Origin of the sequence: Pseudomonas sp. HB05 (assembly GCF_016756915.1) — a bacterium.
GTDB classification, from domain to species: domain Bacteria; phylum Pseudomonadota; class Gammaproteobacteria; order Pseudomonadales; family Pseudomonadaceae; genus Aquipseudomonas; species Aquipseudomonas alvandae.
In genome coordinates, this window is sequence record NZ_JAESPG010000040.1 from 1 (window position 1) to 56,462 (window position 56,462).

Annotated in this window: 50 protein-coding genes and 1 pseudogene (1 of these 51 running past the window's edge); 32 read left to right on the top strand and 19 right to left on the bottom strand. The window is 63.1% G+C overall.

Annotation, left to right across the window (positions count from 1 at the left end):
- Positions 1–337 precede the first annotated feature (337 nt).
- From nosR to JMN22_RS24345, 6 genes are read left to right on the top strand one after another with little or no spacing between them, the layout of a single operon-like run.
- Positions 338–2,488, top strand: a complete 2,151-nt coding sequence (gene nosR / locus JMN22_RS24320) for a transcriptional regulator NosR (protein ID WP_202335028.1) — start codon at positions 338–340, stop codon at positions 2,486–2,488.
- A gap of 54 nt (positions 2,489–2,542) precedes the next feature.
- On the top strand, positions 2,543–4,462 hold the full coding sequence (gene nosZ, locus JMN22_RS24325) for a TAT-dependent nitrous-oxide reductase (RefSeq protein ID WP_030138792.1): 1,920 nt from the start codon (positions 2,543–2,545) through the stop codon (positions 4,460–4,462).
- A gap of 25 nt (positions 4,463–4,487) precedes the next feature.
- The gene (locus tag JMN22_RS24330) at positions 4,488–5,801 is read left to right on the top strand and encodes a nitrous oxide reductase family maturation protein NosD (RefSeq protein ID WP_202335018.1); all 1,314 of its coding nucleotides are present in this window, start codon (positions 4,488–4,490) and stop codon (positions 5,799–5,801) included.
- A complete protein-coding gene (locus JMN22_RS24335; RefSeq protein ID WP_202335019.1) occupies positions 5,798–6,715 on the top strand; it encodes an ABC transporter ATP-binding protein in 918 nt (305 codons plus the stop codon). The genes JMN22_RS24330 and JMN22_RS24335 overlap by 4 nt, the downstream gene beginning before the upstream one ends.
- Positions 6,712–7,542, top strand: coding sequence for an ABC transporter permease (locus JMN22_RS24340; RefSeq protein WP_030138795.1), 831 nt, complete (start codon positions 6,712–6,714; stop codon positions 7,540–7,542). The genes JMN22_RS24335 and JMN22_RS24340 overlap by 4 nt, the downstream gene beginning before the upstream one ends.
- 28 nt (positions 7,543–7,570) lie before the next feature.
- A complete protein-coding gene (locus tag JMN22_RS24345) occupies positions 7,571–8,098 on the top strand; it encodes a nitrous oxide reductase accessory protein NosL (protein WP_202335020.1) in 528 nt (175 codons plus the stop codon).
- 538 nt (positions 8,099–8,636) lie between these two features.
- Here JMN22_RS24345 and JMN22_RS24350 read toward each other — a convergent pair.
- The 11 genes from JMN22_RS24350 to nirS all read right to left on the bottom strand — a co-directional run bounded on the left by JMN22_RS24350 (position 8,637) and on the right by nirS (position 17,748).
- Positions 8,637–10,133 (bottom strand): nitrite reductase, encoded by a 1,497-nt coding sequence (locus JMN22_RS24350; RefSeq protein WP_202335021.1) that lies wholly within the window; start codon positions 10,131–10,133, stop codon positions 8,637–8,639.
- A complete protein-coding gene (gene cobA / locus JMN22_RS24355) occupies positions 10,130–10,972 on the bottom strand; it encodes a uroporphyrinogen-III C-methyltransferase (RefSeq protein ID WP_030138798.1) in 843 nt (280 codons plus the stop codon). Before cobA ends, JMN22_RS24350 begins: the two co-directional genes overlap by 4 nt.
- A 45-nt stretch (positions 10,973–11,017) precedes the next feature.
- The gene (nirJ, locus tag JMN22_RS24360; RefSeq protein WP_202335022.1) at positions 11,018–12,196 is read right to left on the bottom strand and encodes a heme d1 biosynthesis radical SAM protein NirJ; all 1,179 of its coding nucleotides are present in this window, start codon (positions 12,194–12,196) and stop codon (positions 11,018–11,020) included.
- Positions 12,197–12,238: 42 nt separating this feature from the next.
- Positions 12,239–12,775, bottom strand: coding sequence for a siroheme decarboxylase subunit beta (gene ahbB / locus JMN22_RS24365; RefSeq protein WP_202335023.1), 537 nt, complete (start codon positions 12,773–12,775; stop codon positions 12,239–12,241).
- Complete coding sequence (locus JMN22_RS24370; protein ID WP_202335024.1) at positions 12,750–13,193, bottom strand: Lrp/AsnC family transcriptional regulator; 444 nt, start codon at positions 13,191–13,193, stop codon at positions 12,750–12,752. The genes ahbB (JMN22_RS24365) and JMN22_RS24370 overlap by 26 nt, the downstream gene beginning before the upstream one ends.
- On the bottom strand, positions 13,186–13,698 hold the full coding sequence (gene ahbB / locus JMN22_RS24375) for a siroheme decarboxylase subunit beta (protein WP_030138802.1): 513 nt from the start codon (positions 13,696–13,698) through the stop codon (positions 13,186–13,188). Before ahbB (JMN22_RS24375) ends, JMN22_RS24370 begins: the two co-directional genes overlap by 8 nt.
- Entirely contained in the window at positions 13,695–14,153 is a 459-nt protein-coding gene (locus JMN22_RS24380) for an Lrp/AsnC family transcriptional regulator (protein ID WP_202335025.1), read from the bottom strand. Before JMN22_RS24380 ends, ahbB (JMN22_RS24375) begins: the two co-directional genes overlap by 4 nt.
- Before the next feature lie 2 nt (positions 14,154–14,155).
- Positions 14,156–15,334, bottom strand: coding sequence for a cytochrome D1 domain-containing protein (locus tag JMN22_RS24385; RefSeq protein WP_202335026.1), 1,179 nt, complete (start codon positions 15,332–15,334; stop codon positions 14,156–14,158).
- The gene (locus JMN22_RS24390; RefSeq protein WP_202335027.1) at positions 15,331–15,660 is read right to left on the bottom strand and encodes a c-type cytochrome; all 330 of its coding nucleotides are present in this window, start codon (positions 15,658–15,660) and stop codon (positions 15,331–15,333) included. Before JMN22_RS24390 ends, JMN22_RS24385 begins: the two co-directional genes overlap by 4 nt.
- Before the next feature lie 186 nt (positions 15,661–15,846).
- Positions 15,847–16,155, bottom strand: coding sequence for a c-type cytochrome (locus JMN22_RS24395; protein ID WP_030137677.1), 309 nt, complete (start codon positions 16,153–16,155; stop codon positions 15,847–15,849).
- A gap of 24 nt (positions 16,156–16,179) precedes the next feature.
- On the bottom strand, positions 16,180–17,748 hold the full coding sequence (nirS, locus tag JMN22_RS24400) for a nitrite reductase (protein WP_236010421.1): 1,569 nt from the start codon (positions 17,746–17,748) through the stop codon (positions 16,180–16,182).
- 321 nt (positions 17,749–18,069) lie between these two features.
- Here nirS and JMN22_RS24405 point away from each other — a divergent pair, with 321 nt between their 5' ends.
- From JMN22_RS24405 to JMN22_RS24415, 3 genes are read left to right on the top strand one after another with little or no spacing between them, the layout of a single operon-like run.
- Positions 18,070–18,873: a CbbQ/NirQ/NorQ/GpvN family protein gene (locus JMN22_RS24405; RefSeq protein WP_198798254.1), complete on the top strand. Its 804-nt coding sequence runs from the start codon at positions 18,070–18,072 to the stop codon at positions 18,871–18,873.
- Positions 18,857–19,441, top strand: coding sequence for a cytochrome c oxidase subunit 3 family protein (locus tag JMN22_RS24410; RefSeq protein WP_198798253.1), 585 nt, complete (start codon positions 18,857–18,859; stop codon positions 19,439–19,441). Before JMN22_RS24405 ends, JMN22_RS24410 begins: the two co-directional genes overlap by 17 nt.
- Before the next feature lie 12 nt (positions 19,442–19,453).
- Positions 19,454–19,699: a cytochrome C oxidase subunit IV family protein gene (locus JMN22_RS24415; RefSeq protein ID WP_198798252.1), complete on the top strand. Its 246-nt coding sequence runs from the start codon at positions 19,454–19,456 to the stop codon at positions 19,697–19,699.
- A gap of 127 nt (positions 19,700–19,826) precedes the next feature.
- Here the strand turns inward: JMN22_RS24415 and JMN22_RS24420 are convergent, their stop codons facing one another.
- Positions 19,827–20,597 carry a hypothetical protein gene (locus JMN22_RS24420; protein WP_198798251.1) on the bottom strand — a complete coding sequence of 257 codons (771 nt, stop codon included), beginning with the start codon at positions 20,595–20,597 and terminating at the stop codon, positions 19,827–19,829.
- A 28-nt stretch (positions 20,598–20,625) separates the two neighbouring features.
- A complete protein-coding gene (locus tag JMN22_RS24425) occupies positions 20,626–22,671 on the bottom strand; it encodes a lipase family protein (protein ID WP_198798250.1) in 2,046 nt (681 codons plus the stop codon).
- A gap of 297 nt (positions 22,672–22,968) precedes the next feature.
- On the opposite strand from JMN22_RS24425, the gene JMN22_RS24430 reads away from it, so the two are divergent.
- The 3 genes from JMN22_RS24430 (at position 22,969) to JMN22_RS24440 (ending at position 26,860) form a co-directional block, all read left to right on the top strand.
- Complete coding sequence (locus tag JMN22_RS24430) at positions 22,969–23,409, top strand: c-type cytochrome (RefSeq protein WP_030137671.1); 441 nt, start codon at positions 22,969–22,971, stop codon at positions 23,407–23,409.
- Positions 23,410–23,412: 3 nt separating this feature from the next.
- Entirely contained in the window at positions 23,413–24,840 is a 1,428-nt protein-coding gene (locus tag JMN22_RS24435) for a cbb3-type cytochrome c oxidase subunit I (RefSeq protein ID WP_198798249.1), read from the top strand.
- Positions 24,841–25,021: 181 nt separating this feature from the next.
- Complete coding sequence (locus JMN22_RS24440) at positions 25,022–26,860, top strand: nitric oxide reductase activation protein NorD (RefSeq protein WP_198798248.1); 1,839 nt, start codon at positions 25,022–25,024, stop codon at positions 26,858–26,860.
- Between the two features lie 4 nt (positions 26,861–26,864).
- Here the strand turns inward: JMN22_RS24440 and JMN22_RS24445 are convergent, their stop codons facing one another.
- Positions 26,865–27,065 carry a protein DnrP gene (locus tag JMN22_RS24445; protein ID WP_198798247.1) on the bottom strand — a complete coding sequence of 67 codons (201 nt, stop codon included), beginning with the start codon at positions 27,063–27,065 and terminating at the stop codon, positions 26,865–26,867.
- Complete coding sequence (locus tag JMN22_RS24450; RefSeq protein WP_030137667.1) at positions 27,062–27,745, bottom strand: Crp/Fnr family transcriptional regulator; 684 nt, start codon at positions 27,743–27,745, stop codon at positions 27,062–27,064. The genes JMN22_RS24445 and JMN22_RS24450 overlap by 4 nt, the downstream gene beginning before the upstream one ends.
- A 554-nt stretch (positions 27,746–28,299) precedes the next feature.
- On the opposite strand from JMN22_RS24450, the gene JMN22_RS24455 reads away from it, so the two are divergent.
- Together JMN22_RS24455 and JMN22_RS24460 are read left to right on the top strand one after the other, a co-directional pair.
- Complete coding sequence (locus JMN22_RS24455; RefSeq protein ID WP_198798246.1) at positions 28,300–29,490, top strand: NnrS family protein; 1,191 nt, start codon at positions 28,300–28,302, stop codon at positions 29,488–29,490.
- A gap of 26 nt (positions 29,491–29,516) precedes the next feature.
- Entirely contained in the window at positions 29,517–29,954 is a 438-nt protein-coding gene (locus tag JMN22_RS24460) for a membrane protein (protein WP_030137665.1), read from the top strand.
- Between the two features lie 137 nt (positions 29,955–30,091).
- Here the strand turns inward: JMN22_RS24460 and ytfE are convergent, their stop codons facing one another.
- A complete protein-coding gene (gene ytfE, locus JMN22_RS24465) occupies positions 30,092–30,766 on the bottom strand; it encodes an iron-sulfur cluster repair protein YtfE (RefSeq protein WP_030137664.1) in 675 nt (224 codons plus the stop codon).
- Between the two features lie 161 nt (positions 30,767–30,927).
- Between ytfE and norR the strand changes: the two genes are divergently transcribed.
- The 8 genes from norR (at position 30,928) to JMN22_RS24505 (ending at position 38,008) form a co-directional block, all read left to right on the top strand.
- Positions 30,928–32,448 (top strand): nitric oxide reductase transcriptional regulator NorR, encoded by a 1,521-nt coding sequence (gene norR, locus JMN22_RS24470; RefSeq protein WP_198798245.1) that lies wholly within the window; start codon positions 30,928–30,930, stop codon positions 32,446–32,448.
- Positions 32,449–32,647: 199 nt separating this feature from the next.
- On the top strand, positions 32,648–33,295 hold the full coding sequence (gene pdxH / locus JMN22_RS24475; RefSeq protein ID WP_030137662.1) for a pyridoxamine 5'-phosphate oxidase: 648 nt from the start codon (positions 32,648–32,650) through the stop codon (positions 33,293–33,295).
- A 119-nt stretch (positions 33,296–33,414) separates the two neighbouring features.
- Positions 33,415–33,969 carry a molybdenum cofactor biosynthesis protein B gene (gene moaB / locus JMN22_RS24480; protein ID WP_030137661.1) on the top strand — a complete coding sequence of 185 codons (555 nt, stop codon included), beginning with the start codon at positions 33,415–33,417 and terminating at the stop codon, positions 33,967–33,969.
- A complete protein-coding gene (locus JMN22_RS24485; protein ID WP_198798244.1) occupies positions 33,966–35,201 on the top strand; it encodes a molybdopterin molybdotransferase MoeA in 1,236 nt (411 codons plus the stop codon). The genes moaB and JMN22_RS24485 overlap by 4 nt, the downstream gene beginning before the upstream one ends.
- Before the next feature lie 81 nt (positions 35,202–35,282).
- Positions 35,283–36,278 (top strand): ubiquinone anaerobic biosynthesis protein UbiU, encoded by a 996-nt coding sequence (gene ubiU, locus JMN22_RS24490; protein ID WP_030137659.1) that lies wholly within the window; start codon positions 35,283–35,285, stop codon positions 36,276–36,278.
- A gap of 10 nt (positions 36,279–36,288) precedes the next feature.
- A complete protein-coding gene (locus JMN22_RS24495) occupies positions 36,289–37,179 on the top strand; it encodes a U32 family peptidase (protein ID WP_198798243.1) in 891 nt (296 codons plus the stop codon).
- Complete coding sequence (ubiT, locus tag JMN22_RS24500) at positions 37,173–37,643, top strand: ubiquinone anaerobic biosynthesis accessory factor UbiT (RefSeq protein ID WP_198798242.1); 471 nt, start codon at positions 37,173–37,175, stop codon at positions 37,641–37,643. Before JMN22_RS24495 ends, ubiT begins: the two co-directional genes overlap by 7 nt.
- Positions 37,643–38,008 (top strand): putative zinc-binding protein, encoded by a 366-nt coding sequence (locus tag JMN22_RS24505; protein ID WP_198798241.1) that lies wholly within the window; start codon positions 37,643–37,645, stop codon positions 38,006–38,008. Before ubiT ends, JMN22_RS24505 begins: the two co-directional genes overlap by 1 nt.
- Positions 38,009–38,338: 330 nt before the next feature.
- Here the strand turns inward: JMN22_RS24505 and JMN22_RS24510 are convergent, their stop codons facing one another.
- The 3 genes from JMN22_RS24510 to JMN22_RS24520 form a co-directional block, all read right to left on the bottom strand.
- Positions 38,339–39,016 (bottom strand): Crp/Fnr family transcriptional regulator, encoded by a 678-nt coding sequence (locus JMN22_RS24510; protein WP_030137655.1) that lies wholly within the window; start codon positions 39,014–39,016, stop codon positions 38,339–38,341.
- Positions 39,017–39,288: 272 nt separating this feature from the next.
- Positions 39,289–39,936: a two-component system response regulator NarL gene (gene narL, locus JMN22_RS24515; RefSeq protein WP_030137654.1), complete on the bottom strand. Its 648-nt coding sequence runs from the start codon at positions 39,934–39,936 to the stop codon at positions 39,289–39,291.
- Positions 39,933–41,732, bottom strand: a complete 1,800-nt coding sequence (locus tag JMN22_RS24520) for a HAMP domain-containing protein (RefSeq protein ID WP_198798240.1) — start codon at positions 41,730–41,732, stop codon at positions 39,933–39,935. Before JMN22_RS24520 ends, narL begins: the two co-directional genes overlap by 4 nt.
- Positions 41,733–42,041: 309 nt before the next feature.
- Between JMN22_RS24520 and JMN22_RS24525 the strand changes: the two genes are divergently transcribed.
- The 10 genes and pseudogenes from JMN22_RS24525 to JMN22_RS24575 form a co-directional block, all read left to right on the top strand.
- Positions 42,042–43,343, top strand: coding sequence for an MFS transporter (locus JMN22_RS24525; protein WP_198798239.1), 1,302 nt, complete (start codon positions 42,042–42,044; stop codon positions 43,341–43,343).
- Entirely contained in the window at positions 43,321–44,718 is a 1,398-nt protein-coding gene (locus tag JMN22_RS24530; protein WP_030137651.1) for a NarK family nitrate/nitrite MFS transporter, read from the top strand. The genes JMN22_RS24525 and JMN22_RS24530 overlap by 23 nt, the downstream gene beginning before the upstream one ends.
- Before the next feature lie 64 nt (positions 44,719–44,782).
- A complete protein-coding gene (locus tag JMN22_RS24535) occupies positions 44,783–48,556 on the top strand; it encodes a nitrate reductase subunit alpha (protein WP_198798238.1) in 3,774 nt (1,257 codons plus the stop codon).
- Between the two features lies 1 nt (position 48,557).
- Positions 48,558–50,096 (top strand): nitrate reductase subunit beta, encoded by a 1,539-nt coding sequence (narH, locus tag JMN22_RS24540; protein WP_198798237.1) that lies wholly within the window; start codon positions 48,558–48,560, stop codon positions 50,094–50,096.
- A 2-nt stretch (positions 50,097–50,098) separates the two neighbouring features.
- On the top strand, positions 50,099–50,854 hold the full coding sequence (gene narJ, locus JMN22_RS24545; RefSeq protein ID WP_198798236.1) for a nitrate reductase molybdenum cofactor assembly chaperone: 756 nt from the start codon (positions 50,099–50,101) through the stop codon (positions 50,852–50,854).
- Positions 50,847–51,527 carry a respiratory nitrate reductase subunit gamma gene (gene narI, locus JMN22_RS24550; RefSeq protein ID WP_198798235.1) on the top strand — a complete coding sequence of 227 codons (681 nt, stop codon included), beginning with the start codon at positions 50,847–50,849 and terminating at the stop codon, positions 51,525–51,527. Before narJ ends, narI begins: the two co-directional genes overlap by 8 nt.
- Positions 51,528–51,537: 10 nt before the next feature.
- On the top strand, positions 51,538–52,491 hold the full coding sequence (locus JMN22_RS24555) for a peptidylprolyl isomerase (protein ID WP_198798234.1): 954 nt from the start codon (positions 51,538–51,540) through the stop codon (positions 52,489–52,491).
- Between the two features lie 25 nt (positions 52,492–52,516).
- Positions 52,517–53,509, top strand: a complete 993-nt coding sequence (moaA, locus tag JMN22_RS24560; protein WP_198798233.1) for a GTP 3',8-cyclase MoaA — start codon at positions 52,517–52,519, stop codon at positions 53,507–53,509.
- 290 nt (positions 53,510–53,799) lie between these two features.
- Positions 53,800–56,004 (top strand): annotated as a pseudogene (locus JMN22_RS24565) (ribonucleoside triphosphate reductase).
- Positions 56,001–56,462, top strand: the 5' portion of a protein-coding gene (locus tag JMN22_RS24575; RefSeq protein ID WP_030137642.1) for an anaerobic ribonucleoside-triphosphate reductase activating protein. Its footprint extends 234 nt past the window's final position; the window shows 462 of its 696 coding nt (coding positions 1–462); it begins with the start codon at positions 56,001–56,003; its stop codon lies off the right edge, out of view. The pseudogene JMN22_RS24565 and the gene JMN22_RS24575 overlap by 4 nt, the downstream one beginning before the upstream one ends.

Genomic DNA, 56,462 nt, shown 5'->3' on the forward strand with positions numbered 1-56,462 from the left:
TGACGCGGCGCGGTCGCGCAGGTAAACCGGTCTTGTGGCGAGGGGATTTCTCCCCGCTGGGCTGCGCAGCGGCCCCAAACCAAACAACTCGGTGTGCCAGTAAGGTCAAAGTCGTTGCTTATGGGGCTGCTGCGCAGCCCAGCGGGGATAAATCCCCTCGCCACAAATGTTTCGATCGGCTTGGAACACAAGACTGCCACAGTTGGCTGTGTAAAACCGCCGCAGCTGGTTTTCCGCCAAGTTGATTTCAATCAAGGGCCGAGGGTAGGGGCGAGCCGCAGAATGGTCGCCAAGATCCTGTCTTCAAGCCCTGGCGCTCATGACCCGTCCCTTAGCGATGCTGCACCCATCCCGTTCCTGGTTTCCCGGGCTGTTCCTTCTACTGCTGATACTTGCCGGCATTGCCCAGGCCAAGGACTACGGTGAAATCGAGCAACAACGCATCCATCACGTCCTGGGCCAGGTCGATTCGACTTCCGAACCCGAAGGCCCTTTCAAGGTTCGCAAGCTCTCCGCCGCCGGCAAGGTCGTAGGCTACGTGTTCCAAAGCCTGGATGTGGTAAACATCCCGGCCTATTCAGGCAAACCGATAAACGTCCAGGTGGTCCTCGATCCCGCCGGTGTGATCCTCGACGCCTACGTGCTGGAACACCACGAACCGATCCTGCTGATCGGCATCGCCGAAGAAAAACTCCACGCCTTCAGCGCACGCTACAGCGGCATCAAGGTCAACCAGCGCGTGGTGGTGGGGCATTCCAGCGACCCGAATGCGGTGACGGTCGATGCGATCGCCGGCGCCACCGTGACGGCCATGGTGGTCAACGAAGTCATCATGCGCGCCGCCCACGACGTCGCCGTGTCCCTGGGCCTGGTCAAGGGCGATGCCGGATTGGCCGTGGCGCCGGCCCGCGTGCGGGACGATTTCTACCAGCCCGCCGATTGGACCACCCTGGTGGGCAACGGCGCGGTGCGGCGCCTGCACCTGACCCGTGGCCAGGTCGACGCCTCGTTCAAAGGCACCGAAGCCGAACACGTCGAAACCGCCAGTGGCGAGCAGGTGAACGACACCTTCATCGACCTCTACGTCACCCACCTCAACCCACCCACCATCGGCCGCAATCTGCTGGGCGAGACGCAGTACCGCACGCTGATGGCCGAGCTCAAGCCAGGCGAGCAGGCGATCGCGGTGATGGGCAGCGGCCGCTATTCGTTCAAGGGCTCGGGCTACGTGCGCGGGGGGATTTTCGACCGGGTGCAATTGCGCCAGTCCGGCGACACCATCAGTTTCCGCGACCTGGATTTCCAACGCCTGGATGACGTCGCTGCCGCCGACATGCCGGACTTCGACGAGATGGCGATCTTCATCATTCGCGCCGCCCACCGTTTCGACCCCGGCGCGCCGTGGAGCCTGGAACTGCTGGTGCGGCGCCAGACCGGGCCGGTCAGCGGTACCTTCAGCAGTTTCGAACTCGGCTACCAACTGCCCGAGCCTTATCTGGAGCGGCCATTGCCGACGGCCGAGCAACTGGCGGCGGCCGAAGAGGCCAGCCGACCGATGTGGCTGACCCTCTGGTACCAGAAAAGCGTCGAGATCAGCGTGCTCGGCGCCGCGTTGCTGGTGCTGACGGCGATCCTGTTTTTCCAGGACTCCCTGGCCCGGCGTCCAACGTTGCTGCATTGGGTGCGTCGCGGTTACCTGGTGTTCACCGTGGTGTTCCTCGGCGGCGTCGCGCTGGCGCAGTTGTCGGTGGTCAACGTACTGACCTTCGTCCACGCGCTGTTCGAAGGTTTCCGCTGGGAACTGTTCCTCACCGATCCGCTGATCTTCATCCTCTGGGTGTTCACCGCCGCCAGCATCCTGCTCTGGGGGCGCGGGGTGTTCTGTGGCTGGCTGTGCCCGTTCGGCGCGTTGCAGGAATTGATCAACGAGCTGGCGCGCAAGCTCAAGGTGCCGCAATACGAACTGCCGTTCGCCGTTCATGAGCGCCTGTGGGCAATCAAGTACATCATTTTGCTGGTGCTGTTCGGCGTCTCGCTGGAGTCGATGGCCACCGCCGAGCGACTGGCCGAAGTGGAGCCGTTCAAGACCGCCATTACCCTCAAGTTCGATCGCCAGTGGTGGTTCGTCGCCTACGCGGCGGGGCTGCTGCTGATCAACCTGTTCACCCGCAAAGTCTATTGCCGCTACGTCTGCCCACTCGGCGCCGCGCTGGCGATGCCAACCCGGCTGCGCCTGTTCGACTGGCTCAAGCGCCGCAAGGAGTGCGGTAACCCGTGCCAACTGTGCGCCAAGGAATGCGAGATCCAGGCGATCCACCCCGACGGCCGGATCAACGCCAACGAATGCCACTACTGCCTCGACTGCCAGATGACCTGGCACAACGAAAACAAATGCCCGCCCTTGATCAACAAGCGCAAGAAACGTGGCAAGGCAAACCCGGCCGACCCGCAACGAATCCCGGTGGTGCAGGTGGAGCCGACGCCTTGAAAGGCGCGCAAGACCTGGCCTCGACCCTTTCATTCTTCACGGAGCACACACAGCATGAGCGATAAAAAAATCCCGACGCCTGACGCAGTGGAAGAGCCCAGGGGCGTCAGCCGGCGGACATTCCTCGGCACTGGCGCGGTCACTGGCGCCGTGTTGGCGGGCGCCACCGCACTGGGGGCCGGTACATTCACCCGCGAATCCTGGGCGGCAGCGGCCAAGGAGGCCAAGTCGAAGATCCACGTCGGCCCCGGCGAGCTCGACGAATACTACGGTTTCTGGAGCGGCGGCCACCAAGGCGAGGTGAGGGTGCTCGGCGTGCCATCGATGCGCGAGCTGATGCGCATCCCGGTGTTCAACGTCGATTCGGCGACCGGCTGGGGCCTGACCAACGAGAGCAAGCACATCCTCGGTGACAGCGCCAAGTACCAGAACGGCGATTGCCATCACCCGCACATCTCCATGACCGACGGCAAGTACGACGGCAAATACCTGTTCATCAACGACAAGGCCAACTCGCGGGTCGCGCGCATTCGCCTCGACATCATGAAGTGCGACAAGATCCTCACCGTGCCCAACGTGCAAGCGATCCACGGCCTGCGCCTGCAAAAGGTGCCGTACACCAAGTACGTGTTCGCCAACGCCGAGTTCGTCATTCCGCACCCCAACGACGGTCACACCTTCGACCTGCAGGACAAGAACAGCTTCACGATGTTCAACGCCATCGATGCCGAGAAAATGGAGATGGCCTTCCAGGTCATCGTCGACGGCAACCTGGACAACTCGGACGCCGACTACACCGGCAAATACGCCGCCAGCACCTGCTATAACTCGGAGAAGGCCTACGACCTGGGCGGCATGATGCGCAACGAGCGCGACTGGGTCGTGGTGTTCAACATCCCGCGCATCGAGGCGGCGATCAAGGCCGGCAAGTTCATCAACCTGGACGGTTCCAAGGTGCCGGTGGTGGACGGCCGTAAAGTCGATGGCAAGGACAGCGAGTTCACCCGCTACATCCCCGTGCCGAAGAACCCCCACGGTCTCAACACTTCGCCTGACGGCAAATACTTCATCGCCAACGGCAAGCTCTCGCCGACCGTCTCGATGATCGCCATCGACCGCCTGGATGACTTGTTCAACGACCGCTACAAAGACCCGCGCGAAGTCATTGTCGCCGAGCCGGAACTTGGCCTGGGGCCGCTGCACACGACCTTCGACGGACGCGGCAATGCCTATACCACGCTGTTCATCGACAGCCAGGTGGTGAAATGGAACATGGACGAGGCCATCCGCGCCTACAAGGGCGAGAAGGTCAATTACATCAAGCAGAAACTCGACGTGCAGTACCAGCCCGGGCACAACCATGCGTCCCTGACCGAAACCAGCGATGCGGACGGCAAGTGGCTGGTGGTGTTGTGCAAATTCTCCAAGGACCGCTTCCTGCCCACCGGGCCGCTGCACCCTGAGAACGACCAACTGATCGACATCTCCGGCGACGAAATGAAACTGGTCCACGACGGCCCGGCCTTCGCCGAGCCCCACGACTGCATCCTCGCGCGGCGCGACCAGATCAAGACCCAGAAGATCTGGAACCGCAACGACCCGTTCTTCGCCGAAACCGTGGCCCGGGCGAAGAAGGACGGCATCAACCTGGAGACTGACAACAAGGTCATCCGCGACGGCAACAAGGTGCGGGTCTACATGACCTCCATGGCGCCGGCCTACGGCCTGACGGAGTTCACCGTCAAGCAGGGCAACGAGGTGACGGTAACGATCACCAACATCGACCAGATCGAGGACGTGTCCCACGGTTTTGTCATGACCAACCACGGCGCGAGCATGGAGATCAGCCCGCAGCAAACCTCTTCCATCACCTTCATGGCCGACAAGCCAGGCCTGCATTGGTACTACTGCAGCTGGTTCTGTCATGCGCTGCACATGGAAATGGTCGGGCGCATGCTGGTTGAAAAAGCCTGAGTCATTCATCGAGGAGGCAGGTGCAATGACCGGGAACATGTCGCATGCAAACGCTCATCGAACGGTCATTGCGCTGATGTTCTGTCTGTTGTCGGGCGGCGCGTCCAGCGCGCCGCAGTCGATCATGGACTTGCCATTGCAGGCCGAGGGCGACCAGCAATGGCGTCTTCCGGCCGGTGAATACCGTGGCTCGTTCAGCATCGATCAAGCCATGACGCTCACGTGTGCGCCGGACGCGGTATTCCAGGGGCAGGGCGAGGGCAACGGCCTGGTGATCCGGGCGCCGAACGTCCAGGTCCAAGGCTGCACCTTCCTGGACTGGGGCCATGACCTGACGGCCATGAACGCCGCCGTGTTCATCCAGCCTGCAGGGCAAGGCGCGGTGGTGCGGGCGAACCGCATGCAGGGCCAGGGCTTCGGCATCTGGGTCGATGGCACGCGGGACGTCAGCCTCATCGACAACCGCATCCAGGGCGACCCGGGCCTGCGCTCCCAGGACCGTGGCAATGGCATTCACCTGTACGCGGTGCATGGCGCGCGGGTCATCGGCAACCAGATCCGCGACACCCGCGACGGCATCTACATCGACACGTCCAACGGCAATCTGCTGCAGGGCAACACCCTGGAGGATTTGCGCTACGGCGTGCATTACATGTTCGCCAACGACAACCAACTGCTGGGCAACATCACCCGGCGCACCCGCACCGGCTACGCGCTGATGCAAAGCCGTCAATTGACGGTGATCGGCAACCGCTCCGAACAGGACCAGAACTACGGGATCCTGATGAACTACATCACCTATTCGACCTTGCGCGACAACTTCGTCACGGACGTGCGCGACGGGTCCACCGGCGACACCATGATCACCGGCGCCGAAGGCAAGGCGCTGTTCATCTACAACTCGCTGTTCAACCGCATCGAAGGCAATCATTTCGAGCGCAGCGCCGTGGGCATCCACCTCACCGCCGGCTCGGAGGACAACTGCATCGCCGGCAATGCCTTCGTCCATAACCAGCGCCAGGTCAAATATGTCGCCACGCGGCTGCAGGAATGGTCGGCGGACGGGCGCGGCAATTACTGGAGCGATTACCTGGGCTGGGACCGCAACAGCGACGGTCTCGGTGATGTTGCCTATGAACCCAACGATAACGTCGACCGGCTGCTGTGGCTGTATCCCCAGGTGCGCTTGCTGATGAACAGCCCGGGCGTCGAACTGCTGCGCTGGGTGCAGCGGGCCTTCCCGGTGATGAAATCCCCAGGCGTGATGGACAGCCACCCGCTGATGCAAGCGCCCATACAATCTCTTCAACGCAACGTTGCCCAGGAGGACGCGTCTTGAACGTCGTCGAAATCGAAGGCGTCAGCCAGCGTTATGGCGACGTCGCCGTGCTGCACGGGCTTGACTTGACCCTGGCCCAGGGCGAAGTGCTCGGGCTGTTCGGGCACAACGGCGCGGGCAAGACCACCACCATGAAGCTGATTCTCGGTTTGCTGCAGGCCAGCTCGGGGCAGGTGCGGGTCTTCGGCCGCGAGCCCAGCGACCCGAATGTGCGGCGGATGCTTGGCTATCTGCCGGAGAACGTCATGTTCTATCCGCAGTTGAGCGGGCTGGAAACCTTGCAGCATTTCGCCCGGCTCAAGGGCGCGGCGCCTACGCAGGTCGAGCGCTTGCTGGAGGAGGTGGGGCTGGCGGGCGCGGCACGACGGCGGGTGCGCACCTATTCCAAAGGCATGCGCCAGCGCCTCGGGCTGGCCCAGGCCTTGCTCGGCCAGCCGCGCCTGCTGCTGTTGGATGAGCCGACCGTGGGCCTGGACCCCATCGCCACCCAGGATCTCTATCAATTGCTTGATCGCCTGCGCTGGCAGGGCACCAGCATCATTCTCTGCTCCCACGTCTTGCCGGGTGTGGAGGCGCACATCAACCGCGCCGCGATCCTCACCCGAGGGCGGCTGCTGGCCCTGGGCAGCCTGGCGCAATTGCGCGAGGACGCGGAGCTGCCGACGCTGATCCGCGCGTCGGGCCTGTCCCGGGCCGACTGGTTGCGCCAGCACTGGCGCAGCGAAGGGCACGTCACCCAGGGCTGGGGCGCCGAAGGCGTGCAGGTGTCCGCGCCGGATGGCAGCAAGTTGGTGTTGCTGCGCCAGTTGCTGGCCCAGGACGACCCGACGGACGTGGAGATCAAGCCTCCCTCGCTGGAAGATTTGTACCGCCACTACATGACCCGCGCGGCGACCGAGGAGGCCGGCCAATGAACCCGATCTGGAACATGGCCCGCAAGGAACTCAGCGACGGCCTGCGCAACCGATGGTTGTTGGCGATCAGCTTGTTGTTCGCGGTTCTGGCGATCGGCATCGCCTGGCTCGGCGCGGCGGCGTCCGGCCAATTGGGCTTCACCTCGGTGCCGGCGACGGTGGCGAGCCTGGCCAGCCTGGCGACGTTCCTGATGCCGTTGATTGCCTTGCTGCTGGCCTATGACGCGATTGTCGGTGAGGACGAAAGCGGCACGTTGCTGCTGTTGCTGACGTATCCGCTGGGCCGCGGGCAGCTGTTGTTGGGCAAGTTTGTCGGCCATGGGCTGATCCTGGCCCTGGCGACCCTGATTGGCTTTGGCTGCGCGATGCTGGCCATTGCCGTGCTGGTGGATGACGTCGAGCTGAGCCTGCTGCTCTGGGCCTTCGGTCGCTTCATGCTGTCCAGCACGCTGCTCGGTTGGGTGTTCCTCGGGTTGGCCTATGTGCTGAGTTGCCTGTCGGCGGAAAAATCCACCGCGGCGGGGCTGGCGCTGGGCGTGTGGTTTTTCTTCGTGCTGGTGTTCGACCTGGCGCTGCTGGCGTTGCTGGTGCTGAGCGAGGGCCGGTTCAGTCCGGAGCTGTTGCCTTGGCTGTTGCTGTTGAACCCGACTGATGTGTATCGACTGATCAATGTGTCGGGGTTCGACGCCGCTTCCAGTGGGGCCGGCGTGTTGACGCTGGGCAGCGATTTGCCGGTTTCAGCGCCGCTGCTGTGGCTGTGCCTGGGGTTGTGGTTGGGGGTGCCGTTGTGGCTGGCCTATCGGTTGTTCAATCGCCGATGCCCATGAGTTTCTGGTCTTGATGAGGAAGGATGTGATGAACAGGGTTTATTTCAAGGTGAGCCGTGTCCTGGCCGGGGTTCTGGTGTGCCTGGCGCTGGTGGCTTGCGACAAGGCTCAATCGCCGCCGGCTGCCCAGGCGGGACTGGCTTTTCATCCAGGGGATGAATGCCATGTGTGTGGCATGGTCATCACCGATTTCCCCGGGCCCAAGGGCGCGGCGGTCGGTGCCGGCGGGACGAAGAAGTTCTGCTCTCCGGCGGAAATGCTTGGCTGGTGGCTGCAACCGGAAAACCACCGCGCCGACGTGAAGCTGTATGTCCACGACATGGGCCGCAGCCATTGGGACGCACCGGACGACGCCCACCTGATCGACGCCCGCACCGCCTACTTCGTGATCGGCTCCGGACTCAAGGGCGCCATGGGCGTGGTCCTGGCCTCCTTCTCCGACCCCGAGGCGGCACAAAAACTCGCCCACGATACCGGCGGCAAGGTCCTGCGTCTGGAGGACATCGACCAGAAGCTGCTGGGGCAGGCCGGAGCGATGTCCTCAATGAGCCACTGACCGTTTTCGGCCTTTTGGGGTTGCTGCGCAACCCAGCGGGGCGGTGCGACGTTTCGCTAAATCCCATCGCCACAGGTATTCCAATCGCTTTGCAGTACACAGGCTGACACCGATCCCGTGGCGAGGGAGCTTGCTCCCTCGCCACGGGGATTGGGTGGCTGGAAGAAAGGGTTATCAACGCAGCCCCCCCCCTCCGACTCCCCCCCCCACCCCACCACCCCCCCGCCCCCCGCCCCGGGGGGGGGGGGCCCCCCCCCCCCCCCCACGGGGATTGGGTGGCTGGAAGAAAGGGTTATCAACGCAGCCCTTGTGGCGAGGGGATTTATCCCCGCTGGGCTGCGCAGCAGCCCCTGGAACAGTCACCGAGGTGGGTCAGGTTGATTGGGCTTGGCCTTTTTGGGGTCGCTGCGCAACCCAGCGGGGATAAATCCCCTCGCCACAAATGCTTCGATTGGCTTGGAACACAAGGCCGACACCAATCCCGTGGCGAGGGAGCTTGCTCCCGCTGGGCTGCGCAGCAGCCCCCCACAATGCCAGGTCAGTGCGAGGTCCCCTCGGCAAACTCGATCTTGTTGCCCACGTTGTATTTGCCCGACGGTTTGTTCATCGGCAGGCGTTTGATCTCCTTCAGGGTGTTGCTGTCGTAGACAATCAACGCACCATCGGTATCCCAGATGCTCAGCAGCAGGTAGCGGCCGTCGCGGGTGAATTCGACGTGGGCGGCGGTTTTGCCGGGCATCGGGCGCAGGGTGTGGGCGATTTCCAGGGTCTGTTTGTCGATCAGGTGGATGGCATCGTTGTCGGGGCCGAAAAACACATCGGTCCAGGCATAGCGGGAATTGACATGGCTGCGCAGGAAGAAGCCCGGCCCGAGGGTGGGGATCTGCTTGATGACTTTCCAGGTGTTGAAGTCGATCACCGAAATCAGCCCCTTGCTGATATTGGGCGTGGCGAACACCCATTGCCCATTGCGTTTCCAATAGGTCCCCGAGCCCAGGTGCGGCATGCCCGGCAGCGCGATATCCGTGACGATCCGCCCGGTGTCGAGGTCGATCACTTGCCCGCCCTGGGCCTTGCGCGAGGTGGCGAGTAGCTGCCGATAGTCGGGCGAGAAGGAAAAGTCATCCAGGTAATCCTCGGCCTCGATGCGCCTCGGCACAAAGTCCGGGTTCGGACCGGTGGACAGCTCCCAGACTTCCTTCACGTCCTTCAGCGCGACGATGAAGCTGTCCCGCGGCGGCGCCGTATAGACCGCGCTGACCCGCGATGCCTGGCCGTCCAGCCCGACCGTTGCAACGGTCTTGACCAGCGACAGGTCACGGGCATCCAGCACCACAAGATTGCCCGGCAAGGTATTGCCCACCAGCACCCAGCGACCGTCCTTGCTCACCGCCAGGTTACGGGTATTGAGCCCGGCGCGGACTTCGGCGATGAGCTTGAGGTTGTGCAGGTCGTACAGGCTGATCCAGCCGTCCCGTGACGCGAAGTAGACGAAACGGCCGTCCGGGGAGAATTTCGGGCCGCCGTGCAGGGCGAAATGCGAAGCGAAACGCGCCAGCACCTCGAAGCGATCGCCGTCGACGATATCGACATGGTGATCGCCGGCCTCCACCACCACGAACAGGTTCAGCGGGTCGGCGTTGTGCCGGGGGTTGTCCGGCAGGGTGGCGAGATCCGCCAGCAGGCGATGACTGCGGCGAGTGTCGTCTTCGTTCCAGGTCGGCTCGACGGCGGGTGGGCGCTGGAGATAGTCGGTCAGCCCATCGATCTGCGCGGCATCCAGCAAGGCGCCAAACGCTGCCATCTGACTGGCGGGGCGGCCGTTTTCGATGACCTGGCGGATTTCGGCGGGCTTGATCCGGCTCAGGCTTTGCGGCAACAGCGCCGGCCCGGCTGCGCCGATGCGATTGACGCCGTGGCATTGCTGGCAGTGCTGCTGATAGTTGCGCTCGGCCTGGTCCAGGTCCGGCCCTTTGACGTCCGCACCGTGGGCCACGCTGATCCACAGCACTGGAGTGAACCACCAGCCCTTCATGACGCCACCTTCGAGGCGAAGGGTTGAGCCCGTGGCGTCGGATGAATACGCGCCGGATGCTGCACCGGCTGCTGGGCAAACAGGCCGACGACCTTGCCGATCACGGTCAATGTGGGCAGCCCGTCGAGGCAGGCCTGGGCCATGTCCGGCAACGCCCCAAGCGTGCCGCGCAGCACCTGTTGGTCAGGGCGCGTGCCGTTGCTGATCAACGCCGCCGGGGTGTCTGCCGAGAGCCCGGCCGCTATCAATCGCTCGGCAATGGTGCGCAGGTTCGACAAGCCCATGTAGAACACCAGCGTCTGGCTGTCATCGGCCAGGCTGCGCCACGGCAAGTCCAGCTCACCGTCGCGCTGCAAATGACCGGTGATGAACCGGCAGGAATTGACCAGGTCGCGATGGGTCAGTGGAATGCCGGCATAGGCCGAGCAGCCGGCCGCGGCAGTGATGCCGGGCACCACCTGGCAGTCGATGCCGCGAGACAACAGGTACTCCAGCTCTTCAGCGCCACGGCCAAAGATGAACGGGTCGCCGCCCTTGAGCCGGACGACTCGCTGGCCCTGGTCCGCCAGATCGGCCAGCAGTTGGTTGATCTGCGGTTGGGGCAGGCTGTGACAACCGGCGGCCTTGCCGACGTAATGGCGGGCGCAAGCCAGTGGGATCAGGCTGAGCAACTGCGGGCTGATCAAGCGGTCGTAGACCACCGCGTCGGCTTGCATCAGCAGGCTCCAGGCTCGCAAGGTCAACAGGCCCGGATCACCGGGACCGGCGCCGACCAGGGCGACTTCCCCAGGCCGGAAGGACGATTGCAGGGCAGCGGGCAAAACGATGGGGGCAGGCATGGGACTTCCTTGGTTCTTCATCAGGTTCGCCGTCGGGCTATCGGGCTATATCGGGCTCAGCGCCACGCTGGGAATCGCGTGCACGCCGATTTCTTCATCGCTCAGGTGGCAACCGGGGTCTTGGCCCCACAGGTCGCCGTCGGCCCAGGCGCGGGTGCGGGTGTTGCCGTTGCAGATCGCCAGCCAGCGGCATTGGCCGCAGCGTCCGCCGACGGCGCGCGGGTGCTCGCGCAGTTTTAGGAGAAGCGGCTCGGGGCGCTCCAGCCAGAGGGTCTTGAACGGTGTCTGGCGGACATTGCCCACCGAGTGCTGCCACCAATACGTGTCGGGATGGACCTCGCCGGTGTTGTCGATGTTGGCGATGCCGGCGCCCGAGGCATTGCCGCCCCAGGCCCGCAGCATTTGCTCCAGCGCGGCGGAGTGTTGAGGCAGGCGCCGGGCGGCCCATTGCAGCAGCAGGATCGCGTCGGCGTCGTTGTTGCCGCTGACAAAGTCACTGTCGCGCCCCTGTTCGACGTCCGCCCAGGCGCGCTCGAAAATCAATTCCATCGCCTCGCGGCTCATCTGCTGGTGGGCGTCGAGCTTGCGGCTGCGCTTGCCGCGACCGCTGTAGTTGAGATGGGACAGGTAGAACTTCTGCACATCGTATTCGTTCATCAGTTCCAGCAGGGTGGGCAACTGCAAATGGTTCTGCTGCGTCAGCGTCGTGCGTAGACCCACCCGAATCCCGCGCGCACGACAGAGCCGGATCGCCGCCATGGAACTGGCGAAACTGCCCTTGAGTTGCCGGAACTCATCGTGGGTCGCTTCGAGGCCATCGATGCTGATGCCCACGTAATCGAAGTTCGCCGCCGCGATCTGGTCGATGTTGGTGGCGTCGATCAGCGTGCCGTTGGTGGACAGGGCGACGAAGAACCCTTGGGCGCGGGCATAGGCGCTGAGCTGGAACAGGTCCTCGCGCAGCAACGGTTCGCCGCCGGACAGGATCAACACCCGGACCCCGGCGTCGTGCAGGTCGTCGATCACTTGCAGGGCTTCGACGGTGTTCAACTCATCGCGAAACGCGCTGTCGGCGGAGGTTGCGTAGCAATGCTTGCAGGTCAGGTTGCAGCGCCTGAGCAGGTTCCAGATCACCACCGGCGCGCGGCGACTGCCGGGGGGCGCGACGCGTGGAGCGGGGCATTGCCCGGCCAGGGCGCGCAGGTAATGGCTGATCCTCAACATAAAACGCTCCTTCGGTTGGCATGCAGGGGTTGGCGTGCAGGCTCAACGCGCGGTCGGTGTCAGGCGCAGGCCGGTTTTTTTCAGGATCCGGCTGCTCACCAGCATGTCGTCGGCGGCGCAGGCATCTCCCAGCAGATAGCGCAGGTGCTCGCGGTAGCTGTCGATTTCCTCGCGGCTACGGCCGTGGACCATGGCGAACAGGTTGTAGCGCCAGCCGGGGCGGCGCGGTCGGCGGTAGCAATGGCTGACGAAGGGCTGCACGCCCAACAGCGCGCCGAGGCGCGGCATGTCGGTATCGGCGACATCCCAGACGGTCATGCCGTTGTGGCGGTAGCCGAGGCGATAGTGGTTGGGCACGGCGGCGATGCGGCGGATCGCGCCTTCGGCCTGCAGGCGCTTGAGCAGGTCGAGGGTGGACTCGACGCTCAGGCCCAGTTGTTCGGCGAGCCAACTCCAGGGATCTTCCAGCAACGGCAGGCCGGCCTGGGTCAGTTCGACCAGGCGCAGTGCCAGCGGGGTTTCTTCCGGGCTCAGTGGGTGTTGCCGCAGCGAATCAAACCGGGAAATACAGGCCGACATGGTAGGTCTCCTCCTTGGGCAGGTTCAGCGGCACCAGGCCGGTCAGCCGCTCGATGCGCAGCAGGGTCTCGGTGATCGCCTGTTCGCTGGGGCAGGCGAGCACGAACCACATGTTCCAGGCGTGCTCGCGGCGGTAGTTGTGGGCCACTTCGGGCATATCGGCGAGCAGCTCGGCGATGCTGTCGAAACGCGCTTCAGGCACCGACAGGGCGGCGAGGGTGAACGCGCCGCCGAGGCGATCGATGTCGAACATCGGGCCGAAACGGGTCAGCACGCCTTCATTGAGCAGCTCATGCAGGCGGTCGAGCAGCTCGGCGCTGTTGCTGTCCAGTTCGCGGGCCAGGTGCTCCCAGGGATGGCGCACCAGCGGCAAGCCCAATTGCAGGCGATTGATCAGGCGACGGTCGAGGTCATCCATCGATCGAGGCTCCGGCCGGTGCGGCGAAACGTCCGCCGCATTGCTTGAACAGGTGCGTGCTGAACAACAGTTGGTGCGGCAGGTCATCCAGCATATGTTCCTGGAGCAACGCCTGGACCTGGGCCTCGACGCGGTCGCGCTGGCGCCCGTGGATCATGCAGAACAGGTTGTATTGCCACTGCGGCAGACGTCGTGGCCGTTGGTAGCAAAGGTTGATGCCCGGGGCTTGGCCAAGGCGTCGCCCGACTTCATCGACCAAGGCGTCGGGCACGTCCAGCACCAGCATGGCGTTGGCGGAGAACCCCAAGGCCCGATGGTTGACCACCAGGCCGACGCGGCGGAACAAGCCTTGTTCGTGCCATAACCGCATCTGATCGAGCACCTGCGCTTCACAGGCCTCGATCTGTTCGGCCAAGGCCTGGAAGGGGCGCGGGGTCAGGGGCAGGCCGGTTTCCAGCAGGCGGCGCAGCGCCAGGGATTGTGCCTCGCTGAGGGTGATGTTCATGGGGCGGTCTCCAGGGCAAAGCCCAGGTCGATGCGGTAGGCGGTGAGCATGGGCAGGTCTAGCGGCGTAAGGCCGGTGTCCTGCTCCAGTTCCTGGAGGATGATGTCCAGGTGGGCGCGATCGGGGCCGGTCAGCACGAACCAGAGGTTGTAGCGATGCTCCCGTGCGTAGTTGTGATTGACTTCCGGGTACTGGCTGACGCGCGCCGCCACCTGGTGCAGGCGCTCCGGCGGCACGGCGAGGGCGGCGAGGGTGCTGGCGCCAGCCCGGCTGTGCTCGAACACTGGTCCGACGCGCGACAATGTCCCCGCCAGTTTCAGGTGTTGGAGGCAGTCGATGACCTGGGCCTCGCTACAGCCCAGGGTTTCGGCCATGGCCTTGAAGGGTTCGGCACACAGCGGCAGGCCGTGTTGGAAGCGGTCGATCAAGCGGCGGGCGAGAGGGCTGGATGTCATGGTCAATACCCTGGCTTGTGCGCGCGGCTGCTGAAGAAAATGCCGCTGGGGCTCAGCGACGGCAGCGTGCCGATCCGTGCCAGTCGATAGGGATCCCAGACTTGCACTTCACCGCCATCCCGGACCGACAGCCATAACTGGTCTCCGCGCGCAGTGAACTCCATGTGCAACACCGCCGGCCCGGGCCGAAGGTCGGCGACGATGGCGTGGGTCTGGGTGTCGATGACCTGGACGCGGTCGTTGTCCGGGTAGGCGAAGTTGACCCAGAGCTGGCGTCCGTCCGGCCGCGCGGTGACGAACACCGGTTGCCCGGCGACGGCGATGGCATCGACCTGTTGCCAGGTCGTGGCGTTCATCACCAACACCTGATGGTGACCGACGGCGGGCACGAAGGCCTGTTGGTCGGCCACGGCCCAGCCTTCCAGGTGCGGCATCTTGTACACCGGCAACCGGGCCTCGCCGCGTCCGTAATGCCCCAGCACGCGCTTGACCCCATGCTCCGGATGCCAGAGATCAAGTTGCGCCATGCCGTCTTCGCCGAAGAGCCCGGCCATGTAGTAACGCCCTTCCGGGGTGATCAGCGCGTCGTAGGGTTGCTGGCCGATGCCGGTGAAACGCTCGATGCGCGGCGTGGGGCCGTCGCTGAAATCGGCGGTCCAGATCTCGCCGGTGTCGAACAGGCTGAACACGAAACGCTGGCCCGGCGCGTCCACCAGGCCCACCACCCGGGAGCGTTTGCCGGCGTCCGGCAGCGGCGTGGCCGGGATGTCGGCAAGCTGTTCCAGGGTCCGGGCATCGAACACCTTCACGCCACCCGGTTCGTAGTTGGACACGGCGATCAGCTTGCCGTCCTGGCTGATCGCGCCGCCGATGCTGTTGCCGCCCTGGAGGATGCGGCGGTCGATGCGGGCGGTCAGCAGGTCGACTTTGCTCAGGCCACCGTCGCGCCCGAACACGTAGGCGTAGCGCTGGTCCCGGGAGAACACCACCGAGGCATGGGACAGGTCGCCGAGGCCGTCGACGCGGGCGAGCAGGGTGTGGCTGTCGCTTTCGATAATTTGCAGGCTGCCGTTGGCGCGTTCCACCACCACGCCCAGGTCTCCGGTGCCGCGCAGGGTGGGCTGGGCGCAACCGGCGAGCAGGGTTGCAGCGGTGGCAATGGACAGAAGGGAACGGATCATCGGGCGGGTTTTCCTTGAAGAAGCCGGTCCACCAGCCAGCGAATGTCGTCGGGGCCGAGCAGTGGCGCCCAGCCGGGCATGGCGCTGCCGGGGCGGCCGAGGGTGACGGTGGCGATGAGGCTGTCGCGGGATTTTCCCGCCAGCGCTTCGCGAGTCAGCGGCGGGCCGAGGCCGCCGGTCATGCGCAGGCCGTGGCAGGCGCCACAGTCCTGGTCCAGAAGATGTTGGAGTTGGGCCTGGCGCGGCGGGTCGGGAGCGGCCAGCGCGCAGGCAGGGATAAGCAGGAGGAGGGCGATGATCGAGGGGGTGAAGCTGTGTCGTTCCATGACGTCCTCCGATATTGAATTTTTGCATGTCCCCTGTGGCGAGGGGATTTATCCCCGCTGGGGTGCGAAGCAGCCCCAGAAAAGCAGAACCTATCTGCCTGACACACCGCGCTGTCAGGTTTCAGGGCTGCTTCGCACCCCAGCGGGGATAAATCCCCTCGCCACAAGTGATTTGCGCCTTGTAAGTTATTTAAGGGTCAGAACCCAAGCCGCCAGCGTCTTGGCCTCTTCTTCCGTCACCGGGTTGGCCGGCATCGGCATCGGTCCCCAGTTGCCTTGGGTGCCTTCCTTGATGTGTTTGGCCAATACGTCCTGGGCTCCGGCAACGCCGGCGTTTTTTGCCGCGACGTCCTTGAGCGCCGGGCCTACCACCTTGGTGTCGATGGAATGGCAGGCCGCGCACGGCTTGCTCTTGAACAGTGTCGGGCCATCATCGGCCAGGGCCGGCAGGCTATAGGCGGCGGTCAAGGCCAGTGCGATCAGAATAGGCTTCATGGTTTTTCCTCTTATTGATGGGGCTCAATAGATGTCGTGTTGGGTGTTGTAGACGTTGAATTTCCCGGTCGGGGTGATCAGGCGCTTGTCCTTGATCACGTTCTTGAGCTTGAGGGTCTTGTCGTCGATCACTACCAGCGCCGACTCGTCTTCCTGGCCGCTCCAGACCGAGAACCAGACTTCATCGCCGGCCTTGTTGTATTCCGGTTGCACCACGCGCAACGCGCCTTTCTTGATACCGGCGTATTCAGCGATTGGCAGCACGGTGTAGCCGGCGTCGAGCTTGTCGATGTTGAACACCGCCACCGATTGGCTGAGCTTGGCGTCCGGGCTGAGGGTGGTGTCGACGTACAGGTGACGGGACTGTGGGTGGGTCTTGATGAACAGCGAACCGCCGCCCTGGCCCTGCAGCGAACCCACCTGTTTCCAGGCGTATTGCGGGTGCTTGACCGGGTCGGTGCCGATCAGCGAAACCCCGGCGTCGCCCAAGTGGCTGGTGGCCCAGACCGGTCCGTAGAGCGGATGATTGAAGTTGGCGCCGCGTCCCGGGTGCGGGGTCTTGCCGACGTCCACGAGGGCGGTGAGCTTGCGTTCCTTGGAGTCGATCACCGCGACTTTGTTGGAGTTGTTGGCGGCCGTCATGAAGTAGCGATGGCTGCTGTCCCAACCGCCGTCGTGCAGGAACGGCGCGGCGTCGATGCTGGTGATGGTGAGGTTCTTGATGTCCTGGTAGTTGACCAGCATCACCTTGCCGGTTTCCTTGACGTTGACGATGAACTCCGGCCATTCGTGGGAGGCGATGATCGCCGCGACGCGAGGTTCGGGGTGGTATTGCTGGGTGTCGACGGTCATGCCCCGGGTCGAGACGATCTGCTTGGGCTCCAGGGTCTCGCCGTCCATGATCGTGAACTGCGGCGGCCAGTACGAGCCGGCAATCGTGTACTTGTCTTCGTAGCCCTTGAACTTGGAGGTTTCCACCGAGCGGGCTTCGATGCCTACCTTGATTTCCGCGACCTTGGTCGGCTCTTTCGGCCACAGGTCGATCATGTCGATCTTGGCGTCCCGACCGATCACCAGCAGATAACGTCCGGAGGCCGAGATGCGCGAGATGTGTACCGCGTAACCGGTGTCGATCAGCTTGACGATTTTCTTGGTGTCGCCGTCGATCAGGGCGATCTTGCCGTCGTCGCGCAGGGTCACCGAGAACAGGTTTTGCAGGTTGAGGTTGTTGAGTTGCCTGGTGGGTCGGTCCTCGGGCTTGACCAGGACTTTCCAGGTCTTGCGGGTTTCGGCCATGCCCCATTCCGGCGGTGTCGGCGGGGTGTGCTGGATGAACTTGGCCATCACCGTGATCTGGTCTTTGGTCAAGGCGTTGGAGGTGCCCCAGTTCGGCATGCCGGCGGCGGAGCCATAGGTGATCAGCGCCTCCAGGTAGGCCTGGCCCCGCGCCTGGGTGATATCGGGTGTCAGGGGCTTGCCGGTGGCGCCCTTGCGCAGCACGCCGTGGCAGCCGGCGCAGCGCTGGAAGTAGATTTCCTTGGCCGCGTCGAAGTCGGCCTGGCTCAGGTCCGGCGCGCCGTCGGTCTTGACCATGCGCGGGCTGTCCTGCGAGGTGGCCTGCGCAGGGGGTTGGTCGGCGAAGACGTAAGGGGAGGCCAGCACTGTACACAGCGCCGTGACCCTCATCGCCCACGATTTTTTGTGGCTGATCAGCATTCCATTTCTCCTCAGGCATGACCCGCGCTGCCCCCGTAGATGTCGTCCGGCGCGCAGATTCTTGGTGCGCTGCAAGGCTATGCCGGGGGAGATGGTTAACCGCTTGACGGCGATCAAGTTTGCCGGCCGCAAGCCTTGCCAGGTTGTCGCAGGGCCTCGTAGTTTGAGTGGCAATCCGCTGTCTGATCAGGCCATCTCATGAACGCAATCCCTACCGCGCAACACCCCGGCGAACCCTTCTATCAAGCCCAGGACAACGAACAGGCGTTGTTCGAACAGGCCTGGCGCCACGGCATGCCGGTGCTGATCAAGGGGCCGACGGGCTGCGGCAAGACCCGTTTTGTCCAGCACATGGCCCATCGCCTGAAATTGCCGCTGTACACCGTCGCCTGCCACGACGACCTCAGCGCCGCCGACCTGGTCGGCCGTCACCTGATCGGCGCCCAGGGCACCTGGTGGCAGGACGGACCGTTGACCCGGGCGGTGCGCGAGGGCGGCATCTGTTACCTGGATGAAGTGGTCGAGGCGCGCCAGGACACGGCGGTGGTGCTGCACCCGCTGGCGGACGATCGTCGGCAGCTGTACCTGGAGCGCACCGGCGAGGTTTTGCAGGCGCCGCCGTCGTTCATGCTGGTGGTGTCGTATAACCCCGGCTACCAGAACCTGCTCAAGGGCATGAAGCCGAGCACGCGCCAGCGTTTCGTGGCCATGCGCTTCGGCTACCCGACGGTGCCCGACGAAGAGCGCATCGTTGCCCGCGAGGCTGGCGTCGACATGGCCTTGGCCGCCCAGGTGGTGCGCTTGGGGCAGGCGCTGCGCCGGCTCGATCAGCACGACCTGGAGGAGGTCGCGTCCACCCGTCTGCTGATCTTCGCGGCCCGCATGATCGGCGCCGGGATGGACCCGCGCCAAGCTTGCCTGGCGTGCCTGGCCGAACCCTTGAGCGACGATCCACAAACCGTGGCCGCGCTGATGGATGTGGTCGATGTCCATTTCGGCTGAGAGCGTTGGAATGTCCCGGCGGTTGCCCGGCGACCTGGCGATGTGGTTCTTCATCCTCGCCGAGCTGACGGTGTTCGCGCTGCTGATCCTCGCGTTCACCGTCGCCCAGGCGCTGCGCCCGCAGATGTTCAGCGAAGGCCGCCAGTTGCTGGACCGCTCCACGGGCCTGGCGATGACCCTCAGCCTGCTCACCGCCGGGCTGTTCGCCGCCCTGGCCCTGGAGCAAGCCCGGCAAGACCGACCGCGTCGAGCCGCGCTGTTGCTGTGTGGCGGGTTGCTGCTCGCCTGTGGCTACGTGGGGATCAAGCTCGGCGAGTACGCCCACCTGCTGGCGAATGGCCTCGGCATGGAGCACAACACCTTCTTCACCTTGTACTGGATCCTCACCGCGTTCCATTTCCTCCACGTACTGCTGGGCATGGTCATCCTCGCATGGCTGGCCGAGGGCTGCCGCCGCCGGCGCTACGGAGCACGACAACACAGCGGGTTGGAATCCGGCGTGCTGTATTGGCACATGGTGGATCTGGTCTGGGTGCTGCTGTTCCCGGTGGTCTACATCCTCGATTGAGTGGAGGTGCCCATGTCGACGTCCCGTGTCCTGATCATCTGCTGGGCCATGCTGGCCGTGCTCAGCACCGCCACCGTTGCCTTGGCCCAGTTCGCTGCCAACGGGCTGGTGGCAATCGCCATCCTGGCAGTCGCCGTGACCAAGGCCTGGCTGATCGCCGACGGCTTCATGGAACTGCGCCATGCGCCGCGGTTGTGGCGGCGGTTGGTGTTGAGCTGGGCGGTGGTGCTGGCGGTGGGGGTTTCGTTTGGGGTTTGAGTCCCTGCGTAAACCCCCGTGGCGAGGGAGCGGGCCCCCTCGCTACGAATGTGACACTGGACGAACGTGGGGAGGTTGCTAATTAGGGGAGTGGTTGGTCTGGAATACGGACGTAGGGACCGACCTCTTATTTGTTCTCCGCAGCCAGGCGAATGGCTTGGAGCTTGCGCAGGTCCGGATTATGTGAACCATCGGCCACCACGGTGCCGTCGGGGTAGGTAAATTTAATGAAGCTTCCAACTTTATGTATTTTCGTTCCTTCGGAGGTGACCAGGTAATTGGAATGCAGTATGGGTTCGAAAAATACTTGCCGGGCCTGTAGGGCTTGATACTTGAGGTAGAGACTAGCTTCGCCTGCCAAACTGATGCGCTTTACATATCCGTCTAGGAAGTTTTCCTTTAACCATGGGTAGTAATCCTTCTTGATCATTAAGTCACCATCGATCTTGAAGTCAGCTCCCCCTCGTGGAGAGTTGTTGTGATCGAAGATGACCACAATGCCGCCGCCGCCACCAACAACCACGCTCTCGCCAAAACGAGTCGGGTCGGCATAAACGACACCGAAGGTCACATTGCTCAAGCGCCATTGGCACGCGCCTCCACCGTCCATAGGAAGCTCGGCTCGATAGATGTCACTCTGTCCTTGACGCACAGGCCATACATCAGCTCGCTGATACTCGTCACGTTGATAAGGCTTACCCATTGCCGTGTGGTCGGTGAAGGTACAGATGGTGGAGCGGTAAACGACCTGCATCACTTCATTTGTCAGCTCCTCGGGCAGTTTTACCGTTACCGTCACTTTTTCGCTGTCCGCCGGTGGCGCCAGGCTGTAGTCCTTGGCGCAGCCGCTGAGACTGACGACCATTGTCATTATGGCGAGGGGTATTTTCTTGATCATGATCCACTCCTTGGTCGTGTCGACGGACTCAGCTCCAGGTTTTCGTAAAGTAGGTATTCGGGTTGGCCACGGCATCGAAGCGCTGTAACGCCTCAAGACCGCCCTCAACCCCCCTTGTGGTGCCCAAAGCCTGGGGCAGCAAACCCTGCAAACCCAGGAAGACCCGGTTGCGGTCCCGCTCGTGTTCGTGGATGTGGCTGAAATGCTCGTGCATCTGCTGCTCAAAGCGTTGTCGCTCAAGCTGCTCCTTCATCAAGGGCTCCCGCTCGGGGTTGATCGACTCCAGCAGATGGTTGTGCAGGTAGGGTTGATACTCGGACATGAAATGGTTGCCGAGGCCACTCAGTCGGCCCCTCTTGGGGTTGCCCTGGGGTGGGAAATATCGGGCCCGATCACCCGGCCGCAGCGTGCCGATCAGGCCTTCCTGCGCTTGCTTGGCCTGTTGGTCGTCCTCAGGACTCAGGCTGGGTACGAGGTAGAACTTGGCCTTTTCATGCAGGGGACGAGCGATGGTGGTGTAGTAAGGCGCGCCGAGCCCGTCCTTGTTGCGATAGGCCGGGTATTGCGAGCCACGTTCCTGCACGTGTTGCTCGGCCCTGAAGAACATGGCGATGTCACCGTGGTGACAAAAAGGATCGCCATGCTTGAACACCGTGCTGGCCGTTAGCTGAAGCAACGACCAGGTAAATCCCAGGGTGGTGCCCAACGGGCCGTACAAGTCGTACAGGTAATTATCCAGCGCCGCTTCGGGCGGTGCGCTGGGAATGGTGTCGGTGTCGTTGACGTGCCGGAAGTGTTGCAACTCGCCTAGGCCCTGCACAGCCTTGAGGGTGAAGGTGCGCGGCATGCCGTAGGTGTATAGCAATGGGTTGCGCGCTTTCAGCGAGGCAGCATGAATCAGACCGAGGGCGCCGCCAAGGCTGTGCCCACAGATGAACAACTGTTTACCACCTATAGCTTCAGGAAGCTTTTCGCCCAAGTCCTTCGCATAAACTCTTCTTGCGACCTCATAGGCATCCCGAAAGCCCAGATGCACGCTGCCTTCCGGTGTCAGGTCCGCACAGGGCACCTTGGGTTCGCAGTTGGCCGCAATTTCTGGCTGGACCGGTCGAAAGGTCACGTCTGTCGCCAGGTCGGTAAAGGGGTAGGCCATCTCTGTGCCGCGCCAGGCCACCAGCACGTGGTTTGCATTGATGGCGTAGAACAGTTGCGTATCTCCTTCCGGGGGGCGCGCCTGACGGGTATCCAACGGTTCGGCCGTTGTATAGCGCTCATCAAAAGGCACATCACTGACTAGACAAGGCCAATTCTGACCCCCGTCCCATATCCTCGGCGTACGTGACAGGTCCAGGCATTGCTGGTTGAAAAATTCCTTGACGGAGCCTCGGTCCTGCTCCGGCCATGTGCTGTACGACAAGATGCTCATCAGCCCCAGGTTGTAGGCGTTGGCAAGGCTGTAATGGGGCTGGTGATGCAGCACCAGCGACCAGGCCCGGAGCGGACAGACCTCCAGCACATGGCGGCGGTCCAGTTGTTCATCGTCGACCGTAAAACCACTGAACGTCCGGTCCGGGAAATGAAAGGCTGGCGGTTGACTGGCGTCGGTCAATGGCGGGGACAGATTGGGCAGCTGATCGCACAACTGGCCGATACGCAGGTAGTGGTAGCCATGCCCGGCTTCAATGGCCTGTCGTTCGATTGGAGAAAAACCCGAACGCTGCGGGCTGTACAGCGGGGTACGGTCGCCAATTACAGGCCTGGGCGGCTCAGGCCGTTCGGCGCGCAAACGACGGGTTTGCAATTGCCCGGCCAGTGAGTTGGCCTCCAGCAGCAAGGTGATGGCCAATGGGTGCAAACCCTCGATACGGATCACCCCATTGGCATCGCTGACGCCGGCGTATTCGGGAACATAGGCCGTGCGCGTGGCCTCGTTCTGCGCACGGAAGGGCATATTCGCCAAGGGGTCACCTTGCTCGTCCAGCAACTGGAATTCGATCCAGTGCTGTTTCTGTTTGCCGACGATGATGACTTTGAATGGATTAAGCGTATCCGTACGGTGCCGGGTGTCGTTCATTGATCGTTCCTTGATGGTTTTCCTTCACTGCGAATGGGCGCCTTGCCCAACGGATGCAGTCATTTCCGAAGCGAGCCTGCCCCACCCCAACGACTTACTCCACCAACACCACCTCGCTTTTACAATTTTGGGAAATTTCCGAAGGATCCATCACTCCACGCTGTAGGCCACAAACCCTCCAAGCCCATTTCCGCCAACAACAACCCACCAAAACCATCGGAGATTCTTGATCGCCATCAAGCGGTTCCGGACCCCTCGCTTCCTAGAATGGGCACGCCAAGCAATGAGGAAGTGACCATGTCAGATACCTTCACCAAAGGCATGGCCAGGAATATTTACTTCGGGGGAAGCATCTTCTTCTTCCTGATATTCCTGGCCCTGACCTACCACACGGAACAGACCTTTCCGGAGCGCAGCAACCAGGCGCAGTTGACGGAGTCGGTGATACGCGGCAAGGGCGTCTGGGAGCGCAACAACTGCATCGGCTGCCACACACTGCTGGGCGAGGGCGCGTATTTCGCGCCGGAGCTGGGCAACGTGGTGAATCGGCGCGGGGGCGAGGAGGCGTTCAAGCCGTTTCTCCAGGCGTGGATGAAGATGCAACCGCTGAACGTCCCCGGTCGTCGGGCCATGCCGCAGTTCAACCTGAGCGAGCAGGAGGTCGACGACATCGCCGAGTTCCTCAAGTGGAGCTCGAAAATCAACACCAATGGCTGGCCGCCAAACAAGGAGGGCTGAGAGATGAGCATGGCTAATCCGCATCTGAAATTCGCCTCGCAGGCCGTCGCCAAACCTTATTTCGTGTTTGCCCTGATGCTGTTCCTCGGGCAGGTGCTGTTCGGTTTGATCATGGGTTTGCAATACGTGGTCGGCGACTTCCTGTTCCCGCTGATTCCTTTCAACGTGGCCCGCATGGTCCACACCAACCTGCTGATCGTCTGGCTGCTGTTCGGCTTCATGGGCGCGGCGTATTACCTGATACCGGAGGAGGCCGATCGCGAACTGCACAGCCCGAAACTGGCGCTGCTGCTGTTCTGGGTGTTCGCCGCTGCCGGCGTGGCGACGATCCTGGGCTACCTCTCGGTGCCTTATGCGACGCTGGCGAAGTTCACCGGCAACGACCTGCTGCCGACCATGGGCCGCGAGTTCCTGGAACAACCGACGATCACCAAGATGGGCATCGTCGTGGTGTGCCTGGGCTTTCTCTACAACATCGGCATGACCATGCTCAAGGGTCGCAAGACCACCGTCAGCATGGTGATGATGACCGGGCTGATCGGCCTGGCGGTGTTCTTCCTGTTCTCCTTCTACAACCCGGAAAACCTCGCCCGCGACAAGTATTACTGGTGGTGGGTGGTGCATCTTTGGGTGGAAGGCGTGTGGGAATTGATCATGGGCTCGATGCTCGCCTTCGTCCTGATCAAGATCACCGGCGTGGACCGGGAAGTGGTGGAGAAGTGGCTGTACGTGATCATCGCCATGGCGCTGATCACCGGGATCATCGGCACCGGTCACCACTTCTTCTGGATCGGCGCGCCCGAGGTCTGGTTGTGGGTCGGCTCGATCTTCTCGGCGATGGAACCGTTGCCGTTCCTGGCGATGGTGGTGTTTGCCTTCAGCATGGTGAAAAACCGTCGCCGGCATCACCCGAACCGCGCCGCTACGTTGTGGGCCAAGGGCACCACGGTCACCGCGTTCTTCGGCGCTGGCGTCTGGGGTTTCCTCCATACCCTGGCACCGGTCAACTACTACACCCACGGTTCGCAACTGACCGCGGCCCACGGTCACCTGGCCTTCTACGGCGCCTATGCAATGATCGTGATGACGCTGATCAGCTACGCCATGCCACGCTTGCGCGGCTTGGGTGAAGCGGCGGACGAGCGTTCCCAGCGGCTGGAGATCTGGGGCTTCTGGCTGATGACCTTGTCGATGGTGATGATCACCTTGTTCCTCACTGCTGCCGGTGTCGTGCAGGTGTGGCTGCAACGCTGGATGACGGATGGCAGCGCCTTGCCGTTCATGGCGACGATGGATCATTTGAAGCCGCTGTTCTGGGCGCGACTGGTCAGCGGCCTTGGGTTCCTGGCCGGGTTGCTGTGCTACCTGCTGAGCTTCCGCCAGCGTGGTCGCGCGGCGCTGCGGGCGCCGGCGGCGGTGGTGGCTTCATGAATCACCACAACGACTAAGCCGGACCCATTTGTGGCGAGGGGATTTATCCCCGCTGGGGCGCGAAGCGGCCCCCTACATTCTGTCTGAAACACCGCAGTAGCAGACATTTCTGGGGCTGCTTCGCCGCCCAGCGGGGATAAATCCCCTCGCCACAATGGGTTCCGCTTAAGAGGAAATAACCATGGCATTCACCCTCGAGCTGGAAGAGTGGGTCGGCAGCGTCTGGCACCGTTTCATCACCCGCCGGGCCAGTGCCGATTTTCCCGAGGCACGGGTCGAGTTGGTTCCGCGGCAACGCTCGCTGCAGGTGCTGTTTCGCGCCACGGGCGGTGCCCGGCACCTGGGCGTCGAAGCGGTCAGCGACCGGGATTTACTGCTGCGACGCAACCTGTTGCAGCAGATCGCCGGCACCTGCAAGCAAGTGCCGCTGGCCTGGTGCGATGGCGACAACCTGCGGCTGCCGGCGAGCCTGGCGGCGTTTCCCGATGTCGGGCTCAACGAAGAACTGTATCGCTGGCTGGCGTTGCTGGCCGCGCAGTCTGGACCGATGCGGCATTGGGGGCGGGACAACCAGCGCTGGACCCTGGCGGTGTTGAAACGCTACCCAGCGCTGCGCCCTCGTTACCGGCGATTGGTGGAGGCGCACCTGTCCTTGCGCCCTGATCCGGATTCATTGAATCCCGCCGAAGCCGCCCTGGAGCGCGCGTTGTGCCAAGCCTTGCGCGAGCCGGGCAGTGTCGAGCATTTCCCCCGTAGCGAGCGGGCGGCCTGGCCGTTGCCGTTGTGGCTCTATCCACCGCAACATCTGGCCAATCCGCAATCCGCCGACCTCGAAGAATCCGAGCAATATTTGGCGACGCCGCCCGGCGAACAGCAGGGCGGTCGCAAGCGCGCCGAACGCATTGACGACACCACCCGCGACGGTGGCCTGCTGATCGTGCGCCTGGAAAACCTGTTTAGCTGGACCGAGCACGTCGACCTCGATCGATGGTCGGACGACAGCGAAGACCCGGACGCCGCCCGCGTCGCTGAAGACCTCGATCAACTGACCCTTTCCCGCACGCGCTTGCGCAAGGGCGGCGGCTTGAAACTGCACCTGGACTTGCCACCGGCGGATGTCGATGACGTGCCGCTCGGCGAAGGCATCCTGTTGCCGGAATGGGACTATCGCAAGCAGCGCCTGCAGGACGATTTCGTCAGCGTGCAAACCTTCGTCCCGCGTGACTGTGAACCCCAGCCATTGCCCTTGCGCCTGCGAGGGCCGGCCCAGCGCCTGCGTCGCCAGTTCGAACACTTGCGCAATGATCGCCAATGGCTGCGTCAGCAGACCCAGGGCTGCGAACTGGATTTGCAGGCCTGGCTGGATTTCCACGTCGAACGCCAGCACGGTCATTCCAGCGAACGCGGGCTGTTCATGGATCAGCGCCAGACTCGCCGCGACCTGGCCTGCCTGCTGTTGGCTGATCTTTCGATGTCCACCGACGCCCACCTCAATGACGAGCACCGGGTCATCGATGTGATCCGCGACAGCCTGTTGCTGTTCGGCGAAACCCTGTCGGTGCTGGGGGATGATTTTGCCCTGTACGGGTTCTCCTCCTTGCGCCGGCAGAACGTGCGAATGCATGAACTCAAGGCCTTCAACCAGCGCTACGACGACCAGACCCGCGGGCGGATCCAGGGCCTCAAGCCGGGTTACTACACGCGCATGGGCGCGGCGATCCGCCAGGCGACCCAGCGCATGGCGGGGTGCAAGCGGCGGCGCAAATTGTTGATGTTGATCAGTGACGGCAAGCCCAATGACCTGGACCTCTACGAAGGCCGCTACGGTGTCGAGGACACCCGCCAAGCGGTGCTGGAAGCGCGACGCCAGGGGCTGACGCCGTTCTGCATCACCATCGACCGGGAAGCGGGGGATTATCTGCCGTACATGTTTGGCGCCAACGGCTACACGCTGATTCGCCAGCCCGAGCAACTGCCGTTGCGGTTACCGCAGTTGTATCGGCAGTTGACACAGGATTGAGGATTCAGGCGATGCTGCGTGGCAACCAGAAGAACATGACGATGCAGAAGATCGTCAAGCCAACGCAGAACCAGGTGAAGCGCCGCAGCCGGCGCTCACCGGCCAGCGCCGCTTCGGCCGGCAGGGGCATGCCGCATTGGCGGCACTCGGTTTGGCTGATGGCATTGGCGTGTTGGCAGTACAGGCAAGTGGGCTGCGCGATCATTCGAACTGCTCCAGGCGCGGGCGGTCGAGAATGGCGATCTGGCGACCGTCCTGGGTGATGATCTTTTCATCGATCAGGCGACGGATGATCCGCGAGAACGTTTCCGGTTGGATCGACAGGTGCCCGGCGATCAACTGCTTGGCCATGGGCAATTCGAACTGGCTGTCGACGGTTTGCAGGCGCACCAGTTGCGTCAGCAGGTAGCGCACCACGCGGTGGGTGGCGTTCTTCAGCGACAGGGTTTCGATCTCGTTGACCCGCTGGTGCAAGCGCACGCAGAGCTTGCCGAGCAGGGCGAAGGTCAGCCGGCTGTTGCTTTGCAACAGGCGCATGTACGTGGCGTTGGACAGCCGATACAGCTGCGTCGGGCCCACGGCTTCGGCGGAGGCGACGTAGTTGGGCGTGTCCATCAGCATCATGGCTTCGGCGAAGGTCTGGCGCTCGCCAATCACCTCGAAGACTTTTTCCTGGCCGTCCGGGGTCAATCGGAAAATTTTCACCGCCCCGGAGATCACGAAGTAGAACGCTTGCGCCGGTTCACCCTGGCGAAACAGCGGATCGCCCTTGTCGATGTTGAGCAGTTGGCTGTGGCTCATCAATTCGTCGAGCTGTTCCTCGTTCAGTGGCTCGAACAGGTGATGGCTGCGCAGAATCTGGTGATGGACGCGGTGGAGCACCATGGCGTGGATCCTTGTGATAGCAAAGAAGTGATCGGGGTCAGACCAGGCTCAGGGACAGGCCGCTGGCAAGCGCCACGACGCAGGAGAGCACGACGAACCAGGTGAGCGGCAGGACGACGGATTTCATGGAAGACCCCGGAAGTAGAAGCTGATGCCGTGCTTGAGCAAGAGCTGGGCCATTCCTGGGGGCTTTGATTCATGGGACGTTGGGGCTGGGCAGGGTAGAAATGACCCCAGGCTTGAAGGGTAGAAATCACCATGACGGGGTTGAAATGACCACTCCCTGTGGGAGCGAGCTTGCTCGCGATAGCGTACTAACATCCAACATCGGCGCCGACTGATCCATCGTCATCGTGAGCAAGCTCGCTCCCACAGGTTTCCCGATCAAGTTGCGAATGGGTTCGGCAAGCCCTTTGCAAGCTTCTGGCCGAGGCATGCGGTTGCCGATGCGCCGGCTTGATCTGAGACAAGGCTCGTGCGCGTCGATAACCGATCATTCGAACCTGGTTTTATCGCGCCTCGCGGGCGTTCCGGCGGGGGCTGAGGAGTGGTGTATGCAAGTGCTTGATCGTCGCAAGGCCATGGCGATTCCACCGCTGTGGCGCCTGGCGTTCCGGCCGTTCTTCCTGGGCGGCTGCGTGCTCGCGCTGCTGGTGGTGCCGCTGTGGCTGGCGGTGTTCAGCGGGCGGCTGTCGGCCTGGCAGCCGGCCGGTGGTTGGTTGGCATGGCACCGTCATGAATTGCTGTTCGGTTTCGGCCTGGCGATCATCGCCGGGTTCCTGCTGACAGCGGTGCAAACCTGGACGGGTACGCCGGGGCTCAGCGGCAAGCGGTTGGCAGCGCTGGCGTTGGTGTGGCTGGGGGCGCGACTGGCCTGGTTGGTTGATGCACCGCTGCCCTTGCTGGCGGTCCTGGAGCTGGCTTTCGCCTTGGGTGTCGCCGCGTTGATGGGTCTGACGTTGTGGCGTGTGCGGCAGAAACGCAATTACCCGATCGTGTTGGTCTTGCTGCTGCTGGCTGCCGCTGACGGCTTGTCGGTGTACGGCCTGATCCAGCACAACGAAAGTTTGCAGCGCCAGAGCGTGCTCACCGGCTTGTGGCTGGTGGCGGCGATGATGGGGCTGATTGGCGGACGTGTGATTCCGTTCTTCACCCAGCGTGGCCTCGGTCGTGTGGAAGGTGTGGCGCCCTGGCCGTGGCTCGATCGCTTGTTGCTGGCGGGTTCCGCACTGGTGGCGCTGCTGTATGCCTTCGGTCCGGCGCTGGCGGCCAACGTCTGGGTCGGCCTGTTGTTCGCCGCGTTGGCGGTGGGCCACGGGATTCGGCTGGTGCGTTGGCATGACCGGGACCAGTGGCGGGTGCCGCTGCTGTGGTCGCTGCACCTGGCCTACGCTTGGCTGGCGGTGGCGTGCCTGGGCATGGCGCTGTGGCACGTCGGCGTGCCGGTGAACCCGAGCCTGGCGGTGCACAGCCTGACCATCGGCGCCATGGCCGGGTTGATCCTGGCGATGATCGCCCGTGTCAGCCTGGGCCATACCGGGCGCCCCCTCGAACCACCGGCGGGCATGACCCTTGCGTTCATCCTGTTGAACCTGGCGTGCCTGAGCCGCGTGCTGCTGGTGCTGCTGTTGCCGTTCGCCGCGCTATGGCTGGCGGGAGTGTGCTGGACCTTGGCGTTTGGCCTGTACGCCTGGCGCTATGGGCCGATGCTGCTCAAGAGCCGGGTGGATGGGCATCCGGGATGAGCCGACTGCGGGGAGGGAATCGATAAATGTATGGGGTCTTGCTGATCACCCACCTGTTGGCGGCCATCGCCTTCATCGGCACGCTGTTCTTCGAGGTGTTCATCTGGCATGCCGCCCGTCGGCCTTTGTCGCAGGCGGTCAGGGAGGGCGTAGATCAGGCGATTGCCCAACGCTCAAGGCACGTACTTCACGGCGTGGTGCTGGTGCTCTATGGCGCCGGCATCGCCCTGGCCTGGCAGCATCGCGGCGCATTGAGCCAGCCGTTGAGCAACAGCTTCGGGCTGTTGCTCAGCTTGAAGATCCTGTTGGCCCTGAGCATCGTCGGGCATTACGTCTGGCTGGCGTACTGGCTCAAGAGCGGCCGGCTGACACCGAGCCGGGCCTGCTGGCTGCGGCGCAGTATCCTGGGGCATATGGTGTTGATCGTGGTGTTGGCGAAGGCGATGTTCTATTGGCAGTTTTAAAGCTGAAGAAAACACCGCCGAACCCTGTGGGAGCGAGCTTGCTCGCGATAGCGGTGGATCAGTCACTTCAAGGCTGGCTGACCTGACGCTATCGCGAGCAAGCTCGCTCCCACAGGGGTAATGCAGGGGCTGAAAAATCAGTGGGCAGGCTTCATCGCATTGACGAACAACACGTTGTTTTCCAGGTGGATGTGCTGCATCAGGTCATCGCGAAACTCCACCAGTCCGCGGTACAGGGCGCGCCAGGTGTTGCAGGCGTCGGCGGGCGGGGTGATCTGGTCGGTCAGGGCGAGCAGGGTTTCCAGTGCTTCACCATGTTGGTCGTGTTCATAGCGCAGCACCTGGATCGGCGCCGAGGCGCGTTCGCCCAGGCCGCGTTGCAGCATCGGGAATAGCACTTGTTCTTCCTTGAGCATGTGGCCTTCGAGTTCCTGATACATGTCCTGCAGATGATCGGCCAGGCCGTTGGGGCAACTGGCGCGTGCGCCATGAACGGTTTCGACGCGCCGTGCCAGGCGAATGAGTTCCGGCAGTTGTTCGCGATGGCGGGCGTGGTAGCGTTCGAGGATGTGGCTGATCAACAGCGCCTGGGGTTCATCGCGCCAGTCATGGCCGCGTTCGCCAGCGGCTTGCAAAGTGCGCAGGGCATCGGCGATCAGCAGCGGGTTCAGGCCCTTGCTCAGCGCCGCTTCGCGCAAGGATTTTTGCCCGCCACAGCAGAAATCGAGGCTGTAATGATGGAAGGTACGGGTAGCACCGGGAATGTCGCAGGCCAGTTGGCCGAGGCTTTGTTCCAGCAGGTCGAGGCTCATCATGTTTCCTTGGGTTGAATCCCGGGAGGGACAGATGACCGCTCACGTTGCAGCCGACGTGCCAGATTCAACCCGTTGAAAATAAAGCAATAAGTTTTTGGCAGGGTGATTGTCACCCTGACAGTGAAGGGTCAAACGAACCCTGGAGGGTCATCACTACCATGCTGCGTGAAAGCCTGGCCGCCGACCTGATCGTCGAGCTGCCCAATGCGGTGCGATTGCAGCGCCTGGTGCAGACCCTGCGCGAATACTTCAACAGCGGCGCCGTCGGTTTGCTGCGCCTGGACGAGGACAGCCTCCGGCCGGTGGCGACCGTTGGCCTGGTCCACGAAGCACTGGGCCGGCGATTCGTGATCGCCCAGCACCCGCGCCTGGCAGCAATCATGGCATCGCGCGAGCCGACCTGGTTCGAGCCGGACAGTCGTTTGCCGGACCCGTATGACGGCTTGCTCGTTCATCACGTCGGCGAGCCGCTGCCGGTGCACGACTGCATGGGCGTGAGCCTGTACGTGGAAGGTCAGCTCTGGGGGGCGATCACCCTGGATGCGCTGCACGCCGGCACGTTCGACAGTCGCGCCCGGGAAGAGCTCAAGCGCTGCACCTTGCAGATCGAGGCGGCGGTGCGCGTCACTCGGTTGGAGCAGGAGAACCGTAGCCTGCGGGCGTCGCGCAGTGACCCGGCGGACCTGCGCCTGCCGACTGAAGAGGGCGAAATCCTTGGCCGCAGCGAAGGACTGCAGCAATTGCTCAACGAACTGGACGTACTTGCCGACTCGGAACTGCCGGTGTTGCTGCTGGGCGAAACCGGCGTGGGCAAGGAATTGTTCGCCCGGCGGCTGCACCGCCTCTCGCGGCGCGGGCATAAGCCGTTGGTGCAGGTCAACTGCGCGGCACTGCCTGAATCCCTGGCCGAAAGCGAGTTGTTTGGCCACGTCAAAGGCGCGTTTTCCGGCGCCACCACCGACCGCGCCGGGCGCTTCGACGCGGCCAATGGCGGCACGTTGTTTCTCGATGAGGTCGGCGAGTTGCCGTTGAGCGTGCAGGCCAAGTTGCTGCGCACTTTGCAGAACGGCGAGATACAGCGCCTGGGAGCGGACAAGCCGCTGCACGTTGACGTGCGGATCATCGCCGCGACCAACCGGCACTTGCCCGACAGCATTCGCGACGGGCTGTTTCGCGCCGACCTGTATCACCGGTTGTCGGTCTACCCGGTGCCGATCCCGCCGCTGCGCGAACGCGGCCACGATGTGCTGATGCTGGCCGGGCACTTTCTCGAATTGAATCGCACGCGACTGGGCTTGCGCGGGCTGCGCCTGTCGCCGGCGGCCGAACAGGCGTTGCTGGCGTACAGTTGGCCGGGGAACGTGCGGGAGCTGGAGCACGTCATCAGTCGCGCGGCGCTGAAAGCGTTGAGCCGTGGCGCCAATCGCGGGGTGATCATGACCCTCGAACCGCAAGTGCTGGATCTGGACGTCAGCGCCAGCGCTGCCGCCATTGATACGCCAGAGGAAAGGGTGGACACGCCGTTGCGGCCCCTGAGCGTCACGGTGGACGAATGCCAGCGCCAGGCGATCTTCAGGGCCTTGGAGCGTTGTGGGCAGAATTGGGCGGGGGCGGCGCGGTTGTTGGAGATTGATCCGAGCAATTTGCATAAGTTGGCGCGGCGGTTGGGGCTTAAGTAGGGACGGAACACCGAGGCGGCTGCATCGCGAGCAAGCTCGCTCCCACAGGGGGCTTGTGTCCACCGCAGTTCAACTGTGGGAGCGAGCTTGCTCGCGATGGCGCCCTGAAACCCACCACAGGCCCAGGCATTGACAACGATCAAGGCCACCCATCCCAGCCGACTCCACACTGGCCCAAACCCAAGTGGAGATCACCGTCATGCCCCTTTCCCTGGCCAACATGCGCCGCCAATACACCCGCGATGGGCTGGACGAAGCCCAGTCGCCCGACGATCCCTTGGCGCTGTTTGATGTCTGGATGCAACAGGCTCGCGAGACCGAAAGTCCACCCGTGGAAGCCAATGCAATGGCCCTCGCGACAGTGGACGAGCAGGGTCGGCCACACTGCCGGGTGTTGCTGCTCAAGGGTTTCAGCGCAGACGGCTTTTCGTTCTTCGGCAACTATGAGAGTGGCAAGGGGCGCGACCTGACGACCAATCCCTGGGCGGCCATGACGTTCTTCTGGCCGGCCCTGGAGCGACAGGTGCGCATCGAAGGTCCGGTTCACAAACTCGATCCGGCACTGTCGGATGCCTACTTCCATTCCCGTTCCGTCGCCAGCCGTCTCGGCGCCTGGGCTTCGCCGCAAAGCCGTCCGCTGACGAACCGGGCGGCGCTGGAGGCCTTGCTGACGGACACCGAACAACGTTTCGCCGATCAACCGGTGCCACGTCCCGAGCATTGGGGCGGTTATTGCCTGCGGCCCGAGCGGGTCGAGTTCTGGCAGGGGCGCGCCGATCGTCTGCATGACCGTCTGGATTTCCGGCTGCACGACGGTGTTTGGCAGCGCAGCCGCCTGGCGCCTTGAATGAATGCCTTGTAGGAGCTCCTACGCAGCTCGGCCAAGGGAGGTACCTCCATGGAGGAATAGGCCCGGCATTGATTGCAGTTCAGGCTGGGCCATCTTTTCCGACAGGACGGCTGGCCATGGCCCATCTGACCCAACGCGTTTTCCAACCGCTGAACATTGCGGTACTGACCATCAGCGATACCCGCACCTTCGAAACCGATTCATCAGGCCAGACCCTGGCCGACCTGCTGCAAAGCGCCGGTCATAACCTGATCGACCGGGCGCTGGTGAAGGACGACATCTACCAGATCCGCGCACAAGTCTCGCAGTGGATCGCCGACCCCAAAGTACAGGTGGTGCTGATGACCGGCGGCACCGGTTTCACCGCGCGTGACAACACGCCCCAAGCGGTGGCGCCGCTGCTCGACAAGCAGGTCGATGGCTTCGGCGAATTGTTCCGCCAGGTGTCGCTGGCGGAGATCGGCATGTCCACCCTGCAATCACGGGCGTTGGCCGGCATGAGCAACGGCGTGCTGGTGGTGTGCTTGCCGGGTTCGCCAGGCGCTTGCCGGACCGGCTGGGAGAAAATTCTCGTCGGGCAACTGGACGGGCGCACCGGGCCGTGCAATTTCACCCCGCACCTCAAGCCCCAGGAAGGCATCGCACCAACAGCCTGCGAGACACGCCCATGAGCGGCAAGGTGTGTGACAGCGGGGTATTGACGCCTGTGGATGAGGCGATCCGGCATCTGCTGGACCAGGCGCCGCCGCCTCCGCCGGTGCAACGGGTTGCCCTGGATCAGGCCTTGGCGCGGGTGCTGGCCGTTGATGTCCCGTGCCCGATGAACCTGCCGGCCTGGGACAACAGCGCCATGGACGGCTACGCCTTGCGCGCCGAGGACCTGCCCATTGCGGGCGGTTGCCTGGTGCTGGCCGGGCGGATCGCCGCAGGTGACGGGCCGGGCGAGCCGCTGCCGGCGGGCCGGGCGGTGCGCATTTTCACCGGTGCGCCGTTGCCGCCGGGCGCCGACACGGTCGTGCCGCAAGAAAGCTGCCGGGTCGAGGGCGAGCGGGTCTGGCTGCCATCGGTCAATCGCGGCGACCACGTTCGCAAGGAAGGCGAAGAGCTGCGTCGGGGCGATCGATTGCTCGCTGCCGGCACGCGCCTGCGGGCCCAGGAGTTGGGGTTGCTGGCCGGTGCCGGGATCGACCGTGTGGAGGTCTTTCGTCCGTTGCAGGTGGGTTTGCTCAGCAGCGGCGATGAACTGCGCGAACCGGGCGAGCCGTTGGCGCCGGGGCAGATCTACAACAGCAATCGCCACAGCCTCGCCGCGTTGTTGCGTGGCTGGGGCCTGGAAGTCCATGACTTCGGCGTCATGCCCGACCAGCTATTGGCCAGTCGCCAAGCGTTGCGCCTGGCCGCGGCCGAATGCGATGTGCTGATCACCTCGGGCGGTGTCTCGGTGGGTGAGGAGGATCACCTCAAGCACGCCATCGAGGCCTTGGGCAGCATCGATCTCTGGCGCCTGGCGATCCAGCCCGGCAAGCCCCTGGCGTTCGGTGACGTGGAGGGCAAGCCGTGGATCGGCCTGCCGGGCAATCCTTCGGCGGCGCTGATTACCGCGTTGATCGTCGTGCGGCCATTCCTGTTCCGGGCCCAGGGCATGCGGGATGTATTGCCTACGCCGTTGTTGGTGCCGGCGGGGTTCGACTGGTTGAAGCGCAACCGCCGTCGGCAATACCTGCGGGCTCGATTGGTCGCGGGCGTTGACGGGCATCTGTGCGTTGAACTGCACCCACAGCAAAGCTCGGCGATGCTGACGGCGGCCTGTTGGGCCGATGGCCTGGCGGTGGTGGAGCGTGATGCTCAAGTGCACAAGCACGATCCAGTGATGTACCTGCCATTCGCGAGCCTGATGCATTGATGGCAATTGACTGCCGTCAAGGTCGCCGCCGGTTGGCTGGCTAGACTGGCGGCGCCCTTAGTTTCCTCACGAGGATGCCCCATGCAACTGGTTTGCCCGGCAGGGAATCTGCCAGCCCTCAAAGCGGCGGTGCGCCAAGGCGCCGATGCCGTTTATGTCGGCTTTCGCGATGACACCAATGCCCGGCACTTCGCCGGGCTGAACATGGATGACAAGCAGTTCGACGCAGCGGTCGCCCATATTCGTCAGCATCAACGCAAGCTGTACGTGGCGGTCAATACGTATCCGCAGCCCAAGGGCTGGGAGCGCTGGCAGCGGGCGGTGGACCGCGCCGCCGATTTCGGCGTGGACGCATTGATCGCCGCCGACCCCGGCGTGCTCAGCTACGCCAGCCAGCGTCATCCTCGACTGGCGCTGCACCTTTCGGTACAAGGCTCGGCCACCCACGCGGCGGCGCTGGCGTTCTACGCGCAGCGCTATGACATTCGTCGCGCCGTGCTGCCGCGGGTGTTGTCCCTGGCCCAGGTCCGGCAGGTGGCGGCGGGCAGCCCGGTGCCGATCGAGGTCTTCGGTTTCGGCAGCCTTTGCATCATGGCCGAGGGCCGTTGCCACTTGTCTTCGTACATCACGGGCGAATCGCCGAACCTCTGCGGCGTCTGTTCGCCGGCCAAGGCGGTGCGCTGGAGCGAGGACGCCGATGGCTTGAGCGCCCGCCTGAGCGAAGTGCTGATCGACCGCTACACCCCGGAAGAACCGGCCGGCTATCCGACATTGTGCAAAGGCCGCTTCCTGGTGGGCGGCAAGCGCTTCCACGCCCTGGAGGAACCCACCAGCCTCGACACCCTCGACCTGCTGCCGGAACTGGCGGCCATCGGCGTCGAAGCGGTGAAGATCGAGGGCCGCCAGCGCAGTCCGGCCTACGTCGAGCAAGTGACCCGGGTCTGGCGCGCCGCGCTGGATGCCCATCAGGTCGCGCCGCAACGCTTCCGCGTGCGGGAAGAATGGCGCCAGGTGCTGGCCGGTCTGTCCGAAGGCAGCCAGACCACCCTGGGCGCCTACCATCGATCATGGCAATGAGGGAGGCCTGATGAAACTCAGCCTGGGACCGGTCCTGTTCTATTGGGACAAAGCGCAATTGGGAAATTTCTACGCAGAGATGTCGGCCTTGCCGCTGGACGTGATCTACCTGGGGGAAACCGTCTGCTCGAAACGCCGGGCCTTCTCGCTGGATCAATGGTTGGGCCTGGGGCGCGAGCTGCAGGCGTGCAGCCAGGCGCAGATCGTGTTGTCGAGCCTGACGCTGATCGAGGCGGCCTCGGAGCTGTCTTCGCTGCGCCGCTTGTGTGACAACGGCGACGTGTTGGTGGAAGCCAATGACATGGGCGCCGTGCAGTTCATGGCCGAACGCAAACTGCCTTTCGTGGGCGGTCCGGCGCTGAACCTGTACAACGGCCACGCCCTGGGGCAACTGCTCGACAGCGGCATGATTCGCTGGGTGCCGCCGGTCGAATGCTCGGCGGCGCTGATCGCCGATGTGCTGGAACAAGTGCGGGACATGGACCGTGATCTGCCGGAAGTGGAAATCTTCGCCTACGGTCATTTGCCCTTGGCCTACTCAGCGCGCTGCTTTACCGCCCGCGCCGAAAACCGGCCCAAGGACGACTGCCAATTCTGTTGCATCAACTACCCCGACGGCCTGGCATTGAGCAGCCAGGAAGGGCAGCAGTTGTTCACCCTCAACGGCATCCAGACAATGTCGGGCGAGGTGACGAACCTGCTCGCCGATTACCCCGCGCTGGCTGCCTGCGGCGCCGACGTGCTGCGCCTCAGCCCCCGCGCCCAAGGCATGGCCGACGTGGTCACGGCCTTCGACAAGGTCCGCCAGGGCGAGGCACCACCGCTGTTCGTGGACGGTTGCAATGGTTATTGGCACGGCCACGCCGGCATGTTGAAAGTAGAGGAGGCGGGCCTGTGCTGAGTCCGAAGAAGTGGGTGCTCAAAAGTGCGGATCGCTTGCTGCCGCTGGTGGGCAAGGTGCCGTTCGTGGTGCAGCGGCTGGCCTTGCAACAGGCGCTCAACCGCTGCCTGGCCGAGCCGCTGCGCGAGGGCGGGTTCGAGGTACTGCGCGATCGTTGGTTATGTCTGCGGGTGCTTGATCTGAAGTTGTGCTGGTACCTGACCCTCGGCCGCGACGGCCTGCGCATCGCCGAACGGGCCGAGGCGCAGGTGTCCATCAGCGGCAACTGGCGGGAGTTCCTGTTGCTGGCCAGTCGTCAGGAAGACCCGGACACGCTGTTCTTTCGGCGGCGGTTGGTGATCGAGGGCGACACCGAGTTGGGGCTGGCGCTGAAGAACCTGATAGACAGTCTTGACCCGGATGTCCTGCCGCCGTGGCTCTGGCGCAATCTGGAGCGGGCGGGCAAAGGGCTGGCGACCGTGTGATGAAAACCTCTGACGCGCTTCCCTTGGTGTATTCGTGTTCCGGTTGCTCGAACGTGGCGCAACTGGCCAACACCGTTGCGCTGCGCCTGGACCGTGCGGGCCTGGCGGAGATGTCATGCATTGTCGGGGTGGGCGGGCAGGTGCCGCCGCTGGTCAACAAGGCGCGTTCGGGGCGGCGGATCGTTGCGTTGGACGGGTGTCCGTTGCAGTGCGTGCAGGCTTGTCTGCGATTGCAGGGTTTGACGGCGGATGTGCATGTGATCCTCAGCCAGCTGGGGTTGCGCAAGCGGTTTGGGGTCGATTGCGGTGAGTCTGAGATGGAGCTGGTGTTTTCGCGGGTGGTTGGGTTGATGGATGTGGGGTAGGTATGCCCCCCGACTCTTGATAATCGCCGCTCCCACATTGGATCTTCAGCAGCCACAAAATTCATGCACACCACCGCCCCACTGTGGGAGCGAGCCTGCTCGCGAAGAGGCCCGTACAGTCAGCATCTTCATTGACGGTCATGCCGCCTTCGCGAGCAAGCCCGCTCCCACACGGGATCTTCAGCGGCCACAAACTCGATGCACGCCACCGCCCCACTGTGGGAGCGAGCTTGCTCGCGAAGAGGCCTGTACATTCGATATCTTCATTGACTGTTGCTCCGCCTTCGCGAGCAAGCTCGCTCCCACAGGGGAACTCGGTCCGCCTCACGACTACTGCTGATAGGCCTCCAAGTCATCCTCGGACAAGATACGAATCTGCCGCCGCTCCATGGCAATCAACCCCCCATCCACCAACCGATGAAGAATCCGCGAAAACGTCTCCGGCTGGATCCCCAATTTGGAAGCCACCAGCCGCTTCGATACCTGCAACACCACCTGGCCATCACGCGGATCACGCTCCTGCAGCAGGAAGTTGATCACCCGCCGACTGGCACTGGCCAAGGTCAGGTTATCGATGTCCTTGAGCCGCTGATGCAAATGGATGCTCATGCTCGCCAGGATCGCCAGGCAGACCTTGGGTTGGTCTTCCAGGGCCTTGCGGTAATGGGTGCCCTCGATACTCACCAGCACGCTGTCCTTGATCGCCGACGCGCTGACCGGGTAGCAACGGGCCTGGCTGAACAGCAGGGCTTCGGCGAAGGTCTGTCCGGGCTGGATGATTTCCACCAGGTTTTCCTGGCCCTCGCCGGTGACCCGGAAGAGTTTGATCTGGCCGCTGACCAACAGGAAAAACCGCTTGGCGGGATCGCCCTGGTGCATCAGCGTGCTGTTGCAGGGCAGTCGCTTGAGCACGGCGAGGTTGCACACGTCTTCGAAGACCCGCTCCGGCAATTGGCTGAACAGGTGATGACGTCGCAACAGTAGAACGATGGAAGGGTGGGTCAGCATGGCGTACCTCCGCGTGCCGTCATGGTAGAGCCCAAGGCCCCGCCGGCCTATGCCTCGGCAGGCCTACCTCGGAAGAGGGATGGGGATTCACTGTTGACGCGGACCTGTGGCGAGGGAGCTTGCTCCCGCTGGGTTGCGCAGCAACCCCAAAAAGGCTGAAATGCGATCGATCTGACCCACCTCAGCGGCTGAACCAGGGGCTGCTGCGCAGCCCAGCGGGAGCAAGCTCCCTCGCCACGGGGTGTGTGTTAATTCAATGAGCTCCAGAGGGTTCAGCCCGCCCCACGCAAATGCTCCATCGCCCAAACCGCCGCTTCGACCCGCGAACGCAAGCCTAGCTTGTGCAGCAGGTTCTTCACGTGCACCTTCACCGTGCCTTCGGTAATGCCGAGCTTGTGGCCGATGACCTTGTTGCTGAAACCGCCGGCGATGGTCCTCAAAACCTGGCGCTCACGTTCGGTCAGTTCCACGTCGGCCTGGCGTGGCGGCGAGCGCAGGGCCTGGGCCATGACGCGGGTCAGGCCGGGGCTGATCACCAGGGCGCCGTTGAGGGCGTCGCGGATGTATTGGATCAGCAACTCGGGTTCCATGTCCTTGAGCAAATAACCGTTGGCATCCAGGCGCAGGGCGTCGCGGATGTCGTCCTCGGCGTCGGACACGGTGAACAGCAGGACCTTGCCGGTGTAGTCCATCGCCCGCAGGCGGCGCAGGGTCTCGATGCCGTTCATCTGCGGCATGTTGTTGTCCAGCAGCACCAGGTCAGGCTTGAGCGGTTCGATCAGCGCGAGGGCTTCTTCGCCATGGCTGGCTTCACCGACGATGTGCAGATCGTCTTCGAGTTCGAGCATCTGGCGGATCCCGCGACGCATCATCGGATGGTCGTCGACCAGCAGCAGGGTGTGGCGCAAAGGGGCGTTCATGTTGCGATGCCTTCGGAGTGATGGCCCAGGAATTCCGGTTGGAAGCGCACCTGGAGACGGGTGCCCTGGGGCGTTCGAGAGAGTATGTCGAGTTGGCCGCGCAGGCTGCGGGCGCGTTCGTTCATGATGTTCAGGCCGTGGTGTTCGCGCTGGTCCACTTCGCCGCTGAAGCCCCGGCCGTCGTCCTCGATGGACAGGCGCACGGTCTCGCCTTCCTGGCGCAGTTCGAGCCAGGCGTTCTCGGCATGGGCATGACGCAGGCAGTTGGACAGGGCTTCGCGGGTGATCTGCAGGATGTGGATCTGCTCGCTGGCCGACAGCTCGAAGGCCAGGGTGTCAATGAACAGGTGCACGTGGAAATCGCCGCGGTTGGAGAACTCCTCGGCAGTGTCCTTGAGTTCCTGCACCAGCCCGTCGTCGCGGATCTGCAAACGGAAGGTGGTGAGCAATTCGCGCAGTTGGCGATAAGCGTTGTTGAGGCCCTCACGCAGTTCGCCGGTGACGTTTTCCAGGGTCTGCACCGGTTCGCCGCGACGCATCAGGGTCTGCATGCGGCTGACTTGCAGTTTCATGTACGACAGGGCCTGGGCCAGGGAGTCGTGCAGCTCCCGAGCAATGATGGTGCGCTCGTCGAGCAGCAGCAGGCGATGGTCCTGTTCGCGCTGGCGCTTGAGGGACAACGTTGTGCCGATCAGGTTGGCCAAGGCCTGGATCAGCGCGATTTCCCAGGGCTGCGCGGCATGGCCGTCGACAAAATGCGCCTTGAGTTCACCCAGCTCGGTGCCCTGGTTGCTGATGCTGAAAGCCTGCGGGCGCGCGGCGTTGTGTTTGTGGCAACTGGCGCAATCGCTGGTGGCGCAGACTTGGCGGCTGGCGGCACCATGCAGGGCCAGCAGGTGCCGGGCCGGTGCTTGTAGCTGTCCTTGCAGGCACAGCGTCAGGCGCAGGCCAGGCAGGCGCTGCTGGAAGCGCCGGATCAACTCATCCAGGCCTTCGGCATTGGCCTGGCGTGTCGCCAGGCTGCGGCTGCTCTGGTAGAGCAATTCAAGGGCGGCGTTGGCCTGTTGCAGGTTCAGGGTCTTTTGCTGCACCTGGGCTTCGAGGGTGCGGTGGGACTCCTCGATGGTCTCGGCCATGGTGTTGAAACTGGTCGCCAACTGGCCCAGCTCATCCTCGGACTGGTGATTGACCCGCACCTGGAATTCGCCACGGCGAAAACGCTGGGTGGCGTCCACCAGTTCTTGCAGCGGCATGACCACGCCGTACTGCAATTCATACAGGCCGATCAGCAGGATGATCATGGTGCTGAACAACGCGATGCCCTGGATCGCCTGTTGCCAGCCTTGTTTGTGTTCGCTCTGGCGCTGCAACAGGGTGACGAACTGGTCCAGTTGCTCGACGAAGGAGTTGGCGCTCGCTTGGAAAAACGTCGAGTCGCCGCGCTCGATGGCGGGGCGCAAGGTCTGGTTCCAGCGCTGCATGAGGTCGCGATAGCTCTTGTGCAGCGAGGTTTCCGGTCCGTCTTCCAGCACCACGCGCAGGGCCGGGCTGTCGAGGCGTTGCTGCAGGCTGTCGACGACCGAGGGGATGTCACCGGCGTCACCCGCCGCGAGTTTCCAGCTCAGGTGGTAGGTCTCCATGCGTACGGAGCCGGCGGTATTGATAGCCGCCGCGTCGCCCTGGCTGAACCAGGCGATCAGTCCGGCGCTCAAGGAACTGGCCAGGGCGAGAATGGCGATGAGGATCACCGCCAGCCCGGCGCGAGCGGGCAGGGAGCTGCGCAGCCAACGCATCATGGACGCTGGCTCCTGGAGAAAATCGGTAGACCGAGCATCAAGCGCGCCCTGGGTCGTGGGGTGTTGCAGCCGATCCTGGGCGCACTACCTCTAAAGAGTTGTCGGCCGTTCCGTTTCCATAAAAGCCTTGGCCGACTTGCTCAAGACATTGATAAACAAAGGGTTCTATCGATATCAGGATCTACCTCCTTGGAGGTAGACGGGCCAAGCATAGGCCAATGCCCCCTTGGCGCTCGTTGATCCAGGTCAAGTTTTCGCGGGGTAGGCATCACTAGTCTGCGCTCAACGAATTGACTGGGGTGCAGCGTAATGCGAGCGCAAGTGCAACAAGGGCTGGTACTAGGGATGAGTACCCTGGCCTTCACCGTGTGCTTCATGGTCTGGATGATGTTTGCCGTGCTCGGCGTTCCGATCAAGGAACTGCTGGCCCTCAACGAAACACAATTCGGCCTGTTGGCCGCCACGCCGGTGCTCACCGGTTCACTGGTGCGCTTGCCCCTGGGCCTGCTCACTGACCGCTTCGGCGGACGCATCGTGTTCTTCCTGCTGATGTTGTCCTGCGTGTTGCCGCTCTATTTGATCACCCTGGCCACGGCTTACTGGCAGTTCCTGGTGCTGGGCCTGTTCGTCGGCCTGGCCGGCGGCTCGTTTTCGGTGGGCATTGCCTACGTTGCCAAGTGGTTCGACAAACACAACCAGGGTTTTGCCATGGGCGTGTTTGGCGCAGGCAACGCCGGTGCCGCGGTGACCAAGTTCCTCGCGCCGGCCTTGATCGCGGTGGGTACATGGCACCTGGTGCCGAAGGTGTTCAGCGCGATCCTGTTCATCACTGCATTACTGTTCTGGTTTCTCACCGCCGAGAAAAAAGAACACCGCAGTGCCGGCGGCGCCACGCTGCGTGAGCAACTCAAGTCGCTGAAAGATCCTGCGGTGTGGCGCTACTGCCAGTACTACTCGATCGTCTTCGGCGGCTACGTGGCCCTGGCGTTGTGGATGACCAAGTACTACGTGCAGGAATACGGTTTCAGCCTGCAAAGCGCGGCGCTGCTGGCGGCGTGTTTCTCCCTGCCGGGCGGCGTGCTGCGGGCCGTCGGCGGCTGGATGTCCGACCGTTGGGGCGCCCAGAGCGTGACTTGGTGGGTGCTTTGGGTGAGCTGGATCTGCCTGTTCCTGCTGTCCTACCCGCAAACCCAACTGCAAGTGCAGACCGTCAACGGCATCGTCGATTTCCACATCGGCCTCAACGCCACGCTCTTCACCGTGCTGCTGTTCGTGATGGGCATCGCCTTCGCGTTCGGCAAGGCCTCGGTCTTCAAATACATCGCCAATGACTACCCGCAGAACATGGGCGCGGTGTCCGGCATCGTCGGCCTGGCCGGCGGCCTGGGTGGTTTCGTGCTGCCGATCATGTTCGGCGCCCTGGTGGACCTCACCGGCGTGCGCTCGTCCTGCTTCATGTTGCTCTACGGCGTGGTCTGGGTCTCGTTGATCTGGATGTACCTCAGCGAGGTGCGCAAGCGCCCGTTGCTGGGCAAACAACCGCCGGCCAGCCAATCCCCGTTTTCCAGCATTGCCCAAGGAGAAGAACATGTCCGTTCTGCAAACGCCTGAAAAAGGCCCGGTCATTCATGACTGGCGCCCGGAAGACCCGGCCTTCTGGGGCCGCAGCGGCAAACAGACCGCCCGGCGCAACCTGTGGATTTCCATCCCGGCGCTGCTGTTGGCCTTCGCCGTGTGGATGGTCTGGAGCACGGTGATCGTGCGCCTGAACGCCATCGGCTTCAGCTTCAGCACCGACCAGTTGTTCTGGCTGGCGGCATTGCCGGGGCTGTCCGGCGCGACCTTGCGCATTTTCTACTCGTTCATGGTGCCGATTTTCGGTGGCCGTCGTTGGACAGCCCTGAGCACCGCATCCCTGTTGATCCCGGCACTGTGGATGGGCTTCGCCGTACAGGATTCGTCCACGCCCTACAGCGTGTTCGTGTTGATCGCGCTGCTGTGCGGTTTTGGTGGCGGCAACTTCGCCTCAAGCATGTCCAACATCAGCTTCTTCTACCCGAAGTCCCAACAGGGCACCGCCCTGGGCCTGAACGCCGGGCTGGGCAACCTCGGCGTGTCGGTGATGCAGTTTTGCGTGCCGCTGGTGATTTCCTTCGGTGTGTTCGGCTTCATGGGCGGCCAGCCGCAGGTGTTGGCCGATGGTAGCTCGCTGTGGTTGCAGAACGCGGGTTTCATCTGGGTGCCGTTCATCCTCGCCGTGACCCTGATTGCCTGGTTTGGCATGAACGACCTGTCCAGCGCCCGGGCTTCGTTCAGCGAACAGGCGGTGATTTTCAAGCGCAAGCACAACTGGCTGATGTGCTGGTTGTACCTGGCGACCTTCGGCTCGTTCATCGGTTTCTCCGCCGCGTTCCCGCTGCTGATCAAGACCTCGTTCCCGGAAGTCATCGCCCTTAAATTCGCCTTCCTTGGCCCATTGGTGGGCGCCCTGGTACGGCCGCTGGGCGGCTGGCTGGCGGACAAGCTCGGTGGCGCGAAAGTCACCCTGTGGAACTTCGTGTTGATGATCGTGATGGTCTTCGGTGTCCTGCACTTTCTGCCAAAAGGCGGTGAGGGCGGCAGCTTCTACGGCTTCCTCGGCATGTTCATGTTGCTGTTCATCACCACCGGCGTGGGCAACGGTTCGACCTTCCGCATGATCCCGGTGATCTTCCGCACCCTGCATGAGAAAGCCGCCCTCGGCAAAAAGCCCGAACAGCGCGAGCAAGCCCTGAAGAATGCCGGCAAGGAATCCGCGGCGGTGCTGGGTTTCAGCTCGGCCATGGGCGCCTTCGGAGCCTTCTTCATCCCCAAATCCTTCGGCACTTCGATGGCCCTGACCGGCGGCCCGGAGATGGCCTTCTACATGTTCGTCGGCTTCTACCTGAGCTGCATCGTGGTGACCTGGTGGTGGTACGCCCGCAAAGGCGCGGCGACACCTTGCTGAACAAATTCGAATATTGCGTGGGCGGGGCGCAGACCCCGCGGAGCAAGCCTGAGAGGAAGACACTGTGAGTCATTTACTGGATCAACTGCGGTTCTTCAACCGCAAGCAAGGCGAGTTTTCAGACGGCCATGGCGAGACCCGCAAGGAGTCCCGCGACTGGGAGAACGTCTACCGTTCCCGTTGGCAGTACGACAAGATCGTGCGTTCCACCCACGGGGTGAACTGCACCGGTTCGTGCTCGTGGAAAATCTACGTCAAGAACGGCCTGATCACCTGGGAAACCCAGCAGACCGACTACCCGCGCACCCGCAACGACTTGCCCAACCACGAGCCACGCGGCTGCCCTCGTGGGGCGAGCTACAGCTGGTACATCTACAGCGCCAACCGCCTCAAGTACCCGAAGATCCGCAAGCCCTTGCTCAAGCTGTGGCGCGAAGCCCGGCAGACCCTGCCGCCTGTCGAGGCGTGGGCGAGCATTGTCGAGAACAAGGCCAAGGCCGACTCGTACAAGAGCAAGCGCGGCATGGGTGGCTTCATCCGTTCCAACTGGGAAGAAGTCAACGAGATCATCGCCGCCGCCAACGTCTACACCATCAAGGAACACGGCCCGGACCGAGTGGTCGGCTTCTCGCCGATCCCGGCCATGTCGATGGTCAGCTACGCCGCCGGCTCGCGTTACCTGTCGCTGATCGGCGGCGTATGCTTGAGCTTCTACGACTGGTATTGCGACTTGCCGCCCGCCTCGCCGATGGTCTGGGGCGAGCAGACCGACGTGCCGGAATCGGCCGACTGGTACAACTCCAACTACATCATCGCCTGGGGCTCCAACGTCCCGCAGACCCGCACCCCCGACGCACACTTCTTCACCGAGGTGCGCTACAAGGGCACCAAGACCGTGGCGATCACCCCCGACTATTCGGAAGTCGCCAAGCTCACCGACCTGTGGCTCAACCCCAAGCAGGGCACGGACGCTGCGCTGGCCCAGGCCTTCAACCATGTGATCTTCAAAGAATTCCACCTGGACAAGCCGAGCGCCTATTTCACCGAATACGCCAAGCGCTACACCGACCTGCCGGTGCTGGTGATGCTCAAGCCGATGCTCGGCGTGGCGCCGGGTTCGGGTTACCAGCCGGACCGTTTCCTGCGGGCCAGCGACCTGACCGACAACCTCGGCCAGGACAACAACCCGGAATGGAAAACCATCGCCCTGGACGCCAACGGCGAACTGGTTTCGCCTCAAGGTTCCATCGGGTATCGCTGGGGTGAGAAGGGCAAGTGGAACATCCTGCCCCGTGAAGGCGGCGAAGGCCGCGACATCGACCTCAAGCTGAGCCTGATCGGCGGCGACGTCGCCGAGGTGGCGTTCCCGTATTTCGCTGGCGAGTCCCAGGAATACTTCCAGCACGTGGCCGGCGATGCGGTGCAATACCGTCGCGTGCCGGTGCACAGCGTGGTGCTGGCCGACGGCAGCGTGGCGAAAGTCGCCACCGTGTTCGACCTGTCGGCGGCCAACCTGGCGATCGACCGTGGCCTCGGTGGCGCCAATGTCGCCAAGGATTATGACGACGCCTCGGTGCCCGGCACCCCGGCCTGGCAGGAGCAGATCACCGGTGTGAGCCGCGAGAAGGCGATCCAGATCGCCCGCGAGTTCGCCGACAACGCCGACAAGACCCGTGGACGCTCGATGATCATCGTCGGTGCGGCGATGAACCACTGGTACCACATGGACATGAACTACCGTGGGCTGATCAACATGCTCATGCTCTGCGGTTGCGTCGGCCAGACCGGTGGCGGCTGGGCCCACTATGTCGGCCAGGAAAAACTCCGTCCGCAATGCGGCTGGCTGCCCCTGGCCTTCGGCCTGGACTGGAACCGTCCGCCACGGCAGATGAACGGCACCAGCTTCTTCTACGGCCACAGTTCGCAATGGCGCCACGAGAAGATGAGCATGCACGATGTGCTCTCGCCCTTGGCGGACAAGTCGCAGTTCCCCGAGCACGCCCTGGACTACAACATCCGCGCCGAACGCGCCGGTTGGTTGCCCAGCGCGCCACAGCTCAACACCAACCCGCTGCACATCTGCCGTGATGCCGCCGCCGCTGGTCTTGATCCGAAGGAGTACGTGGTCAAGTCGCTGCAGGACGGTTCCCTGCGCTTTGCCTGCGAACAGCCGGACAGCCCGGTGAACTTCCCGCGCAACATGTTCATTTGGCGTTCCAACCTGCTCGGGTCATCGGGCAAGGGCCACGAGTACATGCTCAAGTACCTGCTCGGCACCAAGAACGGCGTGATGAACGAAGACATCGGCCAGGTCGGCGACTGCAAGCCTACCGAGGCCGAATGGGTCGACGAGGGCGCCATCGGCAAGCTCGACCTGGTGACCACCCTGGACTTCCGCATGTCCTCGACCTGCGTGTATTCCGACATCGTCTTGCCGACCGCGACCTGGTACGAAAAAGACGACATGAACACCTCGGACATGCACCCGTTCATTCACCCGCTGTCCGCAGCCATCGATCCGGCCTGGGAGTCGCGTTCGGACTGGGAAATCTACAAGGGCATCGCCAAGGCGTTCTCGGCCATGTCGGTCGGTCACCTCGGTGTCGAGAAAGACCTGGTCACCGTGCCGTTGATGCATGACAGCGTCGGCGAACTGGCCCAGCCGTTTGGCGGCACCGACTGGAAGAGCGCCGGGGTGGCGCCGCAACCGGGCAAGAACGCGCCGAACCTGCAAGTAGTCGAGCGCGACTACCCGAACATCTACAAGCAGTTCACCTCCCTCGGCCCGATGCTGGAAAAACTCGGCAACGGCGGCAAGGGCATCAACTGGAACACCGACACCGAAGTGAAATTCCTCGGTGAGCTGAACCACAAGGAAGTCGACGCGGGCATCAGCCAGGGCCGGCCAAAAATCGACAGCGCCATCGACGCCGCCGAAGTGATCCTGTCCCTCGCACCGGAAACCAACGGCCATGTCGCGGTGAAAGCCTGGGCGGCGCTGTCGGAATTCACCGGCATCGACCACAGCCACCTCGCCGTGTCGAAAGAGCACGAAGCGATTCGCTTCCGCGACATCCAGGCCCAGCCGCGCAAGATCATCTCCAGCCCGACCTGGTCCGGCCTGGAAGACGATCACGTGAGCTACAACGCCGGCTACACCAACGTCCATGAGTCGATCCCATGGCGCACCATCACCGGTCGCCAGCAGTTCTACCAGGATCACCCGTGGATGCAGGCGTTCGGCGAGCAACTGATGAGCTATCGGCCACCGGTCAACACCCGCACCATCGAAGGCGTGAAAGGCAAACGCAGCAACGGCCAGCCCGAGATCGTCCTGAACTGGATCACCCCGCACCAGAAATGGGGCATCCACAGCACCTACAGCGACAACCTGCTGATGCTGACCTTGAGCCGTGGCGGACCGATTGTCTGGCTCTCGGAAATCGACGCCCAGCGCGCCGGGATCGAGGACAACGACTGGATCGAATGCTTTAACGCCAACGGCGCGCTGACCGCCCGGGCGGTGGTCAGCCAGCGGGTCAAGGAAGGCATGGTGATGATGTACCACGCCCAGGAGCGGATCGTGAACGTACCGGGGTCGGAAACCACCAAGACCCGCGGCGGCCACCACAACTCGGTGACCCGCGTGGTGCTCAAACCCACCCACATGATCGGCGGCTACGCCCAACAGGCCTACGGCTTCAACTATTACGGCACGGTCGGTTGCAACCGCGACGAATTCGTCGTGGTGCGCAAGATGGTCAAGGTCGATTGGCTCGACGGTTCCAGTGGCGATGATCTGCCGCGTCCACTGCCGACTGATATCGAGGAGAACTGAGATGAAGATTCGCTCACAAATCGGCATGGTCCTGAACCTGGACAAATGCATCGGCTGCCACACCTGCTCGATTACCTGCAAGAACGTCTGGACCAGCCGCGAAGGCATGGAATACGCCTGGTTCAACAACGTCGAATCCAAGCCGGGCATCGGCTATCCCAAGGAGTGGGAAAACCAGGACAAGTGGAAGGGCGGCTGGGTCCGCAACGCCGACGGCTCGATCAACCCGCGCATCGGCGGCAAGTTCCGGGTGTTGGCGAACATCTTCGCCAACCCCGACCTGCCGAGCCTGGACGATTACTACGAACCGTTCGACTTCGACTACCAGCACCTGCACACCGCACCGCTGGGCGAGCACCAGCCCACCGCGCGACCACGCTCGGTGGTGTCCGGCAAGCGCATGCAGAAAATCGAATGGGGCCCGAACTGGGAAGAAATCCTCGGCACCGAATTCGCCAAGCGGCGCAAGGACAAGAACTTCGACAAGATCCAGGCGGACATCTACGGCGAGTACGAAAACACCTTCATGATGTACCTGCCGCGCCTGTGCGAGCACTGCCTGAACCCGGCGTGCGCGGCGTCGTGCCCGAGCGGGGCGATCTACAAGCGCGAGGAGGACGGCATCGTCCTGATCGACCAGGAAAAATGCCGCGGCTGGCGCATGTGCATCAGCGGTTGCCCGTACAAGAAAATCTACTTCAACTGGAAAAGCGGCAAGTCGGAAAAATGCATTTTCTGCTACCCGCGCATCGAAGCCGGGATGCCGACCGTTTGCGCCGAGACCTGCGTGGGCCGGATCCGTTACCTCGGCGTGCTGCTGTATGACGCCGACCGCATCAGCGAAGTGGCAAGCACAGCCAATGAGCAGGACCTGTACGAGAAACAACTGGAGATCTTCCTCGACCCGAACGACCCGGCGGTGATTCGCCAGGCCCTGGCCGATGGCGTGCCGCAGTCGGTGATCGATTCGGCGCAGCGTTCGCCGGTCTACAAGATGGCCGTGGATTGGAAACTCGCACTGCCGCTGCACCCGGAATACCGCACCTTGCCGATGGTCTGGTACGTGCCGCCACTGTCGCCGATCCAGAACGCAGCCGCCGCCGGCACCGTGGGCATGAACGGGGTGATCCCGGACGTCGACAGCCTGCGCATCCCGCTGCGTTACCTGGCGAACATGCTCACCGCCGGCGATGAGAAACCGGTCAAGCATGCCCTCAAGCGTCTGCTGGCGATGCGCGCTTACAAGCGTTCGGAACAGGTGGATGGCGTACAAGACCTGCAAGTGCTCGCCGACGTTGGCCTGAGCGTGAACCAGGTGGAAGAGATGTACCGCTACCTGGCGATTGCCAACTACGAAGACCGTTTCGTCGTGCCAAGCGCCCACCGCGAAGATGCCATGAGCGACGCATTTGCCGAGCGTTCCGGCTGTGGCTTCAGCTTTGGCAGCGGTTGCAGTGGCAGCTCGGACACCAACATGTTCGGTGGCAAGAAGGCCAACCGCCGTGACGTGATCAAAACCGTCCAGTTGTGGGAGGAATGAGCATGCGCATTCTCAAGGTGATTTCGTTGCTGCTCGACTACCCGACCGAAAACCTGGTGGCCGGACGCGACGAGCTGGAGCAGGCGATCGTGCAGGCGCGGGAAATCAGTCCCGCCCAGCGCGCCGGGTTGTTCGAGCTGCTGGAGTTGATCTGCGGCCAGGACCTGATGGACGGCCAGGAGCACTACGGCGCGCTGTTCGGCCGCGGTCGTTCGTTGTCGCTGTTGTTGTTCGAACACGTCCATGGCGAGTCCCGCGACCGGGGCCAGGCTATGGTCGACATGATGGCCCAGTACGAAGAAGCCGGGTTTGCCATCGGCATCAAGGAGCTGCCCGACTACATCCCGTTGTACCTGGAGTTCCTCTCCACCCGCGAAGACCTCGAGGCCCGCGAGGGCCTGGCCGACGTCGCGCATCTGCTGGCCTTGCTGGCGGCGCGCCTGGACGAACGGGAAAGTGCCTACGCCAGTTGTTTCCGGGCCTTGTTGCAAATCGCCGGGGCCGAACCCCAGGCGGCGGTGGCCGAGATGCTTGAACAAGTGAAGGCCGAGACCCGCGACGATTCCCTCGAAGCCCTGGACAAAGTCTGGGAAGAAGAGGCGGTGGATTTCATGAAGGCCGAGCAGCAAGACCGTTGCAGCTCGATGCCGAGCGCGCCGGGCCGGGCCCGGGAAGAAAGTGCAGTGCCGCTGCACTGGGTGGATTTTCAGCATGAAGGGCTGGCCGCCGCGCCGGCCGGGGAGGTGGGCAATGTCTAAATGGGATCTGTTGTTGTTCGGGGTCTATCCGTATGTCGCCCTGGCGATCTGCCTGATCGGCAGTTGGGCGCGGTTCGACCTGTCCCAGTACACCTGGAAGGCCGGTTCGAGCCAGATGCTCAACAAGCGCGGCATGCGCGTGGCGAGCAACCTGTTCCATGTCGGCGTGCTGTTCGTGCTGGCCGGGCACTTCGTCGGGCTGCTGACGCCTTCGGCGGTTTATCACCACTTCCTGAGCACCGAGAACAAGCAGTTGCTGGCGATGGTTTCCGGCGGTTTCTTCGGCGTCCTGGGGCTGATCGGTTTGCTGATGTTGCTCAACCGCCGCCTGACCGATCCACGGGTTCGCGCCACCTCCAACACCTCGGACATCCTGGTGCTGGTGGTGTTGCTGGTGCAATTGGTGCTGGGCCTGATGACCATCGTTGCATCCACCGCGCACATGGACGGTTCGGTGATGGTGATGCTGGCGGACTGGGCACAGAACACCGTGCTGTTGCGTCCGGTTGAAGCCGCGACCTCGATGGCGCCGGTGGGCCTGGTCTACAAGCTTCACGTGCTGTTGGGCCTGACCCTGTTCGTGCTGTTCCCGTTCACCCGCCTGGTGCACATCGTCAGTGCGCCGGTCTGGTACCTGGGGCGTCGTTATCAAATCGTTCGGCAGAAGTTCTGAGGAGAAGATCATGGCGAGTGGATGCGGATGTGGTGGCGGTAGTGGTGGCGGCGGTTGTGGTTCCTCGGCGAAAGTCGCGCCGATAGTCGATATCGAACCGGTGGGGGCGGTGGCGTTCGAGCCGGCCCAGGCCGAGCAGGCAGTGGCGGATGAAGCGCCACAGTTGATCGCCAGCAGTGAGCAGGAGTGGCCGATCATCAGCGTCAACGGGGTGTCGATCGCCCCGCAGGCGATGGCCCAGGAACTGCAATATCACCCGGCCGAAAGCCGTGAGGAGGCGGTCTACCAGGCCGCCCGTGCCCTGGTGATCCGTGAATTGCTCCAGCAACGCATCGCCGAGCTTGGCCTGGCGTTGCAGGTCGGTGCCGGTGAAAACGAAGAGGAAGCGGCGACGCGGCTGTTGCTCGAACGTGAGGTGCAGGTGCCACAGTGCGACGAGGCTACGTGCCTGCATTACTACGAGAGCAATCGCGCGCGTTTCCATAGCGCGCCATTGCTGGCGGTGCGGCACATCCTGCTCGAATGCGCGCCGGACGATGCCGAGGCGCGCAGCCTGGCCCATGTACAGGCCGAGTTGCTGCTGGAACGGCTCGATCAGTTCCCCGGCAGCTTCGCCGAGTTGGCGCTGAAGTATTCGGCGTGTCCGTCCAAGGAACAGGGCGGCTCGCTGGGGCAGATCAGCAAGGGCCAGACCGTGCCGGAGCTGGAGCGCCAGTTGTTCACCCTGCCGGCGGGCCTGGCGAGCAAGCCGCTGGAAAGTCGTTATGGCTGGCACGTGATCAGCATCGACCAGCGCATCGACGGCCAGCCGTTGCCGTATGAGGCGGTGGCGACGGCGATTCGTACCCAGTTGCAGCAGGGCGTTTGGCAAAAGGCGCTGGTGCAGTACCTGCAAACCCTGATCGGTGCGGCGGATATTCGCGGCATTCATCTTCAGGGTGCCGACTCGCCGCTGGTGCAGTGAACAGCGGCTCAACCGGGAGGTACGCATGAACGCGGTGTTGCAGGATGGATTTGGGCGCCAGATCGATTATTTGCGGATGTCGGTGACCGATCGTTGTGATTTTCGTTGTGTGTATTGCATGGCGAAAAACATGACCTTCCTGCCGCGCCAGCAAGTCTTGACCCTGGAAGAGTTGCAGCGCCTGGCGCGGTTGTTCGTCGGCCTGGGGGTGAAGAAGATTCGCCTCACCGGCGGCGAGCCGCTGATCCGGCCGGGCATCGTCGGGCTGTGTCGTGACATCGCGGCATTGCCCGGCCTGCGGGAGCTGGTGATGACCAGCAACGGCTCGCAGCTCGGACGTTTGGCCCGGCCGCTGGTGGATGCTGGCGTCAAGCGGATGAACATCAGCCTCGACAGCCTCGACGGCGAGCGTTTCCGGGCCATCACCCGCAACGGCGATCTGGATCGGGTGCTGGCCGGCATCGAGGCGGCAACCGGCGCGGGATTCGAGCGGATCAAACTCAACTGTGTGGTGATGAAGGGGCGCAACTTCGATGAGGTGCCGGCGTTGGTGCAGTACGCCATCGACCGGCGCATCGACATCAGTTTCATCGAAGAGATGCCCCTCGGCGACGTGGGGCGGTCCCGGGGTGAGTCGTTCTGTTCCAGCGATGACGTCCGGGCCGAGATCGCCCGTCATCATCGCCTGCTCGACAGTGCCGAGAGCAGCGGTGGACCGGCGCGCTATGTGCGTCTGGAACGCCACCCGGATACACGGATCGGTTTCATCTCGCCCAACACCCACAACTTCTGCGCCAGTTGCAATCGGGTGCGCATGACGGTCGAAGGGCGCTTGCTGTTGTGCCTGGGGCAGGAGAACTCGCTGGATCTTCGGGGCTTGTTGCGGCGGTATCCGTTGGATGACCAGCCGATCGTTCAATCGATCAAGCAGGCACTCAAGGGCAAGCCCTTGCAGCACGACTTCAGCCCTGGCGGGGAAGTGCAGATCGTGCGGTTCATGAACATGAGCGGTGGCTGAGGATGGCGGGCTTTTGTGGCGAGGGGATTTATCCCCGCTGGGGCGCGTAGCGGCCCTAAATGCAGTCAACCCAGTGTGTCAGGCAGGTTAAAGTTGACTGCTTAGGGGCTGCTGCGCAGCCCAGCGGGGATAAATCCCCTCGCCACGGTTTTCGGTGCTCACGAAAGAGCTTTCCAAGCTGTGGTCCTTCTTGACATCAGTCAATTTTAAGCAATCCCTTCAGACGTATCCTCCACTGCATATTGTGTCTTAAAGATAAATAACACCTATATGTAGTATCTGGAGCGAAAATGCAGAGCACGTTGATCTCAGTAGGGTGTAACCGCTTGCACAAGCGCGATGGCAGTGTGGTCGCCTTTGACGCGGACAAGATCCGCCAGGCGTTGATCGCCGCCGGCAAGGCCACCGGTGAATACGCCGAAGCCGAGGCCGAAGGCTTGCTTGAGGCAGTCTTGGCGAGATTGGAAGGGCAGACGCGCTTGAACGTCGAGCAGATCCAGGACCGCGTCGAGCGGGTGCTGATGGACGCCGGGTATTTCCTGTCCATGCGCGCCTACATCGTCTACCGCGAGCAGCACGGGCGCCTGCGCCGGGACCGCCGTACGCTGGTGGAAGTCGCCACGTCGATGAACGAATACCTCGATCGCGAAGACTGGCGCGTGCAGGCCAACGCCAACCAGGGGTATTCTCTGGGCGGGTTGATCCTCAACGTGTCGGGCAAGGTCACCGCCAACTACTGGCTGGACGAGGTCTACAGCCAAGCCATCGGCGAGGCGCACCGCGAGGCGGATTTGCATATCCACGATCTGGACATGCTCGCCGGCTACTGCGCCGGCTGGTCCTTGCGCACCTTGCTGCACGAAGGCCTCAACGGCGTACCCGGGCGGGTCGAGGCCGGGCCGCCCAAGCATTTGAGCAGCGCCCTGGGGCAGATGGTGAATTTCCTCGGCACCCTGCAAAACGAATGGGCCGGCGCCCAGGCGTTCAGTTCGTTCGACACCTACCTGGCGCCGTATGTGCGCAAGGACAACCTCAGCTACGACGACATCCGCCAGTCATTGCAGGAATTCATCTACAACCTCAACGTGCCGTCGCGCTGGGGCACGCAAACGCCGTTCACCAACCTCACCTTCGACTGGGTCTGCCCACAGGACCTGCGGGAACAGATCCCGGTGATCGGCGGCGAAGAAATGCCGTTCGCCTACGGTGACCTGCAAGCGGAAATGGAGTTGATCAACCGCGCCTATATCGAGGTGATGCAGGCTGGCGACGCGAAGGGCAGGGTGTTCACCTTCCCGATCCCGACCTACAACATCACCCATGACTTTCCTTGGGACAGCGAGAACGCCGACCGCTTGTTCGAAATGACCGCCCGCTACGGCTTGCCGTATTTCCAGAACTTCCTCAATTCGGACATGCAACCCAACCAGGTGCGGTCGATGTGCTGCCGCTTGCAACTGGACGTGCGCGAGCTGCTCAAGCGCGGCGGTGGCTTGTTCGGCTCCGCGGAACAGACCGGTTCCCTTGGCGTGGTGACGATCAACTGCGCGCGCCTGGGCTACCTGTACAAAGGCAACACCAGCGGGCTGCTGCAACGCATCGATACCCTGATGGAACTGGCGAAGGAGAGCCTGGAGGTCAAGCGCAAGGTCATCCAACATCACATGGATGCCGGTTTGTACCCGTACACCAAGCGTTACCTCGGCACCTTGCGCAATCACTTTTCCACCATCGGCGTGAACGGCCTCCACGAAATGCTGCGCAATTTCACTGATGACCAGGAGGGCCTGCACACCGAACAGGGCCGGGCCTTCGCGCTGAAACTACTGGACCACGTGCGCGCCACATTGCTGCGTTTCCAAGAGGAAACCGGCCACCTCTACAACCTCGAAGCCACGCCCGCCGAAGGCACCACATATCGCTTCGCCAAGGAAGACCTCAAGCGCTATCCCGACATCCTTCAGGCCGGCAGCCCGGTCGCGCCTTACTACACCAACTCGTCGCAGTTGCCGGTGGGCTTCACCGAGGATCCGTTCGAAGCCCTGGAGCTGCAAGACGAGCTGCAATGCAAGTACACCGGCGGCACCGTGTTGCACCTGTACATGGCCGAGCAGATTTCCTCGACCCAGGCCTGCAAGCAACTGGTGCGCAAGGCGCTGGGGCGTTTCCGCCTGCCGTACCTGACCATCACGCCGACCTTCTCCATCTGCCCGGTGCACGGCTACCTGGCCGGCGAACACGAGTTCTGCCCGAAATGCGACGAGGCCTTGCTGTTGCAACAACAGCACCAAGGCACCGTTCACTGAATCCATCGACCGCAAGGAGCTTTATCCATGAGCGCAGTACAAACGATTCCACAGGCACAGCGTCAACGTTGCGAAGTCTGGACCCGAGTCATGGGCTATCACCGCCCGGTGGCGGCCTTCAACCCGGGCAAGCAATCCGAACACCGCGAGCGGGTGCACTTCACCGAACGCGCGGCCGGGCGTCCATGAGTCGAGTGCTACGGGTTGGGGGCATGGTGCCCCTGACCACCCTCGATTATCCCGGCCAACTGGCCTGCGTCCTGTTCTGCCAGGGTTGTGCCTGGCGTTGTCGTTATTGCCATAACCCGCAACTGATCCCGCCACGCGGCAGCGAGGAAGTGGAGTGGTGTCGGGTGCTGGCGTTCCTCCAACGTCGCCAGGATCTGCTCGACGCCGTGGTGTTCAGCGGCGGCGAGCCGACCTTGCAGGACGGCCTGGCTGCGGCCATGGACGAGGTGCGGCAGATGGGTTTTCGCATCGGCCTGCACAGCGCCGGTATCAAGCCAGCGGCTTTCGCCAAGGTGGTCGGACAGGCCGATTGGGTCGGCTTCGACATCAAGGCCTTGCCCGAGGACGCCCTGGACGTGACCCGGGTCGAAGGCAGCGGCGCGGCGAACTGGCGCAGCCTCGACCATCTGCTGGACAGC

What these genes read in the sequence shown, in the direction of transcription:
- nosR (WP_202335028.1), top strand. Translation starts at nt 338, where the DNA reads ATGCTGCACCCATCCCGTTCCTGGTTTCCCGGGCTGTTCCTTCTACTG.
- nosZ (WP_030138792.1), top strand. Translation starts at nt 2,543, where the DNA reads ATGAGCGATAAAAAAATCCCGACGCCTGACGCAGTGGAAGAGCCCAGG.
- JMN22_RS24330 (WP_202335018.1), top strand. Translation starts at nt 4,488, where the DNA reads ATGACCGGGAACATGTCGCATGCAAACGCTCATCGAACGGTCATTGCG.
- JMN22_RS24340 (WP_030138795.1), top strand. Translation starts at nt 6,712, where the DNA reads ATGAACCCGATCTGGAACATGGCCCGCAAGGAACTCAGCGACGGCCTG.
- JMN22_RS24345 (WP_202335020.1), top strand. Translation starts at nt 7,571, where the DNA reads ATGAACAGGGTTTATTTCAAGGTGAGCCGTGTCCTGGCCGGGGTTCTG.
- JMN22_RS24350 (WP_202335021.1), bottom strand. Translation starts at nt 10,133, where the DNA reads ATGAAGGGCTGGTGGTTCACTCCAGTGCTGTGGATCAGCGTGGCCCAC.
- cobA (WP_030138798.1), bottom strand. Translation starts at nt 10,972, where the DNA reads ATGCCTGCCCCCATCGTTTTGCCCGCTGCCCTGCAATCGTCCTTCCGG.
- nirJ (WP_202335022.1), bottom strand. Translation starts at nt 12,196, where the DNA reads ATGTTGAGGATCAGCCATTACCTGCGCGCCCTGGCCGGGCAATGCCCC.
- ahbB (WP_202335023.1), bottom strand. Translation starts at nt 12,775, where the DNA reads ATGTCGGCCTGTATTTCCCGGTTTGATTCGCTGCGGCAACACCCACTG.
- JMN22_RS24370 (WP_202335024.1), bottom strand. Translation starts at nt 13,193, where the DNA reads ATGGATGACCTCGACCGTCGCCTGATCAATCGCCTGCAATTGGGCTTG.
- ahbB (WP_030138802.1), bottom strand. Translation starts at nt 13,698, where the DNA reads ATGAACATCACCCTCAGCGAGGCACAATCCCTGGCGCTGCGCCGCCTG.
- JMN22_RS24380 (WP_202335025.1), bottom strand. Translation starts at nt 14,153, where the DNA reads ATGACATCCAGCCCTCTCGCCCGCCGCTTGATCGACCGCTTCCAACAC.
- JMN22_RS24385 (WP_202335026.1), bottom strand. Translation starts at nt 15,334, where the DNA reads ATGATCCGTTCCCTTCTGTCCATTGCCACCGCTGCAACCCTGCTCGCC.
- JMN22_RS24390 (WP_202335027.1), bottom strand. Translation starts at nt 15,660, where the DNA reads ATGGAACGACACAGCTTCACCCCCTCGATCATCGCCCTCCTCCTGCTT.
- JMN22_RS24395 (WP_030137677.1), bottom strand. Translation starts at nt 16,155, where the DNA reads ATGAAGCCTATTCTGATCGCACTGGCCTTGACCGCCGCCTATAGCCTG.
- nirS (WP_236010421.1), bottom strand. Translation starts at nt 17,748, where the DNA reads ATGGTCAAGACCGACGGCGCGCCGGACCTGAGCCAGGCCGACTTCGAC.
- JMN22_RS24405 (WP_198798254.1), top strand. Translation starts at nt 18,070, where the DNA reads ATGAACGCAATCCCTACCGCGCAACACCCCGGCGAACCCTTCTATCAA.
- JMN22_RS24410 (WP_198798253.1), top strand. Translation starts at nt 18,857, where the DNA reads ATGTCCATTTCGGCTGAGAGCGTTGGAATGTCCCGGCGGTTGCCCGGC.
- JMN22_RS24415 (WP_198798252.1), top strand. Translation starts at nt 19,454, where the DNA reads ATGTCGACGTCCCGTGTCCTGATCATCTGCTGGGCCATGCTGGCCGTG.
- JMN22_RS24420 (WP_198798251.1), bottom strand. Translation starts at nt 20,597, where the DNA reads ATGATCAAGAAAATACCCCTCGCCATAATGACAATGGTCGTCAGTCTC.
- JMN22_RS24425 (WP_198798250.1), bottom strand. Translation starts at nt 22,671, where the DNA reads ATGAACGACACCCGGCACCGTACGGATACGCTTAATCCATTCAAAGTC.
- JMN22_RS24430 (WP_030137671.1), top strand. Translation starts at nt 22,969, where the DNA reads ATGTCAGATACCTTCACCAAAGGCATGGCCAGGAATATTTACTTCGGG.
- JMN22_RS24435 (WP_198798249.1), top strand. Translation starts at nt 23,413, where the DNA reads ATGAGCATGGCTAATCCGCATCTGAAATTCGCCTCGCAGGCCGTCGCC.
- JMN22_RS24440 (WP_198798248.1), top strand. Translation starts at nt 25,022, where the DNA reads ATGGCATTCACCCTCGAGCTGGAAGAGTGGGTCGGCAGCGTCTGGCAC.
- JMN22_RS24445 (WP_198798247.1), bottom strand. Translation starts at nt 27,065, where the DNA reads ATGATCGCGCAGCCCACTTGCCTGTACTGCCAACACGCCAATGCCATC.
- JMN22_RS24450 (WP_030137667.1), bottom strand. Translation starts at nt 27,745, where the DNA reads ATGGTGCTCCACCGCGTCCATCACCAGATTCTGCGCAGCCATCACCTG.
- JMN22_RS24455 (WP_198798246.1), top strand. Translation starts at nt 28,300, where the DNA reads ATGCAAGTGCTTGATCGTCGCAAGGCCATGGCGATTCCACCGCTGTGG.
- JMN22_RS24460 (WP_030137665.1), top strand. Translation starts at nt 29,517, where the DNA reads ATGTATGGGGTCTTGCTGATCACCCACCTGTTGGCGGCCATCGCCTTC.
- ytfE (WP_030137664.1), bottom strand. Translation starts at nt 30,766, where the DNA reads ATGAGCCTCGACCTGCTGGAACAAAGCCTCGGCCAACTGGCCTGCGAC.
- norR (WP_198798245.1), top strand. Translation starts at nt 30,928, where the DNA reads ATGCTGCGTGAAAGCCTGGCCGCCGACCTGATCGTCGAGCTGCCCAAT.
- pdxH (WP_030137662.1), top strand. Translation starts at nt 32,648, where the DNA reads ATGCCCCTTTCCCTGGCCAACATGCGCCGCCAATACACCCGCGATGGG.
- moaB (WP_030137661.1), top strand. Translation starts at nt 33,415, where the DNA reads ATGGCCCATCTGACCCAACGCGTTTTCCAACCGCTGAACATTGCGGTA.
- JMN22_RS24485 (WP_198798244.1), top strand. Translation starts at nt 33,966, where the DNA reads ATGAGCGGCAAGGTGTGTGACAGCGGGGTATTGACGCCTGTGGATGAG.
- ubiU (WP_030137659.1), top strand. Translation starts at nt 35,283, where the DNA reads ATGCAACTGGTTTGCCCGGCAGGGAATCTGCCAGCCCTCAAAGCGGCG.
- JMN22_RS24495 (WP_198798243.1), top strand. Translation starts at nt 36,289, where the DNA reads ATGAAACTCAGCCTGGGACCGGTCCTGTTCTATTGGGACAAAGCGCAA.
- JMN22_RS24505 (WP_198798241.1), top strand. Translation starts at nt 37,643, where the DNA reads ATGAAAACCTCTGACGCGCTTCCCTTGGTGTATTCGTGTTCCGGTTGC.
- JMN22_RS24510 (WP_030137655.1), bottom strand. Translation starts at nt 39,016, where the DNA reads ATGCTGACCCACCCTTCCATCGTTCTACTGTTGCGACGTCATCACCTG.
- narL (WP_030137654.1), bottom strand. Translation starts at nt 39,936, where the DNA reads ATGAACGCCCCTTTGCGCCACACCCTGCTGCTGGTCGACGACCATCCG.
- JMN22_RS24520 (WP_198798240.1), bottom strand. Translation starts at nt 41,732, where the DNA reads ATGATGCGTTGGCTGCGCAGCTCCCTGCCCGCTCGCGCCGGGCTGGCG.
- JMN22_RS24525 (WP_198798239.1), top strand. Translation starts at nt 42,042, where the DNA reads ATGCGAGCGCAAGTGCAACAAGGGCTGGTACTAGGGATGAGTACCCTG.
- JMN22_RS24530 (WP_030137651.1), top strand. Translation starts at nt 43,321, where the DNA reads ATGTCCGTTCTGCAAACGCCTGAAAAAGGCCCGGTCATTCATGACTGG.
- narH (WP_198798237.1), top strand. Translation starts at nt 48,558, where the DNA reads ATGAAGATTCGCTCACAAATCGGCATGGTCCTGAACCTGGACAAATGC.
- narJ (WP_198798236.1), top strand. Translation starts at nt 50,099, where the DNA reads ATGCGCATTCTCAAGGTGATTTCGTTGCTGCTCGACTACCCGACCGAA.
- narI (WP_198798235.1), top strand. Translation starts at nt 50,847, where the DNA reads ATGTCTAAATGGGATCTGTTGTTGTTCGGGGTCTATCCGTATGTCGCC.
- JMN22_RS24555 (WP_198798234.1), top strand. Translation starts at nt 51,538, where the DNA reads ATGGCGAGTGGATGCGGATGTGGTGGCGGTAGTGGTGGCGGCGGTTGT.
- moaA (WP_198798233.1), top strand. Translation starts at nt 52,517, where the DNA reads ATGAACGCGGTGTTGCAGGATGGATTTGGGCGCCAGATCGATTATTTG.